The 56,951-nt window shown below is 44.0% G+C and carries 61 protein-coding genes (2 of these 61 cut by a window edge); 40 read left to right on the forward strand and 21 right to left on the reverse strand.

The genetic code is table 11. The features are described from left to right. The 20 genes from AOC19_RS01540 to AOC19_RS01635 form a co-directional block, all read left to right on the forward strand. A protein-coding gene (locus AOC19_RS01540) for a DegT/DnrJ/EryC1/StrS family aminotransferase (RefSeq protein ID WP_215376979.1) crosses the window boundary here: on the forward strand, positions 1 to 562 show its 3' portion. Its footprint begins 554 nt before the window's first position; 562 of the gene's 1,116 nt are visible here — the last part of the coding sequence; its start codon lies off the left edge, out of view; it ends in the stop codon at positions 560 to 562. A gap of 179 nt (positions 563 to 741) precedes the next feature. After that, the gene (locus AOC19_RS01545) at positions 742 to 2,169 is read left to right on the forward strand and encodes an AMP-binding protein (RefSeq protein ID WP_215376982.1); all 1,428 of its coding nucleotides are present in this window, start codon (positions 742 to 744) and stop codon (positions 2,167 to 2,169) included. Positions 2,170 to 2,179: 10 nt separating this feature from the next. Further along, positions 2,180 to 3,259: an acyl-protein synthetase gene (locus tag AOC19_RS01550; RefSeq protein ID WP_215376985.1), complete on the forward strand. Its 1,080-nt coding sequence runs from the start codon at positions 2,180 to 2,182 to the stop codon at positions 3,257 to 3,259. Beyond that, a complete protein-coding gene (locus AOC19_RS01555; protein WP_215376988.1) occupies positions 3,252 to 4,445 on the forward strand; it encodes an acyl-CoA reductase in 1,194 nt (397 codons plus the stop codon). Before AOC19_RS01550 ends, AOC19_RS01555 begins: the two co-directional genes overlap by 8 nt. A gap of 158 nt (positions 4,446 to 4,603) precedes the next feature. Continuing rightward, the gene (locus AOC19_RS01560) at positions 4,604 to 4,843 is read left to right on the forward strand and encodes an acyl carrier protein (protein ID WP_215376991.1); all 240 of its coding nucleotides are present in this window, start codon (positions 4,604 to 4,606) and stop codon (positions 4,841 to 4,843) included. A 255-nt stretch (positions 4,844 to 5,098) separates the two neighbouring features. Beyond that, positions 5,099 to 5,752 carry a NeuD/PglB/VioB family sugar acetyltransferase gene (locus AOC19_RS01565; RefSeq protein WP_215376994.1) on the forward strand — a complete coding sequence of 218 codons (654 nt, stop codon included), beginning with the start codon at positions 5,099 to 5,101 and terminating at the stop codon, positions 5,750 to 5,752. Between the two features lie 75 nt (positions 5,753 to 5,827). Continuing rightward, entirely contained in the window at positions 5,828 to 6,568 is a 741-nt protein-coding gene (locus AOC19_RS01570; RefSeq protein WP_215376997.1) for an SDR family NAD(P)-dependent oxidoreductase, read from the forward strand. Positions 6,569 to 6,628: 60 nt separating this feature from the next. Further along, on the forward strand, positions 6,629 to 7,066 hold the full coding sequence (fabZ, locus tag AOC19_RS01575; RefSeq protein ID WP_215376999.1) for a 3-hydroxyacyl-ACP dehydratase FabZ: 438 nt from the start codon (positions 6,629 to 6,631) through the stop codon (positions 7,064 to 7,066). Between the two features lie 2 nt (positions 7,067 to 7,068). Beyond that, positions 7,069 to 8,049 carry a 3-hydroxyacyl-ACP dehydratase FabZ family protein gene (locus AOC19_RS01580; RefSeq protein WP_215377002.1) on the forward strand — a complete coding sequence of 327 codons (981 nt, stop codon included), beginning with the start codon at positions 7,069 to 7,071 and terminating at the stop codon, positions 8,047 to 8,049. Positions 8,050 to 8,052: 3 nt separating this feature from the next. Next, complete coding sequence (locus AOC19_RS01585; protein ID WP_285896594.1) at positions 8,053 to 9,837, forward strand: thiamine pyrophosphate-binding protein; 1,785 nt, start codon at positions 8,053 to 8,055, stop codon at positions 9,835 to 9,837. A 7-nt stretch (positions 9,838 to 9,844) separates the two neighbouring features. Beyond that, complete coding sequence (locus tag AOC19_RS01590) at positions 9,845 to 10,879, forward strand: N-acetylneuraminate synthase family protein (RefSeq protein WP_215377009.1); 1,035 nt, start codon at positions 9,845 to 9,847, stop codon at positions 10,877 to 10,879. Positions 10,880 to 11,163: 284 nt separating this feature from the next. Next, on the forward strand, positions 11,164 to 12,924 hold the full coding sequence (locus AOC19_RS01595; RefSeq protein WP_215377012.1) for an ABC transporter ATP-binding protein: 1,761 nt from the start codon (positions 11,164 to 11,166) through the stop codon (positions 12,922 to 12,924). Next, positions 12,917 to 13,900 carry a hypothetical protein gene (locus AOC19_RS01600; RefSeq protein ID WP_215377015.1) on the forward strand — a complete coding sequence of 328 codons (984 nt, stop codon included), beginning with the start codon at positions 12,917 to 12,919 and terminating at the stop codon, positions 13,898 to 13,900. Before AOC19_RS01595 ends, AOC19_RS01600 begins: the two co-directional genes overlap by 8 nt. An 8-nt stretch (positions 13,901 to 13,908) precedes the next feature. Further along, positions 13,909 to 14,148, forward strand: coding sequence for a hypothetical protein (locus AOC19_RS01605; protein ID WP_215377017.1), 240 nt, complete (start codon positions 13,909 to 13,911; stop codon positions 14,146 to 14,148). Further along, on the forward strand, positions 14,148 to 15,254 hold the full coding sequence (locus AOC19_RS01610) for a glycosyltransferase family 4 protein (RefSeq protein ID WP_215377020.1): 1,107 nt from the start codon (positions 14,148 to 14,150) through the stop codon (positions 15,252 to 15,254). The genes AOC19_RS01605 and AOC19_RS01610 overlap by 1 nt, the downstream gene beginning before the upstream one ends. A 115-nt stretch (positions 15,255 to 15,369) precedes the next feature. Next, complete coding sequence (locus AOC19_RS01615) at positions 15,370 to 15,804, forward strand: DapH/DapD/GlmU-related protein (RefSeq protein ID WP_251368052.1); 435 nt, start codon at positions 15,370 to 15,372, stop codon at positions 15,802 to 15,804. A gap of 17 nt (positions 15,805 to 15,821) precedes the next feature. Beyond that, positions 15,822 to 16,973: a glycosyltransferase gene (locus tag AOC19_RS01620; protein WP_215377024.1), complete on the forward strand. Its 1,152-nt coding sequence runs from the start codon at positions 15,822 to 15,824 to the stop codon at positions 16,971 to 16,973. Further along, on the forward strand, positions 16,973 to 18,133 hold the full coding sequence (locus AOC19_RS01625) for a glycosyltransferase family 4 protein (protein ID WP_215377025.1): 1,161 nt from the start codon (positions 16,973 to 16,975) through the stop codon (positions 18,131 to 18,133). Before AOC19_RS01620 ends, AOC19_RS01625 begins: the two co-directional genes overlap by 1 nt. Positions 18,134 to 18,782: 649 nt before the next feature. Beyond that, positions 18,783 to 19,244 carry a glycosyltransferase gene (locus AOC19_RS01630; protein ID WP_215377026.1) on the forward strand — a complete coding sequence of 154 codons (462 nt, stop codon included), beginning with the start codon at positions 18,783 to 18,785 and terminating at the stop codon, positions 19,242 to 19,244. A gap of 2 nt (positions 19,245 to 19,246) precedes the next feature. Then, positions 19,247 to 20,005, forward strand: a complete 759-nt coding sequence (locus tag AOC19_RS01635; RefSeq protein WP_215377027.1) for a glycosyltransferase family 2 protein — start codon at positions 19,247 to 19,249, stop codon at positions 20,003 to 20,005. Positions 20,006 to 20,031: 26 nt separating this feature from the next. On the opposite strand, the gene AOC19_RS01640 is transcribed toward AOC19_RS01635, so the two are convergent. Then, positions 20,032 to 21,126: an MraY family glycosyltransferase gene (locus tag AOC19_RS01640; protein WP_215377028.1), complete on the reverse strand. Its 1,095-nt coding sequence runs from the start codon at positions 21,124 to 21,126 to the stop codon at positions 20,032 to 20,034. Positions 21,127 to 21,187: 61 nt separating this feature from the next. Continuing rightward, positions 21,188 to 22,207 (reverse strand): calcium:proton antiporter, encoded by a 1,020-nt coding sequence (locus tag AOC19_RS01645; RefSeq protein ID WP_215377029.1) that lies wholly within the window; start codon positions 22,205 to 22,207, stop codon positions 21,188 to 21,190. A 90-nt stretch (positions 22,208 to 22,297) separates the two neighbouring features. On the opposite strand from AOC19_RS01645, the gene AOC19_RS01650 reads away from it, so the two are divergent. Beyond that, on the forward strand, positions 22,298 to 22,666 hold the full coding sequence (locus AOC19_RS01650; protein WP_215377030.1) for a sirohydrochlorin chelatase: 369 nt from the start codon (positions 22,298 to 22,300) through the stop codon (positions 22,664 to 22,666). On the opposite strand, the gene cobA is transcribed toward AOC19_RS01650, so the two are convergent. From cobA to AOC19_RS01685, 7 genes are all read right to left on the reverse strand, one after another. Beyond that, complete coding sequence (gene cobA / locus AOC19_RS01655; protein WP_215377033.1) at positions 22,589 to 23,443, reverse strand: uroporphyrinogen-III C-methyltransferase; 855 nt, start codon at positions 23,441 to 23,443, stop codon at positions 22,589 to 22,591. The two genes, AOC19_RS01650 and cobA, sit on opposite strands and share 78 nt — an antisense overlap. Beyond that, positions 23,440 to 23,988 carry a DUF934 domain-containing protein gene (locus AOC19_RS01660; protein ID WP_215377036.1) on the reverse strand — a complete coding sequence of 183 codons (549 nt, stop codon included), beginning with the start codon at positions 23,986 to 23,988 and terminating at the stop codon, positions 23,440 to 23,442. The genes cobA and AOC19_RS01660 overlap by 4 nt, the downstream gene beginning before the upstream one ends. A 19-nt stretch (positions 23,989 to 24,007) precedes the next feature. Then, positions 24,008 to 25,747, reverse strand: a complete 1,740-nt coding sequence (locus AOC19_RS01665; RefSeq protein WP_215377040.1) for a nitrite/sulfite reductase — start codon at positions 25,745 to 25,747, stop codon at positions 24,008 to 24,010. Positions 25,748 to 25,879: 132 nt separating this feature from the next. Beyond that, on the reverse strand, positions 25,880 to 26,251 hold the full coding sequence (locus tag AOC19_RS01670; RefSeq protein ID WP_215377043.1) for a hypothetical protein: 372 nt from the start codon (positions 26,249 to 26,251) through the stop codon (positions 25,880 to 25,882). Between the two features lie 38 nt (positions 26,252 to 26,289). After that, positions 26,290 to 26,511: a hypothetical protein gene (locus AOC19_RS01675; protein ID WP_215377046.1), complete on the reverse strand. Its 222-nt coding sequence runs from the start codon at positions 26,509 to 26,511 to the stop codon at positions 26,290 to 26,292. Between the two features lie 38 nt (positions 26,512 to 26,549). After that, positions 26,550 to 27,458 carry an amidohydrolase family protein gene (locus tag AOC19_RS01680; RefSeq protein ID WP_215377049.1) on the reverse strand — a complete coding sequence of 303 codons (909 nt, stop codon included), beginning with the start codon at positions 27,456 to 27,458 and terminating at the stop codon, positions 26,550 to 26,552. 15 nt (positions 27,459 to 27,473) lie between these two features. Then, positions 27,474 to 28,484 carry a Bug family tripartite tricarboxylate transporter substrate binding protein gene (locus tag AOC19_RS01685; protein ID WP_215377052.1) on the reverse strand — a complete coding sequence of 337 codons (1,011 nt, stop codon included), beginning with the start codon at positions 28,482 to 28,484 and terminating at the stop codon, positions 27,474 to 27,476. A gap of 114 nt (positions 28,485 to 28,598) precedes the next feature. Between AOC19_RS01685 and pcaD the strand changes: the two genes are divergently transcribed. The 3 genes from pcaD to AOC19_RS01700 are packed head-to-tail and all read left to right on the forward strand — an operon-like array spanning position 28,599 to position 30,706. Further along, entirely contained in the window at positions 28,599 to 29,414 is an 816-nt protein-coding gene (gene pcaD, locus AOC19_RS01690) for a 3-oxoadipate enol-lactonase (protein WP_215377055.1), read from the forward strand. A gap of 25 nt (positions 29,415 to 29,439) precedes the next feature. Continuing rightward, a complete protein-coding gene (locus AOC19_RS01695) occupies positions 29,440 to 29,619 on the forward strand; it encodes a hypothetical protein (RefSeq protein ID WP_215377058.1) in 180 nt (59 codons plus the stop codon). Between the two features lie 13 nt (positions 29,620 to 29,632). After that, positions 29,633 to 30,706, forward strand: a complete 1,074-nt coding sequence (locus AOC19_RS01700) for an acyltransferase family protein (RefSeq protein WP_215377061.1) — start codon at positions 29,633 to 29,635, stop codon at positions 30,704 to 30,706. 9 nt (positions 30,707 to 30,715) lie between these two features. On the opposite strand, the gene yjgA is transcribed toward AOC19_RS01700, so the two are convergent. Beyond that, the gene (yjgA, locus tag AOC19_RS01705; protein ID WP_215377064.1) at positions 30,716 to 31,243 is read right to left on the reverse strand and encodes a ribosome biogenesis factor YjgA; all 528 of its coding nucleotides are present in this window, start codon (positions 31,241 to 31,243) and stop codon (positions 30,716 to 30,718) included. 453 nt (positions 31,244 to 31,696) lie between these two features. After that, positions 31,697 to 31,867, reverse strand: coding sequence for a hypothetical protein (locus AOC19_RS01710; RefSeq protein WP_215377067.1), 171 nt, complete (start codon positions 31,865 to 31,867; stop codon positions 31,697 to 31,699). 317 nt (positions 31,868 to 32,184) lie between these two features. Here AOC19_RS01710 and fic point away from each other — a divergent pair, with 317 nt between their 5' ends. After that, positions 32,185 to 33,264 carry a protein adenylyltransferase Fic gene (fic, locus tag AOC19_RS01715; RefSeq protein WP_215377070.1) on the forward strand — a complete coding sequence of 360 codons (1,080 nt, stop codon included), beginning with the start codon at positions 32,185 to 32,187 and terminating at the stop codon, positions 33,262 to 33,264. A gap of 149 nt (positions 33,265 to 33,413) precedes the next feature. Here the strand turns inward: fic and AOC19_RS01720 are convergent, their stop codons facing one another. Next, the gene (locus AOC19_RS01720) at positions 33,414 to 33,620 is read right to left on the reverse strand and encodes a helix-turn-helix domain-containing protein (protein ID WP_215377072.1); all 207 of its coding nucleotides are present in this window, start codon (positions 33,618 to 33,620) and stop codon (positions 33,414 to 33,416) included. A gap of 108 nt (positions 33,621 to 33,728) precedes the next feature. On the opposite strand from AOC19_RS01720, the gene AOC19_RS01725 reads away from it, so the two are divergent. From AOC19_RS01725 to AOC19_RS01750, 6 genes are all read left to right on the forward strand, one after another. Beyond that, a complete protein-coding gene (locus AOC19_RS01725) occupies positions 33,729 to 35,354 on the forward strand; it encodes a GMC family oxidoreductase (protein ID WP_215377980.1) in 1,626 nt (541 codons plus the stop codon). Then, positions 35,347 to 36,276, forward strand: a complete 930-nt coding sequence (locus AOC19_RS01730; RefSeq protein WP_251368053.1) for an EamA family transporter — start codon at positions 35,347 to 35,349, stop codon at positions 36,274 to 36,276. Before AOC19_RS01725 ends, AOC19_RS01730 begins: the two co-directional genes overlap by 8 nt. A 145-nt stretch (positions 36,277 to 36,421) precedes the next feature. After that, entirely contained in the window at positions 36,422 to 37,606 is a 1,185-nt protein-coding gene (locus AOC19_RS01735; protein ID WP_215377075.1) for an ABC transporter substrate-binding protein, read from the forward strand. A gap of 150 nt (positions 37,607 to 37,756) precedes the next feature. Continuing rightward, complete coding sequence (locus AOC19_RS01740) at positions 37,757 to 38,635, forward strand: branched-chain amino acid ABC transporter permease (protein ID WP_215377078.1); 879 nt, start codon at positions 37,757 to 37,759, stop codon at positions 38,633 to 38,635. A gap of 2 nt (positions 38,636 to 38,637) precedes the next feature. After that, the gene (locus AOC19_RS01745) at positions 38,638 to 40,566 is read left to right on the forward strand and encodes a branched-chain amino acid ABC transporter ATP-binding protein/permease (protein WP_215377080.1); all 1,929 of its coding nucleotides are present in this window, start codon (positions 38,638 to 38,640) and stop codon (positions 40,564 to 40,566) included. 31 nt (positions 40,567 to 40,597) lie between these two features. Further along, positions 40,598 to 41,326 (forward strand): ABC transporter ATP-binding protein, encoded by a 729-nt coding sequence (locus AOC19_RS01750; protein ID WP_215377082.1) that lies wholly within the window; start codon positions 40,598 to 40,600, stop codon positions 41,324 to 41,326. 87 nt (positions 41,327 to 41,413) lie between these two features. On the opposite strand, the gene AOC19_RS01755 is transcribed toward AOC19_RS01750, so the two are convergent. Together AOC19_RS01755 and AOC19_RS01760 are read right to left on the reverse strand one after the other, a co-directional pair. Continuing rightward, positions 41,414 to 41,911, reverse strand: coding sequence for a hypothetical protein (locus AOC19_RS01755; RefSeq protein ID WP_215377085.1), 498 nt, complete (start codon positions 41,909 to 41,911; stop codon positions 41,414 to 41,416). A gap of 68 nt (positions 41,912 to 41,979) precedes the next feature. Continuing rightward, complete coding sequence (locus AOC19_RS01760; RefSeq protein ID WP_215377086.1) at positions 41,980 to 42,795, reverse strand: sulfite exporter TauE/SafE family protein; 816 nt, start codon at positions 42,793 to 42,795, stop codon at positions 41,980 to 41,982. Between the two features lie 72 nt (positions 42,796 to 42,867). Between AOC19_RS01760 and AOC19_RS01765 the strand changes: the two genes are divergently transcribed. From AOC19_RS01765 to AOC19_RS01775, 3 genes are read left to right on the forward strand one after another with little or no spacing between them, the layout of a single operon-like run. Beyond that, the gene (locus AOC19_RS01765) at positions 42,868 to 43,743 is read left to right on the forward strand and encodes an MBL fold metallo-hydrolase (protein WP_215377089.1); all 876 of its coding nucleotides are present in this window, start codon (positions 42,868 to 42,870) and stop codon (positions 43,741 to 43,743) included. Positions 43,744 to 43,756: 13 nt separating this feature from the next. Further along, positions 43,757 to 44,074 (forward strand): ArsR/SmtB family transcription factor, encoded by a 318-nt coding sequence (locus AOC19_RS01770; protein WP_215377091.1) that lies wholly within the window; start codon positions 43,757 to 43,759, stop codon positions 44,072 to 44,074. A 40-nt stretch (positions 44,075 to 44,114) separates the two neighbouring features. Further along, positions 44,115 to 44,327 carry a YgaP family membrane protein gene (locus AOC19_RS01775; RefSeq protein ID WP_215377094.1) on the forward strand — a complete coding sequence of 71 codons (213 nt, stop codon included), beginning with the start codon at positions 44,115 to 44,117 and terminating at the stop codon, positions 44,325 to 44,327. Positions 44,328 to 44,390: 63 nt separating this feature from the next. On the opposite strand, the gene AOC19_RS01780 is transcribed toward AOC19_RS01775, so the two are convergent. From AOC19_RS01780 to AOC19_RS01795, 4 genes are read right to left on the reverse strand one after another with little or no spacing between them, the layout of a single operon-like run. After that, positions 44,391 to 44,813, reverse strand: coding sequence for a hypothetical protein (locus AOC19_RS01780; protein ID WP_215377095.1), 423 nt, complete (start codon positions 44,811 to 44,813; stop codon positions 44,391 to 44,393). Then, complete coding sequence (locus AOC19_RS01785) at positions 44,810 to 45,637, reverse strand: FAD:protein FMN transferase (RefSeq protein WP_215377096.1); 828 nt, start codon at positions 45,635 to 45,637, stop codon at positions 44,810 to 44,812. Before AOC19_RS01785 ends, AOC19_RS01780 begins: the two co-directional genes overlap by 4 nt. Further along, positions 45,634 to 46,188, reverse strand: a complete 555-nt coding sequence (locus AOC19_RS01790; protein ID WP_215377098.1) for an FMN-binding protein — start codon at positions 46,186 to 46,188, stop codon at positions 45,634 to 45,636. Before AOC19_RS01790 ends, AOC19_RS01785 begins: the two co-directional genes overlap by 4 nt. Positions 46,189 to 46,192: 4 nt before the next feature. Next, a complete protein-coding gene (locus AOC19_RS01795; RefSeq protein ID WP_251368054.1) occupies positions 46,193 to 47,101 on the reverse strand; it encodes a DUF6662 family protein in 909 nt (302 codons plus the stop codon). A 153-nt stretch (positions 47,102 to 47,254) separates the two neighbouring features. On the opposite strand from AOC19_RS01795, the gene AOC19_RS01800 reads away from it, so the two are divergent. Continuing rightward, a complete protein-coding gene (locus AOC19_RS01800) occupies positions 47,255 to 47,494 on the forward strand; it encodes a DUF3820 family protein (RefSeq protein WP_215377100.1) in 240 nt (79 codons plus the stop codon). Between the two features lie 7 nt (positions 47,495 to 47,501). On the opposite strand, the gene AOC19_RS01805 is transcribed toward AOC19_RS01800, so the two are convergent. Further along, entirely contained in the window at positions 47,502 to 48,518 is a 1,017-nt protein-coding gene (locus tag AOC19_RS01805; protein WP_215377102.1) for a DNA/RNA non-specific endonuclease, read from the reverse strand. 519 nt (positions 48,519 to 49,037) lie between these two features. Between AOC19_RS01805 and AOC19_RS01810 the strand changes: the two genes are divergently transcribed. Further along, on the forward strand, positions 49,038 to 50,021 hold the full coding sequence (locus AOC19_RS01810; RefSeq protein WP_215377103.1) for a lytic transglycosylase domain-containing protein: 984 nt from the start codon (positions 49,038 to 49,040) through the stop codon (positions 50,019 to 50,021). A 77-nt stretch (positions 50,022 to 50,098) separates the two neighbouring features. On the opposite strand, the gene AOC19_RS01815 is transcribed toward AOC19_RS01810, so the two are convergent. After that, on the reverse strand, positions 50,099 to 50,446 hold the full coding sequence (locus tag AOC19_RS01815; protein WP_015420544.1) for an FKBP-type peptidyl-prolyl cis-trans isomerase: 348 nt from the start codon (positions 50,444 to 50,446) through the stop codon (positions 50,099 to 50,101). Between the two features lie 75 nt (positions 50,447 to 50,521). Between AOC19_RS01815 and AOC19_RS01820 the strand changes: the two genes are divergently transcribed. After that, positions 50,522 to 51,538, forward strand: a complete 1,017-nt coding sequence (locus AOC19_RS01820; protein ID WP_215377104.1) for a DUF6352 family protein — start codon at positions 50,522 to 50,524, stop codon at positions 51,536 to 51,538. Here AOC19_RS01820 and AOC19_RS01825 read toward each other — a convergent pair. Then, entirely contained in the window at positions 51,535 to 52,737 is a 1,203-nt protein-coding gene (locus AOC19_RS01825; RefSeq protein WP_215377105.1) for an MFS transporter, read from the reverse strand. The two genes, AOC19_RS01820 and AOC19_RS01825, sit on opposite strands and share 4 nt — an antisense overlap. 251 nt (positions 52,738 to 52,988) lie before the next feature. Here AOC19_RS01825 and AOC19_RS01830 point away from each other — a divergent pair, with 251 nt between their 5' ends. The 3 genes from AOC19_RS01830 to AOC19_RS01840 all read left to right on the forward strand — a co-directional run. After that, positions 52,989 to 55,226: an NADP-dependent isocitrate dehydrogenase gene (locus AOC19_RS01830; RefSeq protein WP_215377106.1), complete on the forward strand. Its 2,238-nt coding sequence runs from the start codon at positions 52,989 to 52,991 to the stop codon at positions 55,224 to 55,226. A gap of 153 nt (positions 55,227 to 55,379) precedes the next feature. Next, complete coding sequence (msrP, locus tag AOC19_RS01835; protein WP_215377107.1) at positions 55,380 to 56,342, forward strand: protein-methionine-sulfoxide reductase catalytic subunit MsrP; 963 nt, start codon at positions 55,380 to 55,382, stop codon at positions 56,340 to 56,342. A gap of 23 nt (positions 56,343 to 56,365) precedes the next feature. Continuing rightward, positions 56,366 to 56,951, forward strand: the 5' portion of a protein-coding gene (locus AOC19_RS01840; RefSeq protein WP_215377109.1) for a sulfite oxidase heme-binding subunit YedZ. 2 nt of this gene lie beyond the right edge of the window; 586 of the gene's 588 nt are visible here — the first part of the coding sequence; it begins with the start codon at positions 56,366 to 56,368; only part of the stop codon is in view: it crosses the right edge, with 1 base visible at position 56,951.

A 56,951-nucleotide genomic window follows, 5' to 3' on the forward strand; every position in this document is an offset into this window, starting at 1 on the left:
AGTATTTAATACTTTTGAAGGTGGGGCGATAGTGTGCCCGGATGCAGAAACAAAGCGCCATATAGATCAACTGAAAAATTTTGGATTTGTTAACGAAACTACTGTTGAGGTAGCGGGCATTAACGGAAAGATGAGCGAGATAAACTCTGCGTTCGGCTTAGTCCAATTGAAATATATTCAAACAGCCTTAAATGAGCGAATGAAGATCGATGAGATGTATCGAGCCCATTTGAGTGATATCAAGGGAATAAAATGTCTCGAAGGCTCAGGACAAATTGCTAGTAACTACTCTTACTTCCCAATTTTAGTTGGGGCAGATTACCCATTGAGTAGGGATGAGCTTTATGAAAAGCTGAAGGAAAACAATATCTTTGCGAGAAGATATTTCTATCCCCTTATTAGTGAGTTTCCGATGTATAGAAGCCTCCCATCTTCCGGGGGAGCTAACTTACCAATTGCAACGAAGGCGTCAAGAGAAATATTATGCTTACCAATTTACCCCGGGATTGCAATAAAGGATCAAATGGGTATTATTTCTTTAATTTCCAAATTAAGTGAGTAGTGAAGCCTCCTGGAAATTTATTTTCAGCGCGTGACACTATTTATTTAAGTGGGTGCTACAAAATTTTATCTGTATGGTAACTAGCTTTTTAGACCAAATTTTACGGGTTAGCAGTCTATATCAGCCCAGCAGCATATCTTGGGGTGCCAGCATTCTTTCCGATTGAGACTGACTTCTACATGAAAAACTATTACGATGATATTTCGCGGTATGGAGATGTAACAGCAATTATTACGCAAAATTCTGAACACATTTCTTACCGCACACTTACTGATGTTGCTGATAAGTTAAAAGAAGTATTTGATAGTCGCTGTCTTGTCTTTTGTGTTGTTGCAAATAACCTTGAATCAGTAGTTGGTTATATTGGCATGCTGAGGGCAAGGGTGGTTCCCGTATTAATTTCTCCAGATATAAATAAAGACCTATTTAAGGGGTTGTTGGAGGCCTATAGGCCAACATACATATGGGCGCCGTTTGATAGCTGTTTAGTGCCGAGCGAATGTTCACGTGCTTATAAGTTTGGGGATTATTTTTTATCAAAAACTACCTACGTCATGGATTATGGATTGCATGGTGAGTTAGCCCAACTTTTAACTACTTCTGGAAGCACTGGGAGCCCAAAATTAGTGCGCCAATCCTATAAAAATATTACAAGTAGTGCTGATTCTATAGCCACATATTTATCTATATCTCAGGCGGATAGACCAATTACTACGTTACCTTTTAACTATACATATGGATTATCTATTATTAATAGCCACTTGCTCAAAGGTAGCTCAATAATCTTATGCAACTTTTCTGTAATGGAGAAGCCTTTTTGGGATAGCCTAAAACAGCATTCCGCCACTTCATTTGGTGGCGTACCGTACACATTTGAAATACTCAAAAAACTCAGGTTTGAAAGAATGAATCTTCCGAGCCTAAAAACAATTACCCAGGCCGGCGGAAGGTTGTATGCGGAACTTGTTAAATATTTTTCAGATGCCTGCGAATCGAAAGGGGTGGATTTTATAGTGATGTATGGACAGACTGAAGCAACCTCACGAATGTCTTATTTGCCTAGCAAATTTGCCAAAATTAGATCAAATAGTATTGGCATACCTATTCCAGGAGGCGAGTTTTGGCTTGAGGATGAGAATGGCCAAATCATTTTGCAAGAAGGTATTGATGGAGAGTTGGTATACAAGGGCTCAAATGTTGCTATGGGGTATGCCTCATGCCGACAAGATTTAGCTGCTGGCGACTTGAATGATGGGGTTCTACATACTGGAGATATAGCGAGACGCGATTCCGAAGATTTTTATTACATAACCGGAAGGAAATCTAGATTTCTCAAAATATTTGGAAATCGCGTCAGTTTAGATGATGTTGAACAGCTTCTCAGGGCTGCGCAATATGATGTGGCTTGTGCTGGCCGCGATGACAATATGGAGGTTTTTGTTGCAAAGGGGGTGGATGCTCAGGAGGTCAAAACTTTCATCACCAGACAAACGGGGTTACCATCTGCGAGTTTGAGTATTATTGCTGTAGATAGTATTCCGCGTAATGAGTTTGGGAAGATTCTTTATGCAGACCTCAAGAATTTAGTAGCTGCTTGCAATAACTAGGGTGGGGTAAATGTTTGATTTAGTTAATTTAATAAATGAGCCCCCTTATGCGCTCCCTCAAAAACTAAAAGAACAACTATATATACGAGCTCTTTCGGATATTACCAAGCATCACTATCTAAAATGCGCGCAGTATAAAAAAATAATTGATATGTTGGGTTGCCATACAGAGTTTAATATTTTGGCTGAGGTACCTTTTATTCCAGTTCGACTCTTCAAAGAGTATGAGTTATTGAGTGTTGAGAAATCTGAGGTTGTAAAGACTATGATGTCTTCGGGAACCTCGGGTCAAAGTGTATCTAAAATTTTTCTGGATAAGGTTACGGCTGCTAATCAGACCAAGGTGCTAACAAAAATTGTCTCTTCATTTATTGGGGTCAAGCGATTGCCGATGCTTGTAATTGATACGCACTTGATTGTAAAAGATAGAAACCTCTTTTCAGCACGTGGTGCAGGCGTTCTTGGTTTTTCAATGCTGGGATATGACGTTACTTATGCCCTGAATGAAAAGATGGAGCTTGATCTTGACCGAGTAGAACAATTTTTGAAAAAACACAAAGATGAAAATATTCTAATTTTTGGGTTTACTTTCATCATATGGCAGCATTTCTATAAGACCTTAGAGAAATTAAATATCAAGCTTTCTTTGGGGAATGGGATTTTGATACATGGCGGCGGCTGGAAAAAGCTTCTTGGAGAGGCTGTTGACAATAGCGTGTTTAAGGCTAGATTAAATAGTGCGACTGGACTATCTAAAATCTATAATTATTATGGAATGGTAGAGCAAACTGGTTCCATTTTTATGGAGTGTGAAATGGGGTATCTTCACTCTTCAATCTTCTCAGATATTTTAATTCGGGATTTCAAAGACTTTAGCGTCTTACCCCCGGGGCAGCAGGGATTGATTCAATTGCTGTCGTTGTTGCCCGTTAGTTACCCTGGGCATTCAATTATTACCGAAGACATTGGTGAGATTATTGGGGCTGATGATTGTCGTTGTGGTCGTAAGGGTAGGTATTTCATGATTCATGGGCGTATTAAGAAATCAGAGATTAGGGGTTGTAGCGATACATATGAGTCTATTGAGTAATGGTCTAAATTATCTCGTGGGTAAAGTGGGGATGGAGCTTAATCCAAGACCGCTACGCCCATACGATCCCTTGGTGTGTGACTTTTTAAGCCAGCTATCAGTGGCGCTATTTGCAGACAGTCAAGCAAGACGGTATCCCGATGTAATGTCTTTTGCTTTTTGGTGTCGAAAAGCTAACTTAGCAACGTTGAAGGATAATTTTTCTTCAGAGCATCTTCGTCTTGGGGTGGGTTATGCATTTCATATAGCCCCATCTAATGTGCCTATTAATTTTGCTTTTTCATATGCCTTTTCGCTTTTGGCGGGGAACTGTAATGTTGTAAGAGTTTCTTCTAAAGATTTTGCTCAAACAGAAATTGTTTGTAGGCTTATCACGGGTTTATTGGAGAAGCCCCTCTACGGCAGGATTGCTGAAATGACTGCATTTGTTCGGTATGGTCATGATGATGAAATTACAGGACATTTTTCCTCTGGCTGCAATGCAAGAATTATATGGGGAGGAGACGCCACCATAAGTAGCATTAGAAGGGTTCCCGCTCCATCACGAAGTGTTGAGATGGCTTTTGCAGATAGGTATTCTTTTTGCATAGTCTCTACAACTGCGATTCTTAATGCAAATGAATCGGAGCTTAATAAGCTAGCTAAGGCATTTTATAACGATGTTTATTTGATGGATCAAGACGCCTGCTCATCACCTCATCTTATTGTTTGGATGGGGGATGCTGATCTAAAAGCGGCGCAGCATAAATTCTGGCATAGGGTTTATGAAGAGGTTGTTTCAAACTATGATTTGCAGCCAGTCAATGCCATCGATAAATACACAATGATTTGCGAGAAGGCTATAGAGCTTGATTGCGTGGTTGGATTAGAGCGGAATGGAAATTTTATATACAGATTGCAAATGAACGGACTGCCCGATAAAGTGGATATTTGTAGGGGTCGGTACGGACTTTTCTATGAATTAAAAGTAACGAATTTGAATGTTATGGCCAGATTGGTGGGTACCAAGTTTCAGACGCTCACGTACTTTGGTTTTGATAAGGCGTTTTTCTGTGATTTTGTTGTGCAGAATAATCTTTTAGGAATTGACCGAATTGTGCCTATAGGCTCAGCACTTGATATTGGGGTGATATGGGATGGTTACGATATCGTGAGCACTTTATCTAGGGTTATTGATATACAATAGTGCCCATTGTGGGCCCTTAATTTTTGCTCATTAAACGTGGTTTCAAATTCTCTTTCCATCAAGAAAGAGTGCTTTTTTAGTGTTTTGTCAGAGATTCCTGGCGCTATATTTATCTGAGTATGCTTAAGCATTAGTAAAGAAAATTTAAAGGAGTTTATATGTCTAATAAAGAAAAGTATGACAAAGTATTTACTGAGTGTTTTTCAATTGAGCCTTCAGTACTGAATTCGGGGTTTGTTTATCAATCTATACCTGCGTGGGATTCTGTTGGTCACATGAGTCTTATATCTGTGTTGGAAGAGACTTTTGAAGTTATGTTAGAAACTGACGATATTATTGAATTCAGCTCCTATACGAATGGAATGAAAATATTGGCAAAGTACGGAGTAGAGTTATAAAGCTGGCATCTATTAATCTCGTATATTGATCTCTGCCGTAACTTTATATTCTTGCTTAAGGCGCCTCGATTTTTTGGTAATGACTAAAGCCCTATTACTTTCCTTCTCATCTTTTTAATAGATACCCATTTAGCTTGATGGCTTTTGAAGCGCGGTGTATTTGTAATAAATGTGCTCGAATATTCTTATTGGTCTAAGATGATTTAAATCAAACAATGCTGTTCACACTTATTTAGAGTGCCTAAGGAGTTTCGAATGAAATTGGCAATATACGGAGCAGGAGGATTGGGGCGGGAAGTTTACGAGATTGCCATGAGGCGAAATGCCGCATCTAAGCTTTGGAATGATATTCTTTTCATAGATGACTTTAGCGAAGAGGGTGATTACTTTGGCACCCAAAGAGTTCATTTTGAATCCTTATTGAGCTGCAAAGAAAGTTACGAGTGCATAGTTGCTGTTGGTGAGCCCAAGTCCAGGGAGGTTTTATATAAAAAACTTGTGGATCATGGCATGCGCTTGACTAAACTAGTTGATACTACCGCGATAATATCGCCAACATGCAAGATTGATCTCGGAGTTATCGTTTGTGAATTTTCCACTATACATACATACGTTGAGATAGGGTGTAATGCATTAATTCAACCCTTCTGTGATATTGGCCATGATATTAAAGTTGGCAGTCATTCTGTGCTTTCTCCATTTTGCGCCCCTGGCGGCGGAACTATTTTCGGAGATAGAGTATTTGTGGGTATGAAATCAGCCTTAATGGAGGGACTGGTTATAGGTGATGATGCGATAATCGCGATGGGCTCTGTAGTATTTCGAGATGTGCCACCCTTGGCAACGGTCGTGGGAAACCCTGCTAGAATTACACGTGGTAATGATGACCACAAAGTATTTAAAGGTTAAAAAGCGCTAGGGAAGCATTGCACCAATTTTGACTTTAAATAAGCAATTTAAAGGGTCGGCAAAGGATTTCCGCATATGCTAAAAGGTAAGATAGCTTTTGTAACTGGCTGCAATCGAGGTATTGGCAAAAGCGTTGCAGAAATTTTTGCGAAAAATGGTGCTATTGTTTATGCGAATGCAAAAACCCCCGACTCATTATCTGAGTTATGCGGTCAAGACTTCTGCGAAGGCTCCATAATTCCACTTTACTTCGATGTATCAGACAGAGCCGCAACCAGGAAAGCTTTCATGAAGATCATGAAAGAGCAGGGAAGGTTGGATTGCCTTGTAAATAATGCTGGGATATTAGTCGATACATTAATCACTATGCTTAATAGAGAGACCTTAAAAGAAATTTTTGAGGTAAATGTATTTGCTGTATTTGAAATGATGTCTTATGCATCGAGAATAATGTCTAAGCAAAACTCTGGATCAATCATAAACATTGCCAGCATATGCGGAGACGAAGGTGGAATGAGGGGACAAACTGCTTACTCAAGTTCCAAAGGTGCGGTAATTGCCTTAACGAAAACCGCAGCAAAAGAGCTGGGCCGATTTAATGTTAGAGTAAATTCTGTTTCGCCAGGCTTTATTAATACTGATATGTTTCGCTCGGGCCCCTCCGACATCCAAAAACAATTGGTTAATGGTGTTTATCTTAATCAAAGGGTTGGACGCTCTGATGAGGTGGCTGAGGTATGTGTATTTTTGGCTAGCGATAAATCTAGCTATGTCAATGGGGAAAATATTCGCGTGGACGGTTTTGCCCATATCTAGAATTTCGATTAAAAGTTGGTTTTACTGGGCGACTCAATTTGCATGTAAGAAGGCTTATCTATGATGGATGTTTCTCAAATCTCTAGAGTTTTAAAGCGAGAATACCCCTTATTGCTTCTAGATGGCGTAACAGAAATAAAGTCAGGAATAATGTGTAAGGCATTTAAAAATCTGAGTTATAACGAATGGTTTTTCCCTAAACATTTTCCTAATAATCCAATAATGCCTGGCACGCTGCAGTTGGAAGCTTTTACGCAGGCAGTTGCCCTACCTTTGCTCATTTCTGAAGATGTCGATGGCCTCCCCGATATTCCAATATTGTTGGCTGGCATAGATAAGGTTCGCTACTATCGATCAGTTTTCCCGGGTGACAGGTTGGAAATCTGCGTTCAAATTAACCGTATTGCCATGGGGATTGCTACTGCCAGTGTGTCGGGTAGTGTAAACAATGAAATGGTGAGCGAATGTAATATTACCTACAAACTGCTAGAGAGATAGCTATGGAAATTCAACCCATATCATTCGACATCCCGGGCATTATGGCTTGTCAGCAAAATCGGTACCCCATGTTATTTATTGACAGGGTAACTGAATGTGTCCCCCTAAAGTATGCGAAGGGTTTTAAATTATTTACATACAACGAATGGTATTTTCACGGTTATGAAACGGCAAGCCCAAAAGTTTGGAATGTAGTGCAAATTGAAGCAATGTCACAGATGTTTTTGATGACATTTCTTTCGGAAGAAAAATTTCGCGGCTTAGTTGCTATGAGCAATCGATTTGATAAAGTCCAGTTTTTTAGAAAAATTATTCCTGGCGAGAGGTTGGATTTAGAGGCAACCTTGGAGAGTTTTGGTCGCGGAGTTGCCCGTGGCAAGGTTAAGGGCGAGGTAAATGGCGTCCTTACCTGCTCAATGGAATGCACTATTGTAATTCCCGAATTTTTTGCGGACTTTAAACAGTCTCTAGCAAACAACACTGCCTCAAAAGTAGTCAGCAATATTACTGCAGGCAATGTAATAAATTTCGGCATTGAAAACGTTAAAGAATGTTTATTAAATAAATATCCTTGGCTTCTTTTGGATGGCGCCACGGAAATTCAGCCTGGCAAATTTGTTAAGGCAATAAAAAACTTTACATACAATGAGCATTATTTTCCAGCGCATTTTCCTGGGTCGCCCAGTGTGCCTGGTTTTATTCAGATTGAATGCTGTATGCAATCCTTTCTATTAACCTTTTTGAGTTTAGATCAATATAAGCGGCGAGAAACGGCAGATCGCTTGCTTAATAATGTTCACTTGAGACGTAAAATAGTCCCGGGGGATACCCTGGAGATGCATGCAAGCTTAGATAGTTTTTCACGTGGGATTGCAAGAGGTCGCGTTGAAAGTTATGTAAATGGAGAGCAGGCAATCTCACTAGAGGTCACAGCGGTTGTTGTGGACGAACTTGAGAAATTTAGACCGAAATTAAAGGGGTAGCAAATGCGTGTTTCGGACTACATAATGTCTCGACTAGCTCATGCTGGTGTTAGACATGTCTTTCAGGTTACGGGGCGAGGGGCTCTGTTCTTAAGTGATGCATTAGCAAAAAGTAATGATCTAACTGGAGTGTCTCTTCATCATGAGCAATCATGCGCATTTGCTGCAATTGGTTATGCAGAAAAGACGCGCGGGCTCGGAGCATGCCTTGTCTCCACAGGTTGCGCATCAACTAACACGATGACTGGTGTTTTATCTGCATGGCAGGATGGTGTTCCGTGCATTTTCATATCTGGCCAAAATATTCTGAATGAAACTACCAGGCATACCCAGATCCCGCTTCGTACTTATGGGCAGCAAGAAGCAGATATTGTTGCGTTGGTCTCGCCAATAACCAAATATGCCCACATGCTTACTAAATCGCAGGACATTGTTGAGGTGATGGATCGAGCATTGCATGCAGCTTTGAGTGGGAGGCAGGGGCCAGTATGGATAGATGTGCCATTGGATCTTCAGAGCGCATTAATTGATCCAGATACGATTTCACGTGTCATATTGGATGGGGACGAAAACCCGTCAACATCTAATATAGATGTTGAGCTTGTGGCCAATAATATTCGCCAAGCAAAAAGGCCATTGTTACTCATTGGAAAGGGCGTTCGCTCTTCAGGCTCAGAAGAATATCTAGTTAAACTAGTTGAAGAGTGGAGTATCCCGGTAGTTTATGCAGCATCTGCGCCTGATAGCTATAGTTTGGATCGCGCTCTTTCTATTGGATCAGTGGGTGCCATGGGATGTTCTCGTGCTGGCAACTTTGCTGTGCAAAATTCTGATTATGTGCTGGTACTGGGATCACGCCTGACGGCTCTTACGACCGGGGTTGATTACTGTAAATTTGCACGCGATGCGAAAATTAATGTGGTTGATATTGACCCTGTTGAGCATAGCAAAATAGGTATTCGTATCGATTCTTTTATTAAGTCAGACTTGAAAAGTTTTTTATCTGAATTACTGAAAAATCCATTACAGAGGACGCCAGAAGCCTGGGTTGAAAAGTGCAAACACTGGAAAAACCTATTTTCATTTGTGGAGTCAGATTTTAATTCACCAGACCTTGTGGATTTATATCAGCTTGCTGAAAGATTAGGTAAGCTAATGCCTCCAAGGTCTACATTGGTAACTGACTCAGGCTTAGCGGAGGTCATCCTTCCTACCAATATTCGCTTTTCTACTGGCATGGATTGCATTCACCCCGCATCACAGGGTGCTATGGGTTTTGCATTGCCAGCTGCAATTGGAGTTCAGCATGCAACAAGTCAAATGGTCATTGCTATTATTGGTGATGGGTCAATCATGATGAATTTACAAGAATTAGAGTCAATCCGTTATCAAAAGTTACCAATAAAGATCATTGTTATTAACAATAACGTTTACTCAATCATAAGGCGGCGGCAAAAGGATTTATTTCGTAAGCGCACCATTGGCACTGACCCTGAAAATGGTGTGAGTTGCCCTGACTTTTCTAAAGTTGCCGATTGCTTTGGTTTGCAATATCAAAGGATAGACTCGGTGCGTGATTTGGATGTTGGTTTGGTCGACTTCTTCTCATCCCCTAGCTCCATTATTTGCGAAATTATGGGGCGTCCGGATCAGGGTTATATAGAAGTGGCACGAACTCGAAGTGCTCAAGACGGAAGGCTTGTGCGCCGCCCCCTAGAGGATCAGGCCCCCTTTTTATCGCGAGAGTTATTCATGCAAGAAATGATTGTAGAACCGATTGATCAATAGGTAAAAGATGTCTTTTATAACGTTACGTACAGGCCGAGATATTGGCGATTATTTAAAACCATATATTGTGGCAGAACTCAATACAAGTCACTTTGGCGATATAGAAATCGCAAAAAAGATGATTGAGCAAGCCAAGCTTGTTGGCTGTGATTGCGTCAAATTCCAATCGTGGTCGGCAGAATCACTTTATTGCGAAGATTACTATAGGGTAAATAAAATTGCTAAGCGCATGGTGACAAAATTCTCTTTAAGTAATGATCAGTTAAAAGAGCTTTCTAGTCATGCAAAATTAATAGGGATTGATTTTGCATCCACTCCTTACTCTATTGATGAAGCTATTTTTTTGGTAGAAGAATGTGGGGTTCCATTTATAAAGATTGCCTCAATGGAGCTAAACAATTTTCCTTACTTGACTGAGTTAAGTAATCTGGGTGTGCCTTTAGTTCTTTCTACTGGAATGGGAACCATGGAGGAGATTGGCTTAGCTGTAGAGGCTATTAGATTGGCTGGAAATAATAAGCTCATCATTCTGCACTGTACTTCTGTATACCCCGCTTCACCAAATATTATTAGGCTCCAAAATATTGCCACACTTAGAAGTAAATTTTCTGAATACCCAATTGGCTATTCAGACCACAGCATTGGGATCGAAATACCAGCAGCATCTGTTGCCTTGGGCGCCTGTTTAATTGAGAAGCACTTTACATTAGATAGTGCGAAGATCGGGATGGATAATCAAATGGCAACTGAGCCTGAGGAAATGGAATCTATGATTGCAGCATGTCATCGCGTGCATGAGGCGATGGGGGGGTCGGAGCGTATTTTGTCGCAAGAGGAACAAGATCAGGCTGTCAAGATGCGACGTAGTATGGTGGCTAAGGTTAAACTTTTTCCAGGGGACTTTATTACAGAGTCAGTAATTGAGTTTAAGCGCCCAGGAAATGGGATACCTCCATCTAGTTATAAGCAGCATCTAAATAAGAGAGTTGTAAATGAGGTGGAAGTAGGGGCTATGGTTAGTTTGGGCGATATAGAGCAATGATTTACATTTGCTTGTAATTAATTAAAATTAAAAAATTTATTTTGGACGCTAATTCAGATGGGCAATTAAAAAGCTTCTACCTGTAAAGTTGATAGTAATAAATGTAGTAATTATTTTATAAAATATGAAGTAGCTGAAGCAGAAATAGCCGATTAAATGAGGTCACGACTCTTTTAGAGCGCTGTTAATTAGAAAGTCTGGTCATCCAAGGGAATTCTAAAATTATGAGCTGACCACCCTTTGATATAATTAGCTAAGCAAAAAATGCGAAATATAAGGCCAAATTGTCTACCTTAAGAGTGCTCAAAGTTTTTTTTGGCGTTTTATCTCGCAAAAGAAAACTGGATCTAATTAACATAATACTGCTAAATATTGCCTGTTCGGCTCTTGAGCTTGCAAGTATTGGCGCAGTTGGTCCATTTATGCTGGCGCTAACCAGGCCAGAAATTCCATTCAACTACTTAGCTCCTTCAGAATTTGGTCGAGCCCTGGACCTTGTTGCCGCTCAAGACATTGTTTTGCCAATCACTATCGCTTTTATAGGATTGATTTTTTTATCGGCTTTATTTAGGTCTGTAGTGCTTTATTTTGGAACACGATTTTCATTTGCACTTGGTTCTGAAATAAGTACAGCCTGTTATAGGGCCTACTTAAATAAGCCGTATTTAGAGGTAATAAGTGATCACACTAGCGAAATTATTAATAATATTTTCGTGAATATCAATCTTGTGATTTACCAAATAATCAATCCAGTAACCATTTTTTTTAGCGGATTATCATTGATAATTGCTCTATCGGTACTTATGTTGGTTGTTAATCCAGCGGGAACAGCCTCCGCATTCTCCTTCTTGGCGGTACTTTATTTTGCCGTTCACTTCTTGGGTAAGAGAAGAGCTAAAGATAATGGGGCAAAAATAGACTTTGAGTCCTCGAGGGCCATTAAAGCATTGCAAGATGGTATCGGTGGAATACGGGATGTTATTGTCAATGGAACTCAGCAGGCTTTTCTGGACCTTCATTCGAGTGCTGACTTAAATCTAAGAAAATTACAGGGTGCAAATCAGTTTATTAGCGCATTCCCGCGAATTGGGATAGAGGCGGCGGCAATGATAGTGGTTGCTATAGCCGGATACTTAATATCTGATAATTCAGGGCTTACATTAGCCCTCCCAACCTTGGCAATAATCGTTATGGCTGGGCAAAGACTTTTGCCTGCCCTGCAACAGTGTTACGTTTCCACTAACTCAATCAATTCAAGTATCCAAGCTTTAAACAAGATTAACGATTTATTGATATTTGATAAAAATAATTCTGCAGCTTTGGAGAAAATGCAGAAAATATTTTTTAACCATTCTGTTTGCTTAAAAAATATTGAGTTACAGCTTGGAAATCCACCTAAATTAATCTTGAATGGAGTTAATTTGGAGGTGCGTAAAGGTGAGAGAATTGGGGTGATAGGTAAGACTGGATCTGGAAAAAGCACTCTTGTCGATATTCTGATGGGCTTACTATTTCCAACTAGTGGGTCAGTAGAGGTTGATGCGATTAGTCTTAATTCGCACAACGTAAAGACATGGATGCAAATGGTAGCGCACGTTCCGCAATCTATTTTTCTAACAGATGCCTCAATTAAATGCAATATTGCTTTTGGTGTTCCTGAAGCCGAAATAGATCTTGCAAGGGTTGAGTATGCAATTAAATCTGCTCAGCTCACGGATTTAATTAATAGCCTCACAGATGGTATTAACTCAATTATTGGCGAGCGGGGCGCTTTTCTGTCTGGAGGTCAAAGGCAGCGAATTGGTATTGCTCGCGCGCTATATAAAAAATCTCAAATTCTGATCTTTGATGAGGCTACTAGTGCCTTGGATGGGGAAACAGAAGGCTCGGTAATGAATTGTATTTACGACTTAGATCCTAATCTAACAGTGATAGTCATAGCGCACAGATTATCAACATTAAGGGGCTGCGATCGAATTATAGAGATTGATTCTGGTAGGATTGGAGTAATTGGCACCTATGATGAATTGGTGAAAAATGAGTGATCTCAGTAGCCCATTTGAATTTGCTCCAGTAGTAATACATACATATACAAGGCATGAGCATCTTAAAAAGACAATTGAGGCTCTTTTGCTTAACGATCTTGCGCCTTCAACAGATTTATATATTGCCTCTGATGCTCCGAGACAGCGCAAAGATGAGGGCGATGTTTTGAAGTTGCGAGAATATATTAACTCCATCAAGGGGTTTAAGTCTGTCAATATAATTTTAAGAGATAAAAACTTTGGCCTTCACCTTAATGCATCCGCTGCATTTGATGAGGTATATAAGAAAACTGATAGGTTAATAACAATTGAAGACGATACGATTGTTGGAAGAGGATTTCTAAGGTATATAAATGAGGGTTTATCGCTTTATAGAGGAGATGAGAGCGTTTTTGCTATTTGCGGATATCTTTATAAATCCATCCGTATAAATTCTTCATCTGATGTTGTGCTTTTACCTGGATTCTCAGCTTGGGGTTATGGAATTTGGAGGGATAGGTTTTATGGTTTGCCAAATTATGTTGAAGTTGCAAACGAGTTTCTGAGAAGTCCCAAACTGTTTGTTAAATTAATGTTAAATCGTCCTGATTTAATTTTTGGGGTATGGAGTGTTGCCAGTGGGCGTCTAGTTGCAGCTGATTTAGCTTTTTTACTCGATATGATTAAAAAAAATAAAAAATGCCTATTCCCAAAAGAATCTTTAGTGCGAAATATTGGTAACGATGGAACTGGTGAGAATTGCATAGTCGATTCCTCCTATAAAGATCAGCAATATAATCAGAATGACATAGTGATTGTTGGAAGTGATAGTGCGGCCCATAGATATCCCCTCAACCCTTTTTTTTCAGCGCTTGGTGGGTGGAAAATTTTAATTAAAAATTTATCCAAATTCTTTATGCTGATAATTGTTGGCGAGCGCCTATATAAGAGGCTTGCTAACCTTAAAAACTCTATAAAACGGATGTTAGTAAATTAAGATTCAATATGATAAATTTATTTGGATGGGTTTATGAGAAAACCAATCAATCTACTAGTTTATTTAAGTATTTCTGGTTAGCGCTGCGCAGATTAACTTTGAAGCTTTATCCTAGCGCACCATGTCGCATGGAGGTGTATGGGGTATATATGATTTTGCCATTTAACAATGCGTTACCAGGATATTTGTTTGACCTTGAGTTTGGTTTTTATGAAAGTAGCACTTCAGAATTGCGCCAGCAGATGTAATGAAAATTGCCTACGACCATCAAATTTTCTACCAGCAACCCTTTGGCGGTATTTCTCGTTACTTTACTAATGTAGCTTCTCAAATTCTTGAGGCGGGTGAAGCGGTCAATATTTTTAGTCCGATCTATTGCAATCGTTACCTGGGATCTTTGCCTGAAAATATTGTTCGGGGGCATTACATCGCAAAATATCCACCGAAAACAATAAGGCTGGTAAATGCTTATAACAATGTCGTTTCTAAGCATCAAATTGGAGCGTGGAAACCCGATTTACTACATGAAACCTATTACTCTAGGGCGAGCCTTGCCCCGAAAAAGTCCGCTATTGTTACGACTGTATACGATATGATTCATGAAATTTTTGAAGAAGATTTTTCTGATGGCGGTAGAACATCTAGATTAAAGCTTGAGTCAATAAATCGGGCTGATCACATAATATGCATTTCTGAAAGCACGAAAAAGGATTTGATCGAGATATTTAATGTGCCCCACCATAAAGTTTCGGTTGTTCTATTAGGCTTTGACCAACTCTCTCAAAATCCTCATCTGAAGGGAAGCGCTGCCGATTCTTATGCTCCATACTTGTTGTACGTAGGATCTCGAGCCGGGTATAAAAACTTCACTGGTTTTGTTGAGGCTGTCGCCTTATCGAGAGGCTTAATGTCCGATATCAATATTATTTGTTTTGGCGGCGGATCCTTTGATGAGAATGAAACTACCCTCTTTAAGCAGATGGGCTTTAAAGAGGGGCAAATTCTTCAGATAAGTGGGGGTGATGAGCTGCTTGGATCTTTCTATAGGGGGGCTAAAGCTTTCGTATGCCCTTCTTTATATGAAGGATTTGGGATTCCACCGCTTGAGGCGATGGCTAATAATTGCCCTGTAATATGTAGTAATACGAGCTCTATCCCAGAGGTTGTCGGAGACGCCGGAAAATATTTCAATCCGAGTGATGTCGGTGATATGTGTAGGTCAATCGAGAGTGTTGTTTACGATGAGTCTATGATGCAGGAGCTTAAAATATTGGGTGCTGAGCGTTTGCAAAATTTTTCTTGGAAAAAATGTGCCGATCAAACCCTTGCAATTTATAAGCAGTTGGTCTCTTAGCCCCAACGGATTTTGAGCCTTACCTTATTAGGTTTTAAATGGTTATCCCTTCAATATGATTAGACATATAGTTAATATTTTCTTATGGTTTCTGCCGCCAACAAGATTATTTCTGTTGCGAAATTTTTTCCTAAAGATTGCCGGTATTAGATTGGGTCGAAACGTTAGATTTTGTGGGCGCTCCTGGATTTACGGCCGAGGGGATTTACTTATTAGTCACGATACTTGGATTAGTCCAGGTGCAATTATTTTCACCCATGAGAGTGTAGCTATCAATATTGGCTCTCAGTGCGATATTGGGCCGGGCGTAGAGTTCATCACCGGCAGTCATGATATTGGCACCTCGCTTAGACGTGCTGGCAAGGGGTATGCAAATGCAATCACTCTGGGGGATGGCGTTTGGATCGGAGCTAAAAGCATTATCTTGGGTGGAGTCACTATTGGGTCTGGATCAATCATTGCGGCTGGTTCTTTGGTTAGATCTGATGTGCCACCCAATTCATTGGTTGCTGGAGTTCCAGCAGTAGTTAAGCGATCTCTGCCTCTATGACAAAGAGGGTTGTTTTCATGTGCAATGCTTTGGATGACTTGACTCGTTCAGAGCGGGGAATATCAACTGATAGCCCAGCTGCCACAAGAAAAATAATCTTAATGTGCAAAGCTTTACGTCTTGCTGGCGTCAGGCCGATTATTTTAAGTATGGGTCGAGGGGGATCCATTGCGGAGTGGAAAAGTTTTTCAAGTGTAGTGCGAAGAATTGATGGCTTGCCATTGCTATACATTCCGTTTACATCAATTCCAATTCTGTCCCAGCTGTTGTCGGCCCTTGCATTGATATATGTTGTCTGTAAGCTACGTCTTAGAGGGGTTAATCACCTCATTTTTTATAATCGTACGGATGCATTTCTCCCATCGCTGTTGGTAAGCTCAGTATTGAAGTATAAAAATATCCTTGACCTTGAGGATGGCGAAGTCCGTAGGGGTGGGCGTCTACTAAGTTGTGGTTTTGCGAGGATGATCACCTACGCATATGATGTCTTATGCGATCGTGCTTTACTTGCCTGCTCTGCGCTTAAACAGGCTACCTCAATACGCCCTATACTTTGTTACTACGGTGCAATATTTAAATTTCATCAAAAAATTAAGCTTGACTCTAAAGTTATAACGGTACTAATGAGTGGGACCTTAAGTAATGAGACGGGTGCCAGTTTATTAATCGATACCATTCGAATGATGGCCTCTAGTAAGGCGCCATGGCTAAAAAATGTTCGGTTTGAAATCACCGGTAAAGGTGAGTCTCTTGATGAGTTTGTGAAATTAGCAAGAACTACAGTCGCTCCTGAAGTGGTGGTTCATGGGCGTCTTACTGACTTAGATTACGCTGATGTCCTGAATAGGGCTGATGTTGGTGTATCTCTTAAGCTGAATGATGGACCTTATGCAAATACTACCTTCCCTTCAAAAGTGATTGAATATGCAGCTGCAGGATTATTAATTGTGACTACGGATATTAGCGATGTTCGCACTATTTTTGGGGATGGTGCGCTGTATTTAAATCAAGACAATCCTCTAGAGCTTATCCGGCATCTTGAGTTTATTGCGGCTAACCCAAATGAAGTATTCATGATTGCAAAGACTGGCCAACAAGCCGTTCAAGAAATTTGCTCGCCAAAATTGGTTGGCAAAAAACTTCAGCAGTTTATTTTTGGAGCAGTTTGATGACCAAGGCTCCGATAGTTACTTGGCAAGTAGTTTTAACTGACCATCAAGCGTTCACTTATGAGGCGCTTGCAGATTCAGCTGGAGTCAAGGTGCTATCACATGTCGTAGTGATGGAGGATGAGGCCAGAAAAAAGCAAGGCTGGCTTGATCTTCAGGTTAAATCACTTTCTAGATTTTTAATTCCCCGCAATAATTTCTTTAAATATTGTTTTGGCGTTATTCGGGATCATCAAAACTCTATTCACATATTTGCTGCGCCATTCTCAGACTGGAGATTTATTCCATGCATGCTCTATGCAGCCTGGTTAAATGTTGAGTACTTCATTATCTCTGAGCCATATTCTCCGGAATCGGAGGGATATTTAAGTGACACCTCTTTAGTAATGGGACAAATTAAGGCGCTCCTTCGTCCTAAACTGTATAGGTTGTATGGACTACTTTTGAGAAGATCTGTTACGGGGATATTTGCAATATCTCGCCTAGCCCTTTTTCAGTTTCAAGCAGCTGGCTTTCCAGCGTCCAAGTTATTTCCATTTGGATATTTTGTTCCAGGCCAATTTGGATCTAAGGATGAAGAGAGATTTAGATTGCATCGACAGCCCCACTCTAGTATTAATGCTATTTTTGTTGGAAGTTTAATTAGGAGAAAGGGCGTTGATTTACTCATCGATGTAAGTAAAGCCCTATTGGCCCGGGGCTCCAGAATTTCTATTGATGTTTATGGTCCAGAGAGTAAGGATATGCCCCTCTTGAATTTCCCAAACCTGAGCTATAAAGGAGCAATACCCTTTGGAATGGCTCAGAAAGAGATGGCTCAATATGACTTGGTGATTGTTCCAAGTCGTCATGATGGCTGGGGTGTTGCAGTTAATGAGGCTATTCTTGCTGGCACCCCTGTTGTTTGTAGCGACCAGGTTGGGGCTGGTACTCTGGTTAATAAGTTTGCCTGCGGCCTTGAATTCAAGTCTGCAGATCATCATGCTCTTCTTGAGATCTTGAGGAAGATCGAAGATGATCCTGAGCTATTAAATTCCTTTAGTGAACGAGCCATTAGTAACCGAGAGCGCATTGAGCCAAAGATTGCTGCTAAATACATGCTTTCAGTATTTGAATCTTCACCATCAAGAAGGGCGATGATTGATTCGCCTTGGTACTGAAATGCACCCCATCTCTTTGTCCCAAAAATCTATCAGAATTCATCTTACAAATGTAACTGGAACGGGAGCAAGTCAACTCTTAGAATCCCTGCTTCCCGCCTTAGTTGATTCTGAGCAAGCGCATGTTACGCAAATTTATCTACCAGATACGGGGATTTTGTCTGGATTTTCATTGGTATCTGAGAGTGTCATCATTAAACAGTACCGACGATTTCTTCCAAAGGCTATTTCAAGATTTTTAGAGTGCACATTATTTGCCTATAAATTTAACGACTCAACCCCCATATTGGTGCTGGGCGATCTTCCCTTAAGAGTTCAGTGTAGGCAAACCCTATTTGTGCAAACCCCGCATTTAATTTCCCCCAAAAGTTTTGCGTGGCATCCAAGGGGGTGGAAGTATTTAATAACTAGATTCATTTTCCGTCTGAATATGAATAGGGTAAGCACCTTCATTGTACAAACAGACATAATGAAGACCTCCTTAATCGCTTCTTATCCATCAATAAAGGACAGGGTTAGAATTATTTCCCATCCGCCACCTCGATGGCTTTTGGAGTGCAAAATACCAGAGCGGCATCGTAAGGCTGAGATTCGCAATTTGAGGCTCATCTATCCTGCTGCAGAATATCCTCACAAGAACCATTCCCTGTTGAGTCGAATTGATATTGCTGAATCTAGGTTATGGCCTGTTGAAGAGCTACTGCTCACGATTAGGGAGGTTGTGAATCCAGCACCCAGTATTAGCTGGGTCCAATGCGTTGGCCATCTTTCTCCTGCTGAAATGATTCATGCATATGGAAGTGTTGATGGAATCCTATTCCTCTCAAAGAAAGAGAGCTTGGGTTTTCCTCTGGTAGAAGCCATGTTCTTTGGCTTACCAGTCATCTGCCCTGATTTGCCATACGCTAGAACGCTTTGTGGTGATCAGGGAATCTATTTCGACCCCGATAGTGTTGAGTCTTTACGAGCCGCTTTGATGGAATTAAAGGGGTTGTTATCTGATAATTGGAAGCCAGATTGGAGTGGGCAGCTTAGAGGCATTCCAAAAGATTGGGACGGTGTTGCATCCAAAATTTTAGATTTAGCCATTAATCCACTGGTTGTTGATTGAAAATGTCGAATATAAAAATATCAATAATTACTGTAGTACGAAATCGCATAAAGGTGATTGGCCAAGCCATTTCAAGTGTTCAAAGTCAAGATTGCCAGAATATAGAGCATGTAATTATTGACGGTGCATCTACCGATGGAACTCTGGAGCTTATTCAGAAATTGGTTGGAGAAAAAACAGTTCTGATTAGTGAGCCGGATAGCGGTATATACGATGCTCTTAATAAAGGGATTTTAAATTCAACTGGCGATGTTATTGGCGTATTACATTCTGATGATTATTTTTCCGATGAGCTTGTAATTTCACAGGTGTCAAAGCTCTTTGAAGACCCATCGATAGATATTGTTTACGGTGACTTGGATTATGTTTCCAGCATCGATTCGGATAAAGTTATCCGTCACTGGGTAGCGGGAGAGTTTTCGCAGAAAAAGCTTTCGTGGGGCTGGATGCCACCTCATCCAACGGTATTTATTCGACGTTCCATTATTGAGGCATATGGGGCCTACGATACTGGCTATCGAATTTCTGGTGATTACGACTCCTTGCTCCGTTACTTTGGTCGCGGTAAAGCTAGGGCGATATACCTAAAGCGCGTTTTAGTAAAAATGCGTGTTGGTGGTGAAAGCAATCGATCCCTGAGGCACATCATGAGAAAAATGACTGAGGACTATCGCACGTTGCGTCAAAACAGGGTTGGTGGTTTTGGTGCCTTGATTTGGAAAAATATTAGCAAAATTGGTCAATTTATCAAGGCTGGATAATTCGTGTAATACCTCTTTGACCTTACCTACCTTCTAGTGATCAGGTATTCCGGCACTTTGTAACGCACTATTGCCCAATAGAGCCAAGCGTAAGATATTGCAAAGAGCATTGCAAATCCCTTTAGCGCAAGGTGATAGCGCCAGAAGAGCACCGCAGGAATAACGCCTAAAAGACAGAGTAGCCAAAGATAAGGCGATGTCATTGAGTTTCTGTAAATCTGAAGTTGTTGGTTCTGATCGCTATTGTCCCAGCGCACTATTCGGCGATAAATGAGTTGATGCAGATGAAGAGCATCTGGCATACCGGGATGAACACGCTTGAGAATCACTCTGCGGTAGATTGTGAAAAGTGTTTCAAAAATAGGGTAAATGCAAAGTAATAGCGGAAACCATTTGGATACTTCTGGATGTCTTGCTGTCAAGAGGACCGAGAGTTCTGCAATCCAAAAACCCACCAGATAAGCGCCGCCATCACCCAAGAAAATGAGGCCGCGTGGATAGTTCCAGACCAGAAAACCCAATAAGGCGCCAATCATAGCCAGCGCTGCAATCATGATTTGGGTGTCGCCAACCTGAAAAGCCACATAAGTCAGGCCACCAAGAATGATGATTGCAACCATGCTCGATAAACCGTTGTAGCCATCAATAATGTTAAAGGCATTTGCCACCCCTGCAACTGCAAAGCAGGTAATTCCAATGGCTAGTGCTGGGTAGGCAAGCATTAAGTTATCAATACCCAAAATCTGGACTGAGGTCAGCCAGCCTCCCAAGAGGTGACCGGCAATTGCAGCAGCAATGAAGCTTGCAATCAGGCGAACCTTAACACCTACTTTTTTTATAATGTCTTCGAGAAACCCAAATAGAAAGGCTGGTAGTGACGATGCAATAAGGAGTAATCCAAAATTACCAACGGCTTCATTCTCAAAGCGCCGAACTACTAGTGAGATGATCAACCCAAGTAGTATTCCGAGGCCACCAATTCTTGGAACTATATGACTATGAAATTTTTGTATTGCGGTAGTGTCAGAGTCGGCGCTAAATTTGGAATGCAAATGGCTACTACGAATCACCCAAAGAGTGATTAATAAGGATGTTAGAAAGGAGACGGCTAAAACACTCATGCTTCCTTAGTTATAAAAAGTACACATATGTGTACCAATTTTAGTCTATTGAGATAGCCTCTTATGGCACCAAACTCAAAAACAAGAACTCAAAGAAGATAATCAAGTGCACTACGCCCTGTAAGAGTGTTGTTCTGCCAATGGCTAGAGTTAGCGCCCCAATGAAGAAGCTCAGGTACATCAGAGTCATATTCAGGCTACTGATGCCTAGGCTTAGTGGCAGATTGAAGAAAATCGCTATTGCGGCAACCGTAGGGATTGTGAGTCCAATGCTGGCTAGGGCTGATCCAAGCGCTAGGTTTAAGCTACTTTGTAATCGGTTAGCTCGGGCTGCCCTGACTGCTGCATAAGCCTCCGGCAGTAATACCAACATCGCAATGGCAATACCAACAACTGTCTTGGGTGCTCCCGCTGCTTTAACTCCAGCCTCAATTGCGGGGTTAAGTGCCTCCGCTAGACCTACAACGACGATTAGTGAAATCAGTAAAAGGAATGCGCTAACAGTTGTTTTGAGATTGCTAGGCTTTTCAGCGTGTGTATTGCTGTTTGATTTTTGTTCTTCCGTCTTTGGCAGGTAGTAGTCGCGATGACTGATTGTCTGGAAAAATAAGAAGGCAATGTACAGGGCAAAACAGGCAATACCCGCAAAGGCAAGTTGGCTCTTAGTAAAGTCTGGTCCTGGAGTGCTGGTAGTAACCATAGGCATTACCAAAATAAAGGTAGCCATCGCTGTGAGTACGCCTAATGCAGAGTTAGTGCCCTCATTGCGAAAAGACATCTCATGATGCTTAAAGCCTCCCATGAAGATACACAGCCCAATCACGCCATTAATCACAATCATGACGGTTGCAAAGACGGCATCACGAGCAATAAATTCAGCACCCTCGTGACCGGCAAGCATCATAGCGATGATGAGGGATACCTCAATAATAGTGACGCTGATCGAGAGCACCAGGGTGCCGTAAGGCTCACCCGTTTTATGAGCGATAACTTCAGCATGGTGAACTGCTGATAGCACTGCCCCTATCAGAGTAATGCCCATCAGAATGATGAACCAGGTTTGACTGAGCAGATATGCCATATTGAGTAATGAGTGCAGGTTATATGTTGGTGAAGTGCTTAAACTCAGGGTAAGCTTGAGCGATTAATGCTGATAGTTTAAAAGGTTTATATGAATATGAAGGCAATTGTTTTGTTTGGTCATGGTGCCCGTGATGCTCGTTGGCGCGAGCCTTTTGATCGCTTAGCTTCGCTCTGGAGGGTGCGCTATCCCAATACTCCGGTGGAGCTAGCCTTTTTGGAGCTCATGCAGCCAAGCTTAGAGGAGGCGATTGCTGCCCAAGTATCGGCGGGCGTTAGAGAAGTGGTGGTTGTGCCTGTCTTTTTTGGGCAAGGCGGCCATTTACGCAACGACTTCCCAGTGTTGCTTACAGCTTGTCAGGAAAAATTCCCCAACGTGACTTTAAGCGCTACGCCTGCTGTTGGTGAGGATGATGCTGTCTTGCAAGCCATCATTGATTTTGCCGCTAGAGCCATCTAAGTTCTCGACTAGATTATTGGCGATATTGCCTGTTTGTTGTTTCTTCCTTAAGGCTTCACCAACCATGATGAGTGCAGGCGAGGCACTATCAAACCAGTCATTGGCTTTGCCATCAGCTAATTGACCGAGGGTGCTTGACCAGTGACGCTCATTCTTGGTGCTGACCGCTTCTAGGATATGAACTGGAGTTTGATTGGTGTGTTGGGAGTTGCTTCCAATTAATTGTTTGGCAATATTGCTAGCATCTTTGCGGCCCATGTAATACACCACAGTATCTGCACTTGGGTTTTGCAGGGGTTGGCTCTTGTTCCCCTCCGCTTCATCAGCTTGCGCCAAAGTCACAAAAGCAACACTTCTACTAACGCCACGTAATGTCAGTGATTGCTGAATAGCTGCTGCACCTGCTAGGGCGGCAGTAATGCCTGGTACTACTTGGACTTCAATGTGATGCTGTTTGAGCGCTTGAATTTCTTCATCAGCGCGACCAAACATCATGGGGTCACCGCCTTTAAGCCTGACAATGATTTGGTGTTTCTGTGCCGCATCGATTAAGCGCTTATTAATGAAGTGCTGGGCTGAAGACAGCTTGCCACAACGTTTGCCTACAGGCACTTTAATAGCTTGAGGGCATAGCTCCAGCATGGCTGGATCAACTAATGCATCATGAAAAATAATATCAGCCTTCTCTAAGAGTTTGGCTCCGCGTACGGTAATCAGATCAGCGGCACCAGGACCTGCGCCAACTAAATAGACTTTGCCGAGGGTAGCGTTTTTCATGATGCTGCAATAGTGGCGCGTTGATCGCGCCAGCTGTTTTGCGTGACCACTGAGAAGAGATCAAATTGTTTAAGGGCAACATCCAGATTTTGATCTGCACGTAGCTCAAAAGTATCAAAGCCTACTCTGGCGCCTTGTAAGAGCTGATCAATAAGGACATCACCAATCGCTCGAACTTCACCTTGCCAGTCAAAGCGACCCCTCAGGAGTGCTGCAGTGCTAAAACTTCTGCCATCTCTAAAAATCGGGAAGTGTGCGCCAACTACTGGCCATAGTGATTTGCCAGCTTCAATGATGTCAGTATGTTTCAGAATGTCATCATCTGCCGCAAACCAAACACCAATCTCACCTTGATTTGCGCGATGGATGATGTCAGGATTTTTATAGTGCGTGATCCACCAATGAAATGGCACCAGTACCTTATGCATTCCATGCTCTAGGTCCGGAATGCCACCTTCGTCATGTTCACCATCCCATACCTGCCATCTATTGGGGATAAGAGAGGGCTTGCCATCTTTTGGAAAAGAAATAATTTGCTTATTCATATGCTTATTTTTTTGATGGCTAGGCTATCGCACCTTTGCTTGATTCTTTGGAGTGTTTACCATTGTTCCTATAGGCGGCTTCTTTAAAGGGCGCTACACCTAGGCGACGATAAGTATCGATAAAAGGTTCATCTGCTGTACGCTGCTCGACATAGGTATTGATCAGGCTAGTCATCACATCCGGAATCTCATTGGCATAGAAAGAGGGTCCAATGACTTTGCCTATAGAGGCATCGTTACCTTGGTCGCCACCTAGAGTGATTTGGTACCACTCCTCACCATCCTTATCGACACCCAGAACGCCAATATTGCCAACGTGATGGTGACCGCAGGAGTTAATGCAACCAGAGATATTTAAAGTGATATCTCCCAAGTCATGCAGATAATCCAAATCATCAAATCGTTCTTGAATGGCTTTGGCAATTGGTAGTGATTTGGCATTGGCCAGTGAGCAGAAGTCGCCACCAGGGCAAGCAATGATGTCAGTTAGTAGGCCAATATTAGGCAAGACTAAGTTGTAGTTTTTAGCCGCACGCCATAAGTTGAGAAGCTCCATCTGCTCAACATCAGCTAATACCAGATTCTGTTCATGGGTAACGCGCAGTTCACCAAAGCTATATTGGTCTGCTAAGTCGGCAATGGCATTCATTTGGGCGCTGGTGGCATCGCCAGGAGCTGCAGTGCCATGGGGCTTTAGTGAGAGTATGACCGAAGCATATCCAGGCACTTGATGCGGCTTTACGTTGCGCTCTAGCCAGCGAGTAAACCCAATTTTCTCACTAGCATTGAGTTTGGAGTCAGCATGGGATTGCAATTGCTCATCGCTCAATTCTGTCAGATCTTTGTAGTTTGGCTTAGTGAAGTGCTTGGCGACGCGCTCCCACTCAGCTTGAGTGAAATTATCTTTACTCTGTTTTGCTTCATTGTGAAAGTTTGCCCATTCGCCTTCTACTTGGCGGGCAAACTCTTCTGGCCCTAAGGCTTTGACCAAAATCTTGATGCGGGCTTTATAGAGATTATCTCTCCTACCAAAGCGGTTATACACACGCAATAGGGCGGTCAAATAGCTTGGCAGAACTTGCCATGGCAAGCCTTGCTTAATTAATGATCCCAGTATGGGTGTGCGACCCATGCCGCCGCCAGCATAAATATCTGCAGTTAATTCACCATTATTGATGGCAGGATTTTTCTTGAGCTCAATGCCAACATCATGGCAAAGCAAAACTGTACGATCTTCTTTAGCACCATTAATTGCAAATTTAAATTTGCGAGGAAGGTGAGCAAACTCGGGATGCAGAGTTGACCATTGACGCAGTAGCTCACAGATGGGTCGTGGGTCGACGTATTCGTCAGCAGCAACACCTGCAAAGGCATCGCTCGTAATATTGCGAATACAGTTACCAGAAGTCTGGATGGCATGCATCTCCACTTTGGCTAGCTCAGCCAGAATGTCAGGAGTTTTCTCTAACTCAACCCAATTAAATTGAATGTTCTGACGAGTTGTGAAGTGTCCATACCCCCGGTCATATTTATCAGCAATAAACGCCAGGGTGCGCAATTGTTTGGAGCTCAACAGGCCATAAGGGATGGCGATACGCAGCATATATGCATGGCGCTGGTGGTACAGACCATTTTGAAGTCGAAGGGGGCGAAACTCTTCTTCGGCTAGGGTGCCGTTTAAGCGACGCTCAACTTGGTTTTGAAATTGGATAACCCGTTGATCTACAAGGGTTTGGTCAATATGGTCATATTTATACATAGCCTTATATTGTCTGGGGCTATGACCATAACTACAAATACTTAAATATTGAATCTATATATCTGTATTGATATATAGGGTTAGACCATGTTGAATAGATGCCTTATTCCTGAGGAGGTCTAACTATCCTGCTTAGAGGCTAAATTCTCGGTAATGCCTGTAGAGATTGGCAATCGATGCAAAGCCCAGCACGACAATCAGAACAGCAAAAAGATAGTCGGTTGTCAGGTAGGTAAACACGCCTACTTGAATGGCAATAGCTGCAGCAATGAAGGCAGCGATTGCACCAAAGACCACTAACTTGAAGTTCGGAATAAATGCACCCAGAGTAATAGCAACAAACAATAGAACAAGTTCAGAAACCAGTTGATCCGCCATTAAGAAGATCCCGTTGGTGAACTCCGGATTAGTCAACTTACCAACAACTGCGAGCACCAGAATGCTGGCCAATACCGCAAAGTTGAGCTTGGCTTTCTTGAGAATGTTGAGGAGTTGATCATTCATGATGGCAGCGACTTCCTAGTGTTTGCTGGTATTGGTAATTAGGACTGCCCACTGAATACTAGGCTGATGCCAATCCACAAAAGGATGAAGGCAGCCAAAATAGTGAAGCCAATCTTTTTAAGAAAGTATTCGAGAGTATCCATATAGGCTTCATCGTTGCGACCAAAGTATTGATCAAAGCGTTTCCATACCAGGCGACCCACTACTAGTGGAAGTAGCATGGCAACAATGCCGAAAATAATAGTAAACGTGTTATCCATGGAGCTTATATTCTTTCTTGCGAATTTCTTATTTGTTTCTAATAGTTGCCAGTAAAGGCAGGGAAGTCATATAGCATACAGGGATTATCGGACAGGATGCCTTTTCTAAGCCCTGGATCCGACACCCAAGAGCCAAACAGATCGCAGAGATCGGCATCATGCGGCATTTGCTTTTTGACCATCACATGAGGCCAATCACTGCCCCAGATCAATCTCTTGCTATTGGCCTTAATCACTGCATCATTAAATGCTCGCATATCTGCATAGGGAAAGTCCCCATCACAAATGCGATAAGGTCCAGTCATCTTGACCCAAGCTTTGTTATTTTTCAGAAGCTCCAGCAGACCCTGAAAACCTTTGTCATTAATGCCATGTTTTGCGTGTGAGTAGCCAAAGTGACCAAACACTAAGTCGACAGGAAAATCTGCAAATGTTCTAGCAAGATCGGAATATTCATTGACGTGGGCTAGTAACTCCAAATGCCAACCAAGGGGTTTGATGCGCCTAGCGATTGCAGTTAATTCATCAATCGGCAAGCCCTTCGATTTATCAGCAACATCGACAACATTGCAACGAATGCCTCGCACGCCAGCTTGATGAAGCTTCTCCAGTTCAGCATCAGTAATGTTGCTGTCTATGACTGCAACCCCACGAAATTTGTTGGGGTTCGCAGAGAGCGCTGCAAGCATGGCTCGGTTATCAGTGCCATATACGCTGGGCTGAACTAAGACGGCACGATCTACGCCCAACATATTCAATAGGGATTTGTATTGGCTCAGTGTGGCATCAGGTGGAGTGTAGATACGCTCATCAGCATAAGGAAACTCCAAGGCTGGCCCACAGACGTGGGCATGACAATCTACCGCCCCAGAGGGAAATTGAATCTTTGGTGATCGAATTTCTGGATCTGGGGCTTGGCAGAGTGGAGCTGCTGGAGTTGAGTTCAATTTGATACAGGTAGATTACTGTGGTTCGATGTTGGCATCTTTAGCAATCTTTTGATACTTCGCCATCTCATCGCGTACAAACTTAGCAAATTCTTGCGGGCTCATTGGCGTTGCTTTGATGCCTTTGGCCTCATAAGCAGCCTTTACTTCAGGAGTTTGCATTGCTAGATTGATATCTTGATTAATCTTTTTCACAATCGCCGCTGGTGTGCCGGCGGGTGCCCATACGCCAAACCAAAGACCAATTTCAAAGTTGGAGTAACCCAACTCAGCAATGCTGGGGATATCTGGAACGGCGGCATTACGTGCCTTACTAGTAACGCCCAGCGCTCTTACTTTGCCACCCTTGAGTTGCCCGATAGCAGTATCCAGTGGTGCCATATAGAAAGCAGTACGCCCAGCCATTGTGTCTTGAATAGCTTCTGGTGATCCTTTGTAGGGAACATGAATGAGCTTAATGCCCATCATTTGATTGAAGTATTCAGCAGCGAGGTGAGTTGAGCTACCAACACCTGCAGATGCAAAAGTAATCTCACCGGGTTTGGATTTAGCTGCTATTACCAGATCTCTGATGGATTGGTATGGACCCTCAGCCGAGGTAATTAAGACGTAAGGAGTTTGTCCAAGGATGTCGACATCAACCAGGCTCTTCAGAGGGTCGTACGGTAGTTTTTTATAGATTGCAGGATTAGCCGCGTAGGAGGCTGATTGCACGAGAAGGGTGTAGCCATCCGGCTCGGAGCCGACTACTGCACCAGTACCGATTAAGCCACCAGCACCAGGACGATTTTCAATAATGACGGATTGTTTCCAGGTTTCAGCCAGGCTCTTAGCAACGATCCTGCCGGCGATATCTGCACCAGACCCAGCGGTCAGAGGCACTATCATCTTGACTGTCCGATTGGGGTAGCTTTGCGCGTTTGCAGCCGTGGAAATGAGGTTGAGGCTAAGCCCTAAGCCAATGAATAAGCTCACCATCCAGTTGCGCTTTAGTGAGCGAGGGGATTGCAATATCTTTTGCATCATGTCTCCTTAGTATTTTTATTGTTTCGTTGGATAATCTACCATGCTCCTTTCCAGATCTCCATGATTAAGACAGGAAATTTAAAAATTGTTAGACCAGTCAGAAAGTACATATAAATGAGCCAAAAACTAGAAAAACAGATCATTAAGGTCAATGGAATCGATATTGCCTATCGTTTTGATGGTCCTAGCGATGGTCATGTGGTGATGATGGCCAACAGCTTAATGTCTGACTGCAGTATGTGGGATTGGAATGTGCCCGCATTAAGCGATCGTTATCGAGTGCTACGCTTTGATAAGCGTGGGCATGGCAACTCAGAAACAACTCCCGCCCCCTACAGCATCCCCCAATTGGCTGATGACGCAGTTGCCTTATTAGATGCATTGAAAATTGATAAGGTGCATTTCATTGGACTCTCGATGGGCGGCATGATTGGTCAGCAATTGGGTGCTCGCTATCCGGAACGCGTTTACTCCCTTTCCCTTTGTGACACCGCCAGTGAAATGCCGCCACGCAGTTTGTGGGAAGAGCGTTTTGATATTGCCCGAAAAGAAGGAATTGCTGGTTTGGTAGATGGCACCATTAAGCGCTGGTTTACTGCCCCATTTATTGAGCGTGCCCCTCAAGATATTGCCAAAGTGAGAGAGATGATTTTAGGTACCGGAGTTGAGGGCTATCTAGGTTGCGCAAGTGCAGTAAGAGATATGGCGCAAACAACGATGTTGCTCAAAATCAAAGTGCCAACACTCATCTTGACTGGTCGCCAGGATCCCGCCTGCACGGTGGATCAGGCGATCGTGCTGAACCGTATGATTGATGGATCCAAGTTCGTCATCTTGGAAGATGCTGCGCATTTGTCCAATATCGAGCAGCCAGAAGCATTTAATCGCACTGTCCGTGACTTTATTGATTCAGTCGACAACACTTTGTAGGAATGTATTTAAACATTAAAGCGCTATGGCAATGAAAAAAACAGACCTCTACAAAAACCTTGCTCTGACTACGGCTCAGCGCATGAAAAATGCTGCAAAGACACCAAAGCCTGGTACGGCAGAAGGCATTGCAAAAACGAAGAAAGAGCTTGCAAGTAGCAATCCTATGCTGGCCTCTTTAATGGGCAAGACTAAATCCAAATAGTACTTAACAATTCTTGAAGCAAGCCTCTCCACTATTTCTCATAGACCTGCTGAAGGTCTTTGCTGCTCTAGTCATCATCCTGCATCATCTTTCTAGCTATGGCCAGATCGCAGCAGATGCGCGAGCATTCTTGCCAAGTGTGATGAATTTCTTGTATGAGTATGGTCGCTTTGCCGTACAAATTTTCTTAGTGATGGCGGGTTATCTCGCAACCCAGTCTCTCACACGATTTGCGAATGCGAAATTCAGCAGCCAGAATTTGCTGCGAGTCATCATTAATCGCTATTTGCGTTTGTTTGCACCTTATATTGCTGCTTTGGTCTTCACCATTCTTTGCGCCTTGATTGCACGCTTCTGGGTGAATGATGAGTTCGTTGGCGATCAAGAAAAGATGGGTCAGTTCCTGGCACACTTATTTTTCTTGCAAGGTATCTTGGGCTTAGATTCGATCTCTGCTGGCGTTTGGTATGTAGCGATTGATTGGCAGTTGTATTCAGTGCTAGCAGTATTGCTAATCACTTTTTCTTCTTATCAGGCTTTGATTTGGTTCATCAGCATTGTTGCGACTGCTTCTTTGCTGTACTTTAATCGCTCTAATCAGTATGAGGCCTACTTTATTTACTTTATTGGCTCATACAGCCTTGGTGTCTTGGCTTATCTGGCTAAAAACTTTGCGGATAAAAAAATTCAGGGCTTAGCTAAGCTTGCGCTCATTGCAATTGGGGTAATGATTCTGCTTTCGACTCTTCAACAAGTTTGGTTACGAAATTTCTTGGCTTGGTTTGTGGCGATTGCCTTGTTGGTGTGGGGCAATGTTGCTTATCCTAGTTCATCTGTGACACATAGATTAAAAGCATCGCTACTGCGAGCGATTGCTTGGGCAAGCCCACGCTCATACTGCGCCTTCTTAATTCACTTTGCGTTTATCTTGTTAGCCAATACGATCTACATCGCTTCTGGAATGCACGCCCACGAGAGTGGCCTGATTGCAGTTGGCTTAATGTTGGGGGTTGTGGTGAGTAGCCTCATTGCCGCTAGCTACATGTATCGCTGGATTGAAATTCCATCAGCAAAGCTGAAGATCTAAAACAACAACTTAGATCCCCATATCCTTTAAGACGCGGAAGATTTCTCGATAAGCCTTAGGAGGTTTATTGGTTTCTTTTTCCTTACGCGCATTGCGAATGAGGGTGCGCATATTCTGAATATCCATATCGGGATATTGCTCAATCATCTTCGTAAAGGTTTCGTCATTCGCAATTAAGCGATCACGGTAGGACTCTAAATGGTGGAGCTTGGCAGTCTCTGCCTTGCTAACACCCTGAATGGCATCTAAACGCTTCTGAATCGCATCCAGCTCCTCTTCATCCAAAAAGCGCATGAGTTTGCCAAGGTACTGCTTATGACGACGAATTGCCTCAAAGCTTTTAATCTTGTTTGTTTCTGCAATGGCAGCCTTAATGGCTTCATCGAGAGGGATAGTCTTTAAAGCATCGCTACTGAGTGCCGCTAGAACCTCGGCCAGCTTCTGGCGTTCAGTCATCTGGCGCTTTAGCTCAGATTTGCTGGGACCCTCATCCAGATCTTCTTTCTTGGGGGTGCGGTTCTTTTCATTGACATGCATGATGTTATTTTAGACGCTATTGGGTATTTAGCAGCGGGTGTACAAGCATTGATGTACTTGGTTTCACCTGATTCGACAATATGCGTCGCCATAACTTGCTTTGGCTCGCTAGACATCCCTACTAAGCCAAAGTGTTCCCTCGGAACTTCTAGCCACCCATCCAATAAATTGGTTTTATCGCGGCGCTGTGAAGCAGTGGCCTAGGTAATTGTTACCTTTGCCACTTATATTCATTATTGACCGGGTGGGAATTTATTAAGGTTAAATATTCTTTTTCTGCAACTTTGGCAACCTCTTAGGGTGAGTAAATCGCCACCTCCAATGTGGGTTTTGCTGTGAATAATGCTCAATTGCATCTAGAGCAAAATCCCTAAGTTTTTTGAGATTCCATAATTTAATTACTAAATTACTCGGAATAAGCTCAATCTGAGCGCCCTTATGAAATTCCCAGTCCTACAAGCCTGTACTTCCAGTTGGCATAAATAAAAGAGTTTCGGGATTGGACATTTGAAGCAGTGTTCCAATGCGCGTTAAAAAAGTATCAGGCCCAATTGAGCCGATATAGAGTGACTCTCTACATAAGCCCATATATGCACTTGCCGCCATCTGATGGAGATGTTTCATAGCTAATCCTAACTTGTAATGAATCTGCATCTTTTGCTTTTATGGACAAAGTGCCAGGCTAGTTCTTTGCCTCATGTAGCTAGTTTGTTCTTACCGATGTCCGTCGAGTGCATGCGAGCCGCCCCTTGGGGTGCCCTTGACGGAATGAGGGCTGACCTTGAAATAGACACTCCAAAAGCTAGCCCTCAATGTCGATCCAATCGATATATGTCGTTTATATGTCGATAAAACCCTAATTTTTAGACATGTTTTCACATTATGTCGAACAAATCGACATGTTTTGGTAAAATGTCGATAAATCAGGAAAAAATCGACATATGAACTTTGACCCTAAAAAACCGTATAACGAACTTCCTTTGCTGCCCCCTAAGGCAGATATTGAGTCCAAGGCAATTCTCAAGGCCTGTATCGAGGCCCGCTCTGTGCTTGGAGAATTAAAAATTGCTGGAGACTTAATTCCTAACCAGGGAGTGCTAATTAATACGATCCCTTTGTTAGAGGCGCAGGCCAGCTCGGAAATTGAAAATATTGTCACCACAACAGATCGCTTGTTTCAATATGCAAACGATGTGAGTGGTGGAGCCGATTTAGCAACCAAAGAGGCATTGCGTTATCGCACCGCTCTATATAGCGGTTACAAATATTTATCTGAGCGCCCCTTGACTACGGCTACAGCAGTAGAAGTTTGCAGAACCATTAAAGGCATTGATCTCGACATTCGTAAAACTCCAGGAACCACATTGATAAACGATGTTACTGGGGACATTATTTACACGCCACCAGAGGGCGAGTCTTTACTAAGGGAAAAATTGAGTGATTGGGAAAAGTTTATTCACGAAGCCGAAGAATTTGATCCATTAATTCGTATGGCGGTGATGCACTACCAGTTTGAGGCAATTCATCCATTTAATGATGGTAATGGCAGAACTGGTCGCGTCTTGAATTTGCTATACCTAGTAGAAAAAGAATTACTTAGCATCCCTGTTCTCTACTTGTCTCGCTACATTATTGAGAACAAGGTCGAATACTATCGCCTACTCAATGGGGTAACCGCTAACGGGCAATGGGAAGAATGGATCCTATATATGCTCAAAGCCGTTACTGAAACTGCCATATCAACCACCGCCAAGATCAAGGGCATCCGCTCACTGTTAAACGCAACGGCTAATAAAATTCGTGAGCAGGCGCCTCAGATCTATACACGCGAACTAGCGGACCTGATCTTCATTCAGCCATATTGCCGTATTAGTGACGTGGTGGATGCTAACTTAGCAAAGCGTCAGACAGCTTCTGTCTATCTGAAGCGCCTATGCGATATCGGTGTTTTGCATGATGTCAAAGTGGGTCGAGAAAGATTATTTCTTAACCCAGCTTTCTTGGATTTACTAAAGCGTTAAATTCGCATATTGCCTAGATGCTGGGCAATATGATCCATTGGCTGCTCAGAGCTGGATAGTAATGGCATTGAACTCATTAAGCTGAGATCCTGGATGGTTTCTACTCTCTCGAAAGCTGGGCCTGAGTTTGCGCCAGTGACTATAAGGCCCTATCCAAGCTTCTGTTTGAGTTTGCGTAGATCAATCGTTCCAAATAGCTGACTTCTGCCTATAACCTCTTTAGGTTTTATTTTCCCTGATTGAACATATCGTCGAAAAGTTGGGATCGAGATCTCTAAAAATTCTGCAGCCTCTTTCGCTGAAAATGTAGTATTTCTGAGATGTCCAAATACTTGCTCATGATTTAAGGCTCGCATTTGTTTTTTGCTCCATCCAGGGTTAAGTCAAGGCTAAATTTTAGTAAATAATAGATACTACGAACTACATGGTTATTTCTCACTAAGCACATGACTCAAGCCTCATCAATCAATACATACGACTACATCATCATCGGCGCCGGTAGCGCCGGCTGCATGTTGGCCAAGCGCCTCACTGAGAATCCCGCTAAACGGGTGCTGTTGATTGAGGCTGGTAAGAACGACAATTACATCTGGATACATGTACCAGTTGGATATTTATATTGCATCGATAACCCAAGAGCGGATTGGCGTTTTAAGACTGCTGCGGAAAAAGGTTTAAATGGTCGTTCACTGCTCTATCCACGTGGCAGAGTTTTGGGCGGATGCTCATCTATCAACGGCATGATTTATATGCGTGGTCAGGTTGGCGACTACGACTCCTGGGTTAAGTCGACCGGTGATGATTCGTGGTCTTGGGAAAACGCCTTGCGTCGCTATAAATCATTCGAGGATTATCACGGCGCTGCTAATCAGTGGCACAGCAAAGGCGGTGAGTGGACGGTTTCTAAACAGCGTTTGCGTTGGCCCATCATGGACGTCTTTAGAGAGGCTGCGGTGCAAGCTGGCATCCCAGCTTCCGATGACTTTAACCAAGGCGATAACTTTGGTGTGGGTTACTTTGATGTGAGTCAGCGTAAAGGTTGGCGCCTCAATACCTCCAAAGCATTTTTGCGTGATGCTGCTAAGCGATCTAATCTCACTGTAGTTACTGAAGCGATGGTCAATAAATTATTGATTGATCCCAGTTCTAAAAATTGCTTCGGCGTTCAATACATCAAAGATAGCAAAACAGTAGACGTGCATTTAAGTAATAACAATACTGCTACTCATGGCGAAGTCATTTTGAGTGCAGGTGCCATTGGTAGTGTGCAGGTTCTAGAGCGCTCGGGCGTCGGATCAGCTGCGCTTCTCAATAAACTAGGTATCCCCGTCATTGTAGATTTACCTGGTGTGGGAGAAAACTTACAAGACCATTTGCAATTGCGCATGATCTATAAGGTCAATGGCATTAAGACTCTCAATACCAAAGCAAATTCTTTGCTCGGCAAACTGATGATCGGTATGGAGTATGTGTTTAAGCGCTCTGGCCCAATGTCGATGGCTCCATCTCAATTAGGTGCTTTTGCATATAGCTCGCCGGAACAGCCATCAGCAAATTTGGAGTATCACGTACAACCGCTATCACTAGAAAAGTTCGGTGAGGACTTACATTCCTTTAATGCAATTACTGCTAGCGTTTGCAATTTACGTCCAACATCTCGCGGTAGTGTGCACATCGGCTCTGTCGATCCAGAAGCGCCTCCAGTGATTGCACCAAATTATTTATCGACCGATGAAGATCGCAAAGTGGCTGCCGATTCATTGCGTCTCACACGCAAGATTGTGGAAAGCCCCGCGCTCAAGCCATACACACCAGATGAGTACAAACCAGGCAAGCAATATCAAACAGAAGAGGAACTCATTAAGGCTGCTGGCGATATCGGTACCACGATCTTTCATCCGGTAGGTACTTGCAAGATGGGGCGCGATGATGATCCGCTGGCGGTGCTGGATTCTCAATTACGTGTTCGGGGTATTCATCATCTGAGAGTAGTGGATGCTTCTGCAATGCCAACGATTACTTCTGGCAATACTGCGGCGCCTACGATGATGATTGCGCAACGCGCTGCTGAATTGCTCACCAGTGAGTAGATTGGAAAGTTCTCAAGGTAGCGGCTTACACCAGCAGTTACCAGCAAGCCATTTGCTGTTAGCCCTGGCAATTGTGGCGGTATGGGGTACAAACTTTGTCGTGATCAAAAATAGTTTGGCATCTCTGCCACCGTTTTATTTTGCGACCTTGCGATATCTATTTGTTCTTTTGCCCTTAGTCTTCTTTCTGCCTAGGCCAAAAGTAGCTTGGGGCAATCTCTGTATTTATGGATTAGCCACTGGAGTTGGACAATTTGGTGTGATGTACTACGCCGTCAATAGTCAGATTTCTCCGGGCTTGGCCTCCTTAGTGGTGCAGACCCAAGTATTTTTTACTATTGGCTTTGCCATGCTATTTGCCAAAGAGGGTCTCAAGCGGTATCAGGTGGTCGCAGTTGGCATCGCTTTGCTTGGTCTTGTAATTATTGCGCTGCACACAGACTCCACCACTACTTTCTTAGGTTTAGCGCTAGTAGTCTTTGCGGGTCTCTCCTGGGGAATTGCTAATACGGTGAGTCGTCAAGCTGGTTCAATCAATATGTTGTCCTATGTCGTGTGGGCCAGTGCTTTCTCTATTCCACCGCTCGCACTCATGGCGCTAATCTTTGAGGGCGGTACAGCCCATTTATGGGATGTGACCTTGGCTGCCCCTTTAGGGGCTTGGATTGGCGTCCTTTGGCAGTCTTGGGCCAATACGATATTTGGCTATGCTGCTTGGGGCTGGTTGCTGTCAAAACACCCTGCTGCACTAGTGGCCCCAGCGCCTCTATTGGTGCCCATCTTTGGAATGGGGGCATCCGCTTACTTTTTGGGTGAGGCTTTACCCCCTTGGAAAGTGGAGGCTGCCAGCTTGGTGATCGCTGGCCTCATCATCAATCTCTTCTGGCCTAGCCTGCAAGCTCAAGTTCGTAAGATTTTTTAAAACGACTTTTATCTCTAGGGGCTAATGTAAAACCCTAATACAGAGCCCTTTTTTTGCCCCGACATTGACTGTAAGATAAATGTTCGTTTCAAGTTGTACTTAAAAAAGAATTTATTTAATTAGCATTTTTAGTCATGGAGACTTTATGAATATTCGTCGTCACATTTTTGCAGTAGCTGCTACTGCAATGTTAGCAACCGGCGCTTACGCTGCCGATATCAAAGTGGGCGTTATTGGCCCGTTCACAGGCGGCTCCGCTTCAATGGGCGTGAGTATGCGTGATGGCGTTCGCTTAGCTGCGAAAGAAATTAACGCTGCTGGCGGCATTGACGGCAACAAGATTGTTTTAGTTGAGCGCGATGACGAAGCTAAAAACGAGCGTGGCGTACAAATCGCCCAAGAATTGATCAACAACGAAAAAGTGGCTGCTACATTGGGTTACATCAACACTGGTGTGGCTCTGGCTTCCCAGCGCTTCTTCCAAGAAGCCAAGATTCCTGTGATCAACAACGTTGCAACAGGTACATTGATTACTAAGCAATTCCCAAATGCTGCTGAGAACTATGTATTCCGTACTTCTGCTGCTGACAACATTCAGGCACCTATGATCGCTAAAGAAGCGGTTGAGAAGCGTGGCTTGAAGAAAGTCGCTATCTTGGCTGACTCTACAAACTACGGTCAGTTGGGTCGTGAAGACTTAGAGAAGGCATTGAAGAATTATGGCGTTACTCCAGTGGCGGTAGAGAAGTTCAACTTGGGTGACGTCGATATGACATCACAGTTGCTCAAGGCAAAGAATGCTGGCGCAGAAGTAGTGTTGACATACGCAATCGGACCTGAGTTGGCACAAATTGCTAACGGTATGGCGAAATTGGGTTGGAAGAAGCCAATGATCGGTTCATGGACATTGTCTATGGCTAGCTTTATTGATACTGCTGGTAAGAACGGTAACGGCGCAACTATGCCAGAGACTTTCATTCAGAGCCCTGCAACTACACCAAAGCGTAAAGCTTTCGTAGATGCTTACCTGAAGGATTTCAAACCTAAGAACGGCATCATCGCTTCCCCAGTGTCTGCAGCTCAAGGCTATGACTCTGTATACCTCTTGGCAGCTGCAATCAAGCAAGCTAAAGGTACAGAGGGACCAAAGATCTTGGCAGCACTTGAGAACCTGAATACACCTGTTGATGGTGTTGTGATGACTTACAACAAGCCATTTAGCAAAACTGACCACGAAGCAATCAAAGCTAAAGACGTGGTGATGGGTATTGTTGAGAACGGAAAAGTTGAGTTCTTGAATGCTGAAGACGCTGTAGCTAAGAAGAAGTAATTCTTCATAAAAGCGGGTGCAGAAATCTATTTTTCTGCACTGCAGCATTTATAGAAGTGTAATCAAGCAAAACGCCGCCCACGAAGCGGCGTTTTGCTTACAATAGCGGATCGTTCATAAAACAGTTTTAGAATTTTTTAGGTCTACATCATGGAAATGTTTGCACAAATCCTCTCCAGTGGTATCGCAGTAGGCATGATCTATGCGGTCATTGCTTTCGGCTTTCAGCTGACTTTTGCCACTTCTGGCACATTGAACTTCGGTCAAGGCGAGGCCTTAATGTTAGGCGCCTTAGTTGGTCTGACCTGCGTTGACATGTTTGGCATGAACTACTGGCTCATGATTCCAATCGTTTGTCTCTTCGGAATGGTGCAAGGTGGCTTCGTTGAATTAATTGGTGTACGTCCTGCTATCAAGATTAAGTCTGAGTTTGGTTGGATTATGTCCACGATTGCGCTGGGTATCATTTTCAAGAACGTAGCTGAAAACGTTTGGGGTCGCGATGCATTGCCATTCCCATCACCATTGCCAATGGAGCCAATGGGATTCCTCGGAGCTAATATTTTGCCGATGGAAATCTTGGTTGTAGTTGGCGCTCTAGTCATGATGTTGTTGGTCGAATTTTTTAACCGTAAAACGATTTACGGTAAAGCGGTGGTAGCAACGGCTAATGACCGTGATGCTGCCGGCTTGATGGGCATCAATACCAGCATGGTTATTACCTTCTCTTATGCGCTGTCATCCTTAACAGCAGCCTTTGCTGGTGTGTTGATTGCACCGCTCACATTAACTGGCGCTGCCATGGGTGGAGCCTTGGGTTTAAAGGCATTTGCAGTAGCCATTATTGGCGGTCTCTCAAGCGGTATGGGAATCATTGTTGGTGGTTTGATTCTCGGAATTGTTGAGACAGCAACAGGCTTCTATATTTCTACTGGCTATAAAGATGTACCGGGTTTGATCTTACTCTTGTTAGTACTTGCATTCAAGCCATCTGGTCTCTTTGGTAAAACTGCAATTAAGAAAGTTTAATAATGAAATCGAAGTCTCTATTACCCCTATTGATTGCAATTGTTGGCTTATTTAGCCTACCTTTCTTTATTAGCAACCCGTACTACATTCACTTAGTCGAAACGATTCTGATTTACACCATCTTGTTGTATGGCTTAGATATTGTGGTGGGTTACGTTGGTCAAGTTTCTTTAGGCCATGCTGCATTGTTCGGAATTGGTTCCTACACCGCAGGCGTTTTGTTTTTCCACTTCGGCGCGCCGATCTGGATCACTTTGCCAGCGGCCATTGTTGTGACATCCATCTTTGGTGGAATCCTGGCCCTACCTGCACTGAAAGTCATTGGACCGTATTTGGCCATGGTGACCTTAGCGTTTGGAACTATTACTCAGATCTTGATCAATGAGATGACATGGCTTACAGAAGGTCCTTTAGGAATCAAGATTCCTAAGCCTGACCTGATGGGCGCGCCAATGTCAAAAGCCCAGTTCTTTTGGTTGGTCTGTATTGTGTTGATCATCGCCTTGGTGGTGGTAGACCGTTTTGTTAAATCCCAGATGGGTCGTGCTTTTGAGGCTTTGCGTGATAGTCCAGTAGCTTGTGACTGTATGGGCGTCTCGGTTTATCGCTACAAAGTGATTGCCTTCGTCATTAGCGCAGGCTTTGCTGGTTTAGCAGGCTGTTTGTATGCCTACTCTGAGCAATATATTTCTCCAAATACCTATAACAATGAATTAGCAGTTCTCTTCTTGTTAGCGGTCATTATGGGTGGCCGTAAGTCACGTTTAGGTGCATTACTGGGTGCGGCCATTATTGTTCTCTTGCCTAAGCTCTTGGACGATATTAATTTGTTCCGTATTGTTGCTACGACCATCGCTGTTGTGGTGGCTGTAGGTGCGGCGATGGCACTCTCCAAAAAGGTGACAACACCACGACGCGTGATGGTGCCTTTGGCTGGTGTTATTGGCTTGGCAGCTTTCTCATTCTGGTTAGACAGAATCTCCGATTGGCGCCTCAGTATTTTCGGCTTCATGATTTTGTTAGTGGTGTACTACTTGCAAAACGGTATCGTTGGTTTTGCGAAGAGCTTCTACCAATCCATCGCCGGCAAGACAGTGACCACTCGTGGCGAAAAAGCAGATGAGATTGATGATTCAATCAACTTCATTAGCGCGGTGAATAATCAAAATGCAGGCACTGAGCTCCTCAAGGTTGACTCTGTTCTGATGCAGTTTGGTGGCTTGAAAGCGCTGAACAATGTTGACCTCAGCATTAAGCGTGGAACAATTCACGGCTTGATCGGACCGAACGGTTCCGGTAAGAGCACGATGATGAACGTCTTAACTGGTATTTATCAGCCGACAGCTGGTAATGTGCTGTATGCCGGTCAGAGTGTTGTTGGCCGTACATCTTCTGATATCGCCTTATCAGGTATCGCTCGTACCTTCCAAAACGTTCAGCTTTTCGGTGAGATGACTGCTATCCAAAATATTTTGGTTGGCTTGCATCACACCTTTAAGTCCAACATGCTGGAAATTGCTTTGAACTTACCGCGCTACAAAAAAGAATCGCAAGAAGCACATGCTCGAGCAATGGCCTTGTTGAAGTTTGTTGGCTTGGAAGATTTAGCGAATGAAGAGGCGCGTAACCTGCCATACGGTAAGCAGCGCTCCTTGGAGATTGCCCGCGCCTTGGCCTTGGATCCAGAGTTGCTCTTGTTGGATGAGCCAGCTGCTGGTTTGACGGCACCAGACATTAAAGAACTCTTGCGCATTATTCGTAAGATCCGCGATAGCGGTATTACCTTCATCCTGATTGAGCATCATATGGATGTGGTGATGTCAGTGTGCGACACCGTTTCTGTATTGGACTTCGGTCAGAAGATTGCAGAAGGTAAACCAGCTGAAGTTCAGGCAGACGAGAAGGTGATTCATGCCTACTTGGGTACTTAATCACTAGAACAATATTGAATCGGTAAATACCATGTTATCTATTAAGAATCTTGAAGCAGGCTACGGCAAAGTAAAAGTTCTGCACGGCATCAATATTGATGTTCCTAAAGGACAAGTTATTACTTTGATCGGCTCAAACGGCGCTGGTAAAACCACTACCATGCGCGCTATTACGGGCATGATTAAACCTACAGCGGGTGAAGTGACCTTGGGCGGCGAAAAAATTGATGGTTACGACTCTCATAAAATTGCCCGTCTTGGATTGGCGCACAGCCCAGAAGGTCGTCGTGTATTTACGACGATGTCTGTCAATGACAACCTCTTGTTAGGCGCATTTCCGCGCTTTACTGGTAGCCGTCCAAAAGGCGATATTAAGAATGATCTAGAGCGCTCTCTAGAAATGTTCCCACGCTTAAAAGAGCGTCGCAACCAATTGGCTGGAACCTTGTCAGGTGGTGAGCAGCAGATGTTGGCGATGGCGCGTGCGGTGATGTTGAACCCAGAGATCATTCTCTTGGATGAGCCATCTATGGGTCTAGCACCAATCTTGGTTGAGGAAGTATTTAAGATTATTTCTAATCTCAAATCACAAGGCGTGACGATGTTATTGGTGGAGCAGTTCGCTGCTGCAGCTTTGAACGTTGCTGACTACGGCTATGTATTGGAGAACGGTAAGATTGCAACGCATGGTCCAGCAGAAAAATTAAAGCATGATCCTGCTGTGAAAGCAGCTTACTTAGGTGGAGCTGGTGGTCACTAAGATCTTGTATTAACGTGCTTGTTAAAAAGCCCTCGAAAGAGGGCTTTTTCTATTGGGGAGCAAGTGGTGCTCGAACCATTTTCCTATCTAGCCGTGAAGCAGCGAGATCGCCTCTCGAATGAGTAGAGCGCGATAAGTCATATAGAAGCCAACACCCACAAAGCCCATCAGAAATAGCTTGGGGACTAAAGCGCCTTCAGCCACCAATTCTGAGTTAAGAAGCCCCAGGGCAACAGCCAAGAAGAAGAGAGCTCCTAAGCCTAGAACAATCCAGTTTTCATGTTTAGTGACTTGCTGAGTTTTGTTGGTGTATGCGAGTACCTGAAAGCTATTCCCTTTTTGATAACCCGAGACTGTGACAGCATCCCCATTGCTTACCACCATTGGTGTTGAGAATTTAGCTGCAATCCTGTGATGGTCTAAATCAAATGTGGATATATAAAAGCGCTGGTAATACACCGAAGAGTGATCGTGAGTGGGCTTTTCTGGATTGACATACTCTAAGAGTTCATTATTAAGATTACTGACTGTTCCGGAGATGCTGCTAACGGAGCTGTTTAAAAGAGAGCTGGGTTTAAGAGACATGATTAGGGCTCCCAATAGTGCGAGAGAAAAAATAAGAAGAATGGAAGATATCGGGCGTTTCACGGACTTCAAGTTAGCACGCTTTTGGCTAGTAGGCCAAGAGCAATCACCAGGGTAAAGATGGAGAAAGCAAGCTGAATATGTGGACCGCTTAACTTTTTCCCCACAAGCAACCCAATCAACAATCCACCTAAGGCAGCAATCGCAAAAGGCGCTGCAAGCACAATTTTTAAGCTACCACTCACTGCCGAGAAAATAGCGCCACCACCAGTGATGATAGCGAGCACCCCAAGAGAAGTGGCGACGATGGATTTCACTGGCAAGTCGGTATAGCGTTTGAGCGCTGGCACGATGATGAAGCCGCCACCAACGCCGAGTAGGCCAGATAAAAAGCCTGCGATGCTACCAGCGAACATCAGGGCTCGCGCACAAGGCAGGGTCCATTGGAGTTTTCCAACAGTGGGATTGACTAGGCAGGGCGGAGGTTTTCTATCTTCCTCCGGAATGCCTTTAAGCTCATTGCGCGCTTGTATTAATAAGCGTACCGCTACATAGATCAGGGTCAAGCTAAACAGAATTTGTAAGGGTGTATTCGGAATCTGAGGTGCAAGCCAAAGACCTACGGGAGATAGGATTAAGCCAAAGATCGCCATGAAAATAGCCGCTTTGTAACGCAAGATCTTATTTTTGAGTCCCAAAATAGCCCCAATACTCGAAGCCAGAGCAACTGCACAGAGTGCAATAGGTGCTGCTTCTGCAATCGGCAGCCCCAGAAAGAAGACTAAGAGTGGTACTGACAGAATCCCGCCACCAGCGCCAGTGAGGCCCATGAGTATGCCAACTAGGATGCCTAGTGAGGGGCTGATCAGAGTTGAGTAGTCCATTGCAATTTATTTTAGATTAATATAGTATATAAATATATATAATATTTACAATACTTACGTAAGCAAGAAAATATGTTGACTCCACAGCACACCCCACTGATTAAAGACTTTTTTGACCCAGAAACCTGGACCTACACCTATGTAGTCTATGAGGGTGAGGGCAGTCCTTGCGTCATTATTGATTCAGTGATGAACTATGACCCTAAATCGGGTAGAACCACCACCAAGTCTGCCGATGAGGTCATTGCCTTCGTTAGGGCGCACCAGCTAAAGGTCACTTGGATTTTGGAGACCCATGCCCATGCAGACCATTTAACAGCTGCCCCTTACTTGCAAAGTCATCTAGGTGGTCAGTTGGTCATTGGAGATCACATCAAGAATGTGCAGACAGTATTTAAAGGTGTCTTTAATCTCGATGATCACTTTAAGGCGGATGGCACTCAATTTGACTACTTACTAAAGGAGGGTGAGTCACTTGCATTTGGCAATCTCTCATTAAAAGCGCTCTTTGTTCCTGGTCATACCCCCGCTTGTATGGCTTATGAGATCGGTGATGCGATCTTTGTGGGTGATACCTTGTTTATGCCGGATGTCGGCACTGCGCGTTGCGATTTTCCGGGTGGAGATGCCAAGACACTCTATCGCTCTATACAAAAGCTCTTGTCTTACCCAGGGCAGACTAAGCTGTATATGTGTCATGACTACCCACCCAATAATCGGCCTGCAACTGGTATGAGCACTGTTGCCGATGAGAAGGCAAATAATATTCATGTGCATGATGGTGTGACTGAGGAGCAATTTGTGCAGATGCGTACCGCACGAGATAAGACCTTAGATATGCCAACATTAATCTTGCCTTCTATTCAGGTCAATATACGGGCTGGACATTTTCCTGAAGCAGACAGCAATGGAGTTGCTTATTTAAAAATTCCTTTGAATGCGCTCTGATTGGGTAATGACAATGAATATGCCTATTTCAAAAGCAGAGCTAAAGAAGATGCAGTCATCAGCCGATGATGCCTGCAAGCTAATGAAGGTCTTATCAAACCGAGATCGCATGATGCTCTTATGTGAAATCGGTCAAGCGGAAAAATGTGTTGGTGAGTTAGAGGTTGCACTAGATTTACATCAGCCCACGCTCTCGCAGCAGCTCACCGTATTGCGCAAGGAGAAGCTGGTTAAAACACGTAGAGAGGGTAAGCAGATTTACTACTCACTATCTAGCCAGATTGCAGTATCAGTAATGAGTTTGCTCTACAAGCATTACTGCAAGAAGTAATTTACAAGAACCATTTAATCGCTTTTCAAAGGAGTTCAATATGAAATGTAACGTCGGCGGTATCGATCGTATTTTAAGAATCTCAGTAGGTATTGTGCTGGTTGTGCTGGCTACTAACGACATCATAGGTTGGTGGGGTTGGCTCGGACTAATCCCGATGGCTACAGGTATTTTTCGTTTCTGCCCAGCATATCCATTATTAGGAATCAATTCTTGTGGAACTACATCTGGAAAAGATTCTTGCTGTAAGTAAGTCTGCTGTAGTTAGAAATAGGCGTATTGAGAAAAAACTCAATACGCCTGATGTTTATTGAAGTCAGTCAATTTTTTTGACATACACTCCGTGCAGTAGAAAGATTGCAAAGAAGGCAATGCCAGTCATCCAGTGCGTTGCAATCACTCGGTCTCGCATTTCTTCAGGACCGTAGTACAGTAGGGCGCCTGAAACCAATAGGGTAGTTAAAAAAGCCAATTGGCTTAAACCACTCCACAACTTTCTTCTAGACTTCAAGCCCGCCTTCAGGTGAAAGGGTAAGACTGAGCCTAGAGCCATCGTGGCTGCCATAGCAGCAATACCGTGCCATATTAATACCGAGTGGGCGCCTAATACAGCGCGCTCGATGTGGAATTGATGACCCAACAAATAGGCTGTGCCAGTGAGGGAACAGCCCAACATAGCAATTAGTACAAAATGTCTTTGCCATGTCGGCATCTTGCCAAGGCGACTCGTATTTTTCATGAAGTGATAGTGTTGGGGATTCGGATGGCTTGGGCTGAAAAATGACGCAAGCAGGGATGTTGGGTATTGCCAGAAATACTCACTACCTTAGTTAAGGCATCTGCGTAGACGCATTTGGCGGCGACGACTGAATAAGATTCTGAAAACTCAACATGTTCTTGCTTGAGCGGATTGACCATAAAACTTCTTGCATTGGCATCCCGTTTTGCAAAGTAGAGGCCGCTGGTAGCAATTGCACCCGCCTTCATGCTACCAATCTGGATCAGCTCATTCGGCCTAGAGGGGTTCCTGATTTCAATCTCTCGAGAATGGTCTCCAAAGACTCGCATATCGCCCCCGGCATTGACGAATCCAGATTGAACGCCATTCGCGATCAAAGCTTCAATCGCTTTATCTACTGCATAGCCTTTGGCAATCCCGCCAAGATCAAGACATAGTGGGAGATATGATCGAACCAAGAAGGGCTTGATCAATAGGAGATCTTCTACACCCCCAAATCGGCAATCACTGATTTTCAAGTGCCTCGGTAGAAGAGCTGCCTCTGCTAGCAAATGACCAATTCCACAATTAAATATTCCTTGTGACTGACGATGAATATCCTTCGCGATAGTTAGTACTTCAGCTGTCCACGGATGAATCGCAATCGGCTCTAGATAAGACCTGGCATTAATTTGAGAAAGCTCACTCTCTGGATCATGAAAGCCCATCAAAGACTGCACTTGTTCAATAGCTAAGAAGGCCTCGTCTAGTGCCTTGAAGGACGGCAGTTCATCTTCAATACTGATTTCTACGAAGGTGCCTAAGAGCGGCTTGCAGCGAATCATTTGGCTTTTGGAATCGTGCTCTGATTTTTAAGGGCAAGATCATATAAAACGGCAACCCGCTTGACGCCATCAGTCAGGTGTTTGCAAGAGAGGGTAGCACCACCAATGTTTTGAATGTCTTGATTGAGTTTGATGGGATCTGATGCCACTTTTCCAACAAACTGCTGACGCCACTTCGCTTCTGCCACTTCGTAACCATAAGATTCAACGTACTCCAGAATCTCGATTCCCAGCACTGCGCCTGCTGGGCTTAGTGCTACTGCGTAAGTAATCATTTCATGTTTACCAACCACTTCATCGACAATGAACCAGCTTCCATCGGCCGCCCTCCAAATTCGATCTCCTTGAAAAGGGTGGCGAATACTTGAAGCTGTGCGCATTTTGTCTTGTAGCTCATCTGTAATGATGATGGGATTTTTGATAAGTAATTTATTGGGTATGAGTATCTTTTGAGCTTGCTCAATCGATACATAAATCTTAGCGTGTGCAATGATTGGCGCTGTGGTTGCAGCTAGACCAATCATGAATAAGGGATTTAGTTTCCAGTTCATTTTTTTAGTTCAGCGGAAAACCTACTTTGACAATGAATTCATTGACTGAGTGGCTATCCCAAACGCGGGCATTGGAGCATTCAGCTTCGCCACCACCCATGCAGTTACCGCCTTTGAGTTGGTAACGCCAGGCGCCAGTGACCCACCAATCTTTGGCGGCGTAGTGCATATTGGGGCCAACAAAGGTTGCGCGTTGAACTTGATTTCGTAAATTCAATTCTGAGTAGTCATTATGAAAACGTGCCTCAACGCCAGCAGACCATTTGGGTGCGAATCGATAGCTAGCACCTACAAGAAAATCGAGCATCGACTCAGGTACGTTGCCATTCTCAATAAATTTCAAGCGTTCATTTGCTACCACTACGTTACCTGCCAAGATCAATCGATCGTCAATGAAGTTAGATTGCAAGAGCAAGCGCGCTTCAATTTCATCTTTGTTTCTGCCCCAGGTTGGTTCTAAATATAGACCCACACCCACTGGTGATGTCACTGGATTGGTCAGTCGATAAATGGCTTCTAGGGAGCCGCCCTCAATACCGCTTTTTCTGTAAGGGGTGGCAGGGTCATGACTGGATGGCACGCCGTAACCGCCGGTGCAACTTGAGCTATCGCCACAGGCCTCGGGGTTTGTGTAATTCTGATTTGCGCTGGTGTAATACGAATTGATGTAGCCAGCAATTTGTAAATCATTGGTCAGGCCATATTCCAACTCGGTTCTGGCAGTCCAAGCATCGTAGGTGCCAGCAGCTTGTTGTTTGTTGAGTTGCAAACGCTGCTCAAACTCGAGCTTGCCCTTGGGTTGAAGATCTAGGGTGTAAATCCATCCAAATGCGCCTTCACCCGCATTCGCGAAGGAGATGTGTAAGGCGGTAGCTAATAGGATGCTGAAGGCAACAAGTTTTTTGATGGTCATTTTCATGGTGAGGTGGGCTGGTGAATAAAAGTAAATGAGAATGATTCTCAATATACAGTAAATGAGAATAATTCTCAATTGAGAAAATGACCCTTGTTTGTCTAGGTGTTGAGATTTGTCTCCAGGGATTCCTGAGCTTGTAAGATCGGAGCTATGGATTCAGAAGCCCTTGTGAAGCTGGTCACCATAAAAATGCCTTTTGGTAAGCATGCTGGGCGCGCGCTTGCAGACTTGCCTGGTAATTATTTGGCGTGGTTTGCTCGGGAAGGATTTCCTAAGGGCGAGCTGGGTCAGTTGCTAGAGTTGATGCACACCCTGGATCACAATGGCCTGCGCGGATTATTGGCCCCTATCCAGCGGGCTCATGGAATTGCACCCCGTACTCGCGAGTAGTAAAGCTTTACTTGGAGCGAACTATGGCGATCACACGATTGCGTTCATAACTCACATTGGGTGCATCTGGCGGACTGCTTTGAGAAAGCGTGGCCTGCAATGTGCTTTGCGCCCCAATCTCCTGAGCTAGCTTTTGAGCGAGCTCGACATTACGGTCATATTGAATCTGTACGCTGGCAACCTTGCCTGCTTTGATGTTCGAGATGATCGCCGCTACCTTCTCAGGTGAGTATTGATCAAAAAAGACCGGATACCAGCCGCCTATTGCCTGCTTTGCTGCTGCACCCATCGCAGCAGCTTTAATGGCGGCAGTCTCACTAAGCCCTACGGGTAGATGAAAGTCGATGCCGGTCTTTTGAACCAGCTCAGCATAGGAGATTGGCGCACTCATTTGCGCATCATCTGTGTTTTCCACCCAATAAGCCCAAGCCAACTTTTTATTGGGATCGTAGACTAGCTTATAGATATGGCTCGGTATGGTGACTCGGCTTTTGCCAATACTGCCGGCATTTCCTACTGATCCAGTAAATACATACACATCGCCTTCTGCGCGCTTGATGTACATCCTAGTAGGCTCTTCAACTCGTTTTGCCCAGATGCCCTGATTGTTTTGTCTGGCTTGCGGCATCATGTTTGCTAAGGAGAATGACTGAGCCATTCCCCGCTCTCGCGTCATGTCCCCGGCTGGAACGTTATGCCCTCGGTCATATCCACTGCCACGATAGTCTGCCAGGAGGGCGCGTTCATGCGCTGGGAGTCTAGCCTCCTCGTAAAACTGATTCGTACGTCGTGGGTGAGGCGCCTGGAGTTGCTCGCCATTAAGGCGCTCGACGGTGTAGATCGGCTTTTTATCGGAAGGGGAATAGAAGATTGCGAAATCATCAAAGCAAAGGTCTCTCCCTATCTGGCTCGTACTCGGCACTTGCTGGGCAGGAAATAGATCTTTGCATTGATCAAATAGGGCCGATGCACTGAGTGGCAGCCAAAGCGAGCTAACTAAGAGGAGTTTGCCTATGAATTTCATTGCATGTCAGTGTAATGAGTGTCCTTCTGAGGGTGTAAAAGTTTTACACATATTGAGTGATCACATTAGCTCTGGAGCTAGTATTTATCAGGGGGTGGCCGTCTTCTATCTCAACAACCGATCTCACTACAGGGTGTGAAGAAGCGGAGATGCGCGACTTGAGGTGACGATCTAAATAACACTACCGGTAGAAAATTCAGCGCATCTGGATACTAGATATACCGGTCAGGTAGGGCTTTCGAAGCTCAACAATAGTAAAAAAGTTGGATTTTGAGGACTTTTTTATTATGTGAAATAAGTCCTCACTAACTTCTTTAAGTTACTGAAAATAAAGGATTAAATATCCAATTTGATGACCTTATTAGGGATCATCCTTATTTCAAGACCTATAAGTTATTGAAATGGATTCCTTTATTCTTGACTTGATATAAGAACCTTCTTAGGATGGCTCATGTTTTTTACTTATTGCATTGCAACATAAATCTGAGCTTTGATTTTTGGGGTGCTGCAAGACCATGAATGATTAAATGTTTTTCTGCTAATTTGAGTGAGATGCAACTGGTGCAGCCTGTAAAGGCAAGCGCTAAAGAGTTGCTGGCTCACGCACTATCTCCTGTATATCGGGTGATGAATGGCCTATTGATCGTGACTGTTTTCATGATTGTTGGACTCTGGCTTTCCGGCAACGGAACTCAAGCAGGTGCATTTGATTTAGCTCGCATCCTGGTCCCTGACGAAGCCCGCCATATGGTTTGGCAGGGTGGTTTTGCAATGCTCGATCAGTATCAGGAAGAGGCTCCCAAGGCGCTTGCTGACAAAGAAATTGCGAATGTCATCTATGGCAAGGCATCAGCTACTTCTCACAGCGGCTTGACAAGCGCTAAGCAGCAAACAGTTGCCCTCTTGATGCCCTCGGTGGCGCATGCTCAGGTAAAGCCGATTTCCCATTTGTCGGATCGCATCCCAACATCCAAAATTGACCCTCAAGCTTTGGATTCAAAGTTGATGGTGTCCATTCAAAATCAACGCGCTGTTGCTGACTTCTTTGAGAAGAAGTACAAGTTAGATCGGGCCAAGATTGAGGAATATGTTTCGAACACCGTGCTGATTGCAAAAGAAGTCAATATTGATCCAGTCTTATTGCTCGCGGTGATTTCTGTGGAGTCCAACTTTAATCCGCTCATTAAAAGCCATGCAGGTGCAGAAGGCTTGATGCAAGTGATGACTGCTATTCATAAAGATAAATATGCTTTGTATGGCGGTGCTACTGATGCGGTTAAGCCAGAAGTGAATATTCGGGTAGGCGCTTATATTCTGAAGTATTTAATTGCGACTAGTGGCTCATTGCGCAATGGCTTGAAATACTATGTTGGTGCTGCAAACGCTGAGAATGATGGTGGCTATGCTGATAAGGTCATGGCAGAAAGAAACCGCTTAATTAGTTTGTGCCAGCCAACAACGCAAAATAAATTAACACTAAACGGTAAAGACTTACGCTCCTAAGATCGATATCGTTTCTTTAGGACAAAATAAAGGCCACTCATTGAGTGGCCTTATTACTTGCAGAAGCAGGTTCGGAATTAATTCACTCCATGTAGCTCTACATCAAATACCAATGTTGCATTTGGGGGAATCACACCACCCGCACCACGAGGGCCATAGCCCATCTCTGAAGGGATGATGAGGGTGCGTTTGCCGCCAATTTTCATGCCTTGCACGCCCTGATCCCAGCCCTTAATGACATGGCCAGCACCCAAAGGAAAGCTAAATAACTGACCGCGATCGAGGGAACTATCAAACTTCTGACCTTTATGGTCAGGGGCCTTTTCATCAAACAACCACCCGGTGTAATGCACATCGACATGATTGCCGGCAGTCGCTTCTTTGCCATCACCAACAACGGTATCTATTTTTTGGAGTTCGCTCACGTTTATCTTCCTCTTTGGCTGAAATTGAAGGGCTAGTATATTCTGAGCGTAATCTTTTTGTTCGAGCAAACTCATATGACAAACTTCTGGCCTCATTCTGCATATAAAACCCTAACGGTGGGGTCTGACAAGCAATTGCAAGTGACGGATGATTTTCTGCGTACTTACTTATTGCGTCCCGAACTAAACCTAGTTCCCGAATCCTGCGCTGCTGAGCGTGCCTTGCACCAGCGCTTAAGCGAGAACCCCCGAGCAGTCATCGCCGATGAGGAAATTGCTGGAATGGCAGATCCTGATATTCAGGTGAACTATCAAGTTTGGTTGAGATACCGCGCTAAGTTATTGGCGGCCAGCTCTTTAGAAAATTTCTATATGAGCTTATTTAAAGGCGATGGTGTTGACGTGCCGCCTTTATTTATCTCTCAGTTGGCGCAAATATTTATCCGTCATATCTTGGGTGAAGATTGCCATCCATTGGATGCTCGCATGGGTGAGATCTTCTTTCGAGTGCAGAAAATCACCGTGCTCGAGGACAGCGTGGTGATGGGCGCTGATGATGAGGTAGTCACTCGCAATGCGCAGGCAGGTGAAACGGGAAATATTCTTGATCTTCTAAAGAGCAAGTCGATGTCCATGCGCTCGATTGATTTAGATGTATTGCATGAAGAAAATGCCGATCTGTATTGGGAGAAGAATGAAGATCATGATTTTGCAGTGCAGCTCAATTTTGGTCAGCCACCCATTAATCATTTTTGCCGTGTTCTTGAAAAATGGGTGCAACATTTTTTAGGCGCTCAAGTACGTATCACTCCAATGCAGCAAATCACCGATCCGAAGTGGTCTTGGCATGTTGGCCTAGATGCTGCTGCGACTGATATCTTGAATAAGCTTTACAACAAAGAGCCGGTCGATGCTGATGAGCTTGAGAAGGTCATTTGCTTATTCCGCTTAGACTTTATTGATGAGGCTGCCGTTACCCAATCTCAGGCTGGAAAGCCGGTGTATATGTGCATTGCGATGAATGATGAAAAGCAACTCAAGCTAAAGCCGCAAAACTTACTTTTCAATCTACCTTTAGCGAAGGTTTCTTAAGCCGCAGAGGAGGTGCTGACCTTCTTGCGATTGGCGCTAAGCCAAATTAACGCAGCCGCTGTCACCGCAACGGGAAGCAGCGATCCGAGATTGAGAATGTTCCAGCCCTGCGAGGTAATGAGGGCTCCAGAGCCGAAGGAAGTGAAGGCCATAGTGCCAAATACAAAGAAGTTAATGGCTGCTTGAGCCTTGTCACGTTCTTCTGGTCGGTAGGCAGTCATCGCCAAAGAGGTCGAGCCAGTAAATAAAAAGTTCCAACCAACGCCTAACAAAAATAGCGCAATTAGGAATTGATGAAAGTCGACGCCAGTCAGCGCGATTGCAATGCATACGAGATTGAGGATGACGCCAACACCCATTATTTTGACTGTGCCAAAGCGTTGAATGAGTGAGCCAGTAAAAAACCCGGGTGCGAACATACCGATGACATGCCACTCCAAGACCAGTGCTGTGTCTGAAAAAGGGAGCCCACAAATTTGCATGGCAAGTGGCGTTGCTGCCATCAGTAGGTTCATGACGCCGTAGCCCAAAGAGGCGCCAATCACCGCAACCATAAAGACGGGTTGTTGCAGAATTGTTTTGAGATTTCTGCCTGCGGACAGTGAATGCTGGGTCTTAAACTCTTCTGGGAAGTGGATGAACTGCATCACGATGATGCCAATAAAGCCCGCTATTGAAAGGGTAAGGTAAGCCCCCAAGAACGCGGTATCAAAGAAATCCTTAGTCCAAGAGGCTAGGTTGGGCCCAATCACTGCACCCAGGATGCCACCAGCTAGCACCCAGGAGACCGCCTTATCCCTTTGGCTGGCAACCGTGAGCTCAGCAGCCGCAAATCGATAGAGCTGGCCATTAGCGCTGTAATAGCCTGCAATAAAGGTACCTAGGACCAAAAGCCAGAAGTTTTTGGAAATAGCGGCGTATGCACAGAGGAGGGCTGACAAGACCGCTACCAAGAGGCCGAGCTGAAAAGAAATCTTCCGGCCAAAGTAATTTTGGGTTTTGGCTACGATGGAGGTTGAGAAGGCACCCCCCACCACATAACCCATTACAGGCAGGGTCGCCATCCAGGCAACTGGACTCAGGCTGAGGCCAACCAGGCCATTAATGGCGATAAATGTCACATTATTGGTTAAAAACAAGCCCTGGCAGAGAATCAACAGCAGGAGGTTTTTGTTGAGCAGGGGGTGCTTGTTCGTCATGTACTGCAGTTTACGATGTATACGAGCAAGGATTTAGCTCGGTGGATTCCCTTAAATTGACTGACTTCAGCCAATTTGGTGCCTAAATCCCCTTAAATTGGCGGGGTCGATGATTTAAAATAGCATTCTCGGTCCAGTGCGCGAAATGACACCCAAGACAGCCAAAAGCGCCTGAAGTGTTGCGTGCGGAATGCGAGAGTGGTTCGGTATAAGACCGAGCCCTAATATTTATCCATATCGAGGAAACATCAATGGCTTCAGAGAAATCAAAGATCATTTACACGCTGACAGATGAAGCGCCATTATTGGCGACCTGTGCATTTTTACCAATCATTCGCACCTTTACAGCACCAGCTGGAGTGCAGGTTGTAGAAAGCGACATTTCTGTTGCGGCACGTATCTTGTCAGAGTTCTCTGATTGCTTAACTGCCGAACAAAAAGTTCCTGATAATTTGGCTGAACTGGGTCGCATGACCTTATTGCCAGATACCAACATCATCAAGTTGCCGAATATCAGCGCTTCAGTTCCTCAATTGCTCGCTGCTATTAAAGAACTGCAATCTAAAGGCTACAAGATCCCTGATTTCCCAGATGATCCTAAGGACGATGCTGAAAAAGCAATTCGCACCCGTTACTCCAAGTGTTTAGGCAGCGCAGTAAACCCAGTATTGCGTGAAGGTAACTCTGACCGCCGCGCACCAAATGCGGTGAAGCGTTATGCCCGCAAGAACCCACACTCTATGGGTGAGTGGAGCCAGGCTTCCCGTACACACGTATCCCACATGCATGGTGGCGACTTCTACGCTGGTGAGAAGTCAATGACGATGACTAAGGCATGTGATGTGAAGATGGATTTGGTCACGAAGAGTGGCAAGACGATTGTTCTCAAGCCAAAAGTCTCTTTGCTTGCTGGTGAAATTATTGACAGCATGTACATGAGCAAGAAAGCACTCTGCGAGTTCTACGAAAAAGAAATCGAAGATGCTTACAAGACCGGCATGATGTTGTCCTTGCACGTCAAGGCGACCATGATGAAGGTGTCACACCCAATCGTGTTTGGTCATGCTGTCAAGATTTTCTACAAAGATGCATTTGAGAAGCATGGCAAGTTGTTTGAAGAGTTAGGCGTTAATCCAAACAACGGTATGAGCAGCTTGTACGACAAGATCAAAACTTTGCCAGAATCCAAGCGCGAAGAAATCATTCAAGACTTACATGCGTGCCATGAGCATCGTCCAGCATTGGCGATGGTTGACTCTGCTAAAGGCATTACTAACCTGCATTCACCAAGCGATGTGATCGTGGATGCATCGATGCCGGCAATGATTCGTGTTGGCGGCAAGATGTGGGGTGCAGATGGTCGTTTGCATGACACTAAAGCGGTTATTCCAGAAAGTACCTTTGCTCGCATCTATCAAGAAATGATTAACTTCTGTAAGACCCACGGTAACTTTGATCCTAAAACCATGGGTACAGTGCCTAACGTGGGCTTGATGGCTCAGCAGGCAGAAGAGTACGGCTCACACGATAAGACTTTTGAGATCCCTGAGGCTGGTGTAGCCCGCATTGTTGCGGATGACGGCACAGTATTGCTGGAGCAGAATGTAGAAGAGGGCGATATCTGGCGTATGTGTCAGGTTAAAGATGCGCCGATTCGTGACTGGGTGAAGTTGGCAGTCAACCGTGCGCGTCTGTCTAATACTCCAGCCGTATTCTGGTTGGATGAGTACCGCCCGCATGAAGCTGAGTTAATCAAAAAGGTGCAAACCTACTTGAAAGATTACGACTTAACTGGCGTAGATATTCAGATCATGTCTCAGACCCGCGCAATGCGTTTCACATTGGAGCGCGTGATTCGTGGCAAAGACACGATTTCTGTGACTGGTAATATTTTGCGTGACTACCTCACTGATTTGTTCCCAATCATGGAACTCGGCACTAGTGCAAAGATGTTGTCTATCGTGCCTTTGATGGCAGGTGGCGGTCTCTTTGAAACTGGTGCGGGTGGTTCTGCTCCTAAGCACGTTCAACAATTGGTTGAAGAGAACCATTTGCGATGGGATTCATTGGGTGAGTTTTTGGCTTTAGCTGTTTCTTTAGAAGATATCGGTGACAAGACTAATAATCAAAAAGTGAAGATTTTGGCTCGCACCCTAGATGAAGCTACTGGCACATTATTGGATAACAATAAGTCACCATCTCCACGTACTGGCGAGTTGGATAACCGCGGTAGCCAGTTCTACTTGGCGATGTACTGGGCTCAAGCTCTAGCTGCACAAACGGAAGATAAAGAACTACAAGCTCACTTTGCTCCGATTGCAAAAGCTTTAACTGAGAACGAGCAAAAAATTGTTAGTGAGCTCAAGGCAGTGCAAGGTAAACCAGCTGATATCGGTGGTTACTTCATGCCTGATCAAGCTAAGTTCAAGGCGGTGATGTGCCCAAGCACCACTTTGAATGAGATCTTGAAGACAGCAGCAGTAGCTTAATTTGCGCAGCTTCGTGAAAAGGGCAAACCGTTTGGTTTGCCTTTTTTTATGCGTCTCCTGGCTTCAATTCAGTGCCTCAGCAATAAATTGGCGGGCGTAGGAGAATGGAGCTTATTGTTGGTAAGAGATTCAATCCATTGAGGAGACTTTGATATGCGAGCCCATGAACTAAAGCAGCTTTCCCAGGAAATCACCCCTAAGGCGGTTTTTGAGGGGCGTCGCGACTTAATTAAGAGCGCTGCTGCCGGTGCTTTTGGTTTGGCTCTTGCGCCATGGTTTTCCCGTGATGCACTTGCAAGTAATGCTCAAAAATTAATCGCCACTCCAAACCCCAACTTCATTCTCAAGGATGAATCGACTAGTTATAAGTATGTGACTGGTTACAACAACTTCTATGAGTTTGGAACGGATAAATCAGATCCGGCCGCCTATGCTGAGAGCTTGCAAACGCGTCCATGGACAGTAACGATTGAAGGTTTGGTCAAAAAACCAATGACCTTGGATATTGACTCATTACTCAAGCTTGCTCCGATGGAAGAGCGCATCTATCGCATGCGCTGCGTTGAGGGTTGGTCTATGGTGATTCCATGGGATGGTTACTCCTTATCCAAATTATTGAATCAGGTGCAGCCCTTAGGTTCCGCCAAATATGTGGAATTTATTACTTTGGCAGATCGCAAGCAAATGCCAGGCTTAAAGAGCCAGATTATCGACTGGCCTTATCGCGAAGGCCTTCGCTTGGATGAGGCTATGAACCCATTGACTCTTCTGACCTTTGGTCTTTATGGTGAAATGCTGCCAAAACAAAATGGTGCCCCCGTCAGAATTGTGGTGCCTTGGAAATATGGCTTTAAAAGCGCTAAGTCGATTGTCAAAATTCGTTTGACAGAGGAAATGCCGAAGACCAGTTGGAGTCAGTTTGATGCACGCGAGTATGGATTTTATTCCAACGTCAATCCTCAGGTAGATCATCCTCGCTGGAGTCAGGCTACCGAGCGTCGTATTGGCGATCCTAAAGGTGTCTTTGCTCCTAAGATTAAAACCCAAATGTTCAATGGTTACGGTGATCAAGTGGCGAGTATGTACGCTGGGATGGATCTCAAGAAGTTTTATTGAGGCTAAGCAATCAATATAGCGTGATGAAGTTATTCATTTTTCTCTTAGCGCTATTGCCCTTAGATCGTTTGATTTGGTTGGGCTTAACCGATGGTTTAGGTGCGAACCCCATTGAGTTGATAACCCGCTCCACGGGAACTTGGGCGCTCGTTTTCTTGTGCTTAACCCTAGCGATGACGCCACTGCGTTTGCTGACGAATGCAACGGTATGGATTCGGTATCGCAGAATGTTAGGTTTATTTAGTTTCTTTTATGCATCTGTGCATTTCCTAATCTGGCTTTGGCTAGATCAAAATTTTGATTTAGTGGACATGCTGAAGGACGTGCTGAAGCGACCGTTCATCACCATGGGCTTTATCAGTCTTGTTTTGCTGATTCCACTAGCCATAACCTCCACCCATTGGGCCCAAAGACAATTAGGTCGCCGTTGGGCTTTATTGCATCGACTGATTTATCTCATTGCCTGTACTGCGATTCTGCATTATTGGTGGCATAAGGCGGGAAAGAATGATTTGGATACTGTAACAATTTATGCGCTTGTTTTGCTATTGCTGTTATGTTGTAGGATTCCTTATATTCGCAAGCTTTTGAGCAGGCGATCTACCAACT

Source organism: Polynucleobacter asymbioticus (assembly GCF_018687575.1).
GTDB lineage: Bacteria > Pseudomonadota > Gammaproteobacteria > Burkholderiales > Burkholderiaceae > Polynucleobacter > Polynucleobacter asymbioticus_C.

Coding starts and splice junctions, on each gene's coding strand:
- AOC19_RS01545 (WP_215376982.1), top strand. CDS start 742: ATGAAAAACTATTACGATGATATTTCGCGGTATGGAGATGTAACAGCA.
- AOC19_RS01550 (WP_215376985.1), top strand. CDS start 2,180: ATGTTTGATTTAGTTAATTTAATAAATGAGCCCCCTTATGCGCTCCCT.
- AOC19_RS01560 (WP_215376991.1), top strand. CDS start 4,604: ATGTCTAATAAAGAAAAGTATGACAAAGTATTTACTGAGTGTTTTTCA.
- AOC19_RS01565 (WP_215376994.1), top strand. CDS start 5,099: ATGAAATTGGCAATATACGGAGCAGGAGGATTGGGGCGGGAAGTTTAC.
- AOC19_RS01570 (WP_215376997.1), top strand. CDS start 5,828: ATGCTAAAAGGTAAGATAGCTTTTGTAACTGGCTGCAATCGAGGTATT.
- fabZ (WP_215376999.1), top strand. CDS start 6,629: ATGATGGATGTTTCTCAAATCTCTAGAGTTTTAAAGCGAGAATACCCC.
- AOC19_RS01580 (WP_215377002.1), top strand. CDS start 7,069: ATGGAAATTCAACCCATATCATTCGACATCCCGGGCATTATGGCTTGT.
- AOC19_RS01585 (WP_285896594.1), top strand. CDS start 8,053: ATGCGTGTTTCGGACTACATAATGTCTCGACTAGCTCATGCTGGTGTT.
- AOC19_RS01590 (WP_215377009.1), top strand. CDS start 9,845: ATGTCTTTTATAACGTTACGTACAGGCCGAGATATTGGCGATTATTTA.
- AOC19_RS01600 (WP_215377015.1), top strand. CDS start 12,917: ATGAGTGATCTCAGTAGCCCATTTGAATTTGCTCCAGTAGTAATACAT.
- AOC19_RS01605 (WP_215377017.1), top strand. CDS start 13,909: ATGATAAATTTATTTGGATGGGTTTATGAGAAAACCAATCAATCTACT.
- AOC19_RS01610 (WP_215377020.1), top strand. CDS start 14,148: ATGAAAATTGCCTACGACCATCAAATTTTCTACCAGCAACCCTTTGGC.
- AOC19_RS01620 (WP_215377024.1), top strand. CDS start 15,822: ATGTGCAATGCTTTGGATGACTTGACTCGTTCAGAGCGGGGAATATCA.
- AOC19_RS01625 (WP_215377025.1), top strand. CDS start 16,973: ATGACCAAGGCTCCGATAGTTACTTGGCAAGTAGTTTTAACTGACCAT.
- AOC19_RS01635 (WP_215377027.1), top strand. CDS start 19,247: ATGTCGAATATAAAAATATCAATAATTACTGTAGTACGAAATCGCATA.
- AOC19_RS01640 (WP_215377028.1), bottom strand. CDS start 21,126: ATGAGTGTTTTAGCCGTCTCCTTTCTAACATCCTTATTAATCACTCTT.
- AOC19_RS01645 (WP_215377029.1), bottom strand. CDS start 22,207: ATGGCATATCTGCTCAGTCAAACCTGGTTCATCATTCTGATGGGCATT.
- AOC19_RS01650 (WP_215377030.1), top strand. CDS start 22,298: ATGAATATGAAGGCAATTGTTTTGTTTGGTCATGGTGCCCGTGATGCT.
- cobA (WP_215377033.1), bottom strand. CDS start 23,443: ATGAAAAACGCTACCCTCGGCAAAGTCTATTTAGTTGGCGCAGGTCCT.
- AOC19_RS01660 (WP_215377036.1), bottom strand. CDS start 23,988: ATGAATAAGCAAATTATTTCTTTTCCAAAAGATGGCAAGCCCTCTCTT.
- AOC19_RS01665 (WP_215377040.1), bottom strand. CDS start 25,747: ATGTATAAATATGACCATATTGACCAAACCCTTGTAGATCAACGGGTT.
- AOC19_RS01670 (WP_215377043.1), bottom strand. CDS start 26,251: ATGAATGATCAACTCCTCAACATTCTCAAGAAAGCCAAGCTCAACTTT.
- AOC19_RS01675 (WP_215377046.1), bottom strand. CDS start 26,511: ATGGATAACACGTTTACTATTATTTTCGGCATTGTTGCCATGCTACTT.
- AOC19_RS01685 (WP_215377052.1), bottom strand. CDS start 28,484: ATGATGCAAAAGATATTGCAATCCCCTCGCTCACTAAAGCGCAACTGG.
- pcaD (WP_215377055.1), top strand. CDS start 28,599: ATGAGCCAAAAACTAGAAAAACAGATCATTAAGGTCAATGGAATCGAT.
- AOC19_RS01695 (WP_215377058.1), top strand. CDS start 29,440: ATGGCAATGAAAAAAACAGACCTCTACAAAAACCTTGCTCTGACTACG.
- yjgA (WP_215377064.1), bottom strand. CDS start 31,243: ATGCATGTCAATGAAAAGAACCGCACCCCCAAGAAAGAAGATCTGGAT.
- AOC19_RS01710 (WP_215377067.1), bottom strand. CDS start 31,867: ATGAAACATCTCCATCAGATGGCGGCAAGTGCATATATGGGCTTATGT.
- fic (WP_215377070.1), top strand. CDS start 32,185: ATGAACTTTGACCCTAAAAAACCGTATAACGAACTTCCTTTGCTGCCC.
- AOC19_RS01720 (WP_215377072.1), bottom strand. CDS start 33,620: ATGCGAGCCTTAAATCATGAGCAAGTATTTGGACATCTCAGAAATACT.
- AOC19_RS01735 (WP_215377075.1), top strand. CDS start 36,422: ATGAATATTCGTCGTCACATTTTTGCAGTAGCTGCTACTGCAATGTTA.
- AOC19_RS01740 (WP_215377078.1), top strand. CDS start 37,757: ATGGAAATGTTTGCACAAATCCTCTCCAGTGGTATCGCAGTAGGCATG.
- AOC19_RS01745 (WP_215377080.1), top strand. CDS start 38,638: ATGAAATCGAAGTCTCTATTACCCCTATTGATTGCAATTGTTGGCTTA.
- AOC19_RS01750 (WP_215377082.1), top strand. CDS start 40,598: ATGTTATCTATTAAGAATCTTGAAGCAGGCTACGGCAAAGTAAAAGTT.
- AOC19_RS01755 (WP_215377085.1), bottom strand. CDS start 41,911: ATGTCTCTTAAACCCAGCTCTCTTTTAAACAGCTCCGTTAGCAGCATC.
- AOC19_RS01760 (WP_215377086.1), bottom strand. CDS start 42,795: ATGGACTACTCAACTCTGATCAGCCCCTCACTAGGCATCCTAGTTGGC.
- AOC19_RS01765 (WP_215377089.1), top strand. CDS start 42,868: ATGTTGACTCCACAGCACACCCCACTGATTAAAGACTTTTTTGACCCA.
- AOC19_RS01770 (WP_215377091.1), top strand. CDS start 43,757: ATGAATATGCCTATTTCAAAAGCAGAGCTAAAGAAGATGCAGTCATCA.
- AOC19_RS01775 (WP_215377094.1), top strand. CDS start 44,115: ATGAAATGTAACGTCGGCGGTATCGATCGTATTTTAAGAATCTCAGTA.
- AOC19_RS01780 (WP_215377095.1), bottom strand. CDS start 44,813: ATGAAAAATACGAGTCGCCTTGGCAAGATGCCGACATGGCAAAGACAT.
- AOC19_RS01785 (WP_215377096.1), bottom strand. CDS start 45,637: ATGATTCGCTGCAAGCCGCTCTTAGGCACCTTCGTAGAAATCAGTATT.
- AOC19_RS01790 (WP_215377098.1), bottom strand. CDS start 46,188: ATGAACTGGAAACTAAATCCCTTATTCATGATTGGTCTAGCTGCAACC.
- AOC19_RS01795 (WP_251368054.1), bottom strand. CDS start 47,101: ATGACCATCAAAAAACTTGTTGCCTTCAGCATCCTATTAGCTACCGCC.
- AOC19_RS01800 (WP_215377100.1), top strand. CDS start 47,255: ATGGATTCAGAAGCCCTTGTGAAGCTGGTCACCATAAAAATGCCTTTT.
- AOC19_RS01805 (WP_215377102.1), bottom strand. CDS start 48,518: ATGAAATTCATAGGCAAACTCCTCTTAGTTAGCTCGCTTTGGCTGCCA.
- AOC19_RS01810 (WP_215377103.1), top strand. CDS start 49,038: ATGATTAAATGTTTTTCTGCTAATTTGAGTGAGATGCAACTGGTGCAG.
- AOC19_RS01820 (WP_215377104.1), top strand. CDS start 50,522: ATGACAAACTTCTGGCCTCATTCTGCATATAAAACCCTAACGGTGGGG.
- AOC19_RS01825 (WP_215377105.1), bottom strand. CDS start 52,737: ATGACGAACAAGCACCCCCTGCTCAACAAAAACCTCCTGCTGTTGATT.
- AOC19_RS01830 (WP_215377106.1), top strand. CDS start 52,989: ATGGCTTCAGAGAAATCAAAGATCATTTACACGCTGACAGATGAAGCG.
- msrP (WP_215377107.1), top strand. CDS start 55,380: ATGCGAGCCCATGAACTAAAGCAGCTTTCCCAGGAAATCACCCCTAAG.